The 55,485-nt window shown below is 58.0% G+C and carries 60 protein-coding genes (2 of these 60 cut by a window edge); 30 read left to right on the top strand and 30 right to left on the bottom strand.

Annotation, left to right across the window (positions count from 1 at the left end; genetic code table 11):
• The 3 genes from BM399_RS14660 to BM399_RS14650 all read left to right on the top strand — a co-directional run.
• On the top strand, positions 1 to 942 hold the final stretch of the coding sequence (locus tag BM399_RS14660) for a PAS domain-containing sensor histidine kinase (RefSeq protein ID WP_177228178.1). 1,221 nt of this gene lie to the left of the window's left edge; only the last 942 of its 2,163 coding nucleotides appear in the window; its start codon lies beyond the left edge, outside the window; it ends in the stop codon at positions 940 to 942.
• 326 nt (positions 943 to 1,268) lie between these two features.
• Complete coding sequence (locus BM399_RS14655) at positions 1,269 to 1,553, top strand: hypothetical protein (RefSeq protein ID WP_143117839.1); 285 nt, start codon at positions 1,269 to 1,271, stop codon at positions 1,551 to 1,553.
• A 280-nt stretch (positions 1,554 to 1,833) separates the two neighbouring features.
• Positions 1,834 to 2,097 (top strand): hypothetical protein, encoded by a 264-nt coding sequence (locus BM399_RS14650; RefSeq protein ID WP_143117838.1) that lies wholly within the window; start codon positions 1,834 to 1,836, stop codon positions 2,095 to 2,097.
• A 243-nt stretch (positions 2,098 to 2,340) separates the two neighbouring features.
• On the opposite strand, the gene BM399_RS14645 is transcribed toward BM399_RS14650, so the two are convergent.
• The 11 genes from BM399_RS14645 to BM399_RS14595 all read right to left on the bottom strand — a co-directional run bounded on the left by BM399_RS14645 (position 2,341) and on the right by BM399_RS14595 (position 11,612).
• Entirely contained in the window at positions 2,341 to 2,718 is a 378-nt protein-coding gene (locus tag BM399_RS14645) for a response regulator transcription factor (RefSeq protein WP_092868505.1), read from the bottom strand.
• Positions 2,719 to 2,808: 90 nt separating this feature from the next.
• Positions 2,809 to 3,468, bottom strand: coding sequence for a response regulator transcription factor (locus BM399_RS14640; protein ID WP_092869119.1), 660 nt, complete (start codon positions 3,466 to 3,468; stop codon positions 2,809 to 2,811).
• Positions 3,469 to 3,704: 236 nt separating this feature from the next.
• A complete protein-coding gene (locus BM399_RS14635) occupies positions 3,705 to 4,637 on the bottom strand; it encodes an acyltransferase domain-containing protein (protein WP_092868504.1) in 933 nt (310 codons plus the stop codon).
• A gap of 10 nt (positions 4,638 to 4,647) precedes the next feature.
• Positions 4,648 to 5,598 carry an AEC family transporter gene (locus tag BM399_RS14630; protein ID WP_092868503.1) on the bottom strand — a complete coding sequence of 317 codons (951 nt, stop codon included), beginning with the start codon at positions 5,596 to 5,598 and terminating at the stop codon, positions 4,648 to 4,650.
• Entirely contained in the window at positions 5,598 to 6,482 is an 885-nt protein-coding gene (mdcB, locus tag BM399_RS14625) for a triphosphoribosyl-dephospho-CoA synthase MdcB (RefSeq protein ID WP_425284098.1), read from the bottom strand. Before mdcB ends, BM399_RS14630 begins: the two co-directional genes overlap by 1 nt.
• Positions 6,482 to 7,129: a malonate decarboxylase holo-[acyl-carrier-protein] synthase gene (gene mdcG / locus BM399_RS14620; protein WP_244531270.1), complete on the bottom strand. Its 648-nt coding sequence runs from the start codon at positions 7,127 to 7,129 to the stop codon at positions 6,482 to 6,484. The genes mdcB and mdcG overlap by 1 nt, the downstream gene beginning before the upstream one ends.
• Before the next feature lie 7 nt (positions 7,130 to 7,136).
• Positions 7,137 to 7,859 carry a biotin-independent malonate decarboxylase subunit gamma gene (gene mdcE / locus BM399_RS14615; RefSeq protein WP_092868500.1) on the bottom strand — a complete coding sequence of 241 codons (723 nt, stop codon included), beginning with the start codon at positions 7,857 to 7,859 and terminating at the stop codon, positions 7,137 to 7,139.
• Positions 7,846 to 8,787, bottom strand: coding sequence for a biotin-independent malonate decarboxylase subunit beta (locus tag BM399_RS14610; protein WP_092868499.1), 942 nt, complete (start codon positions 8,785 to 8,787; stop codon positions 7,846 to 7,848). The genes mdcE and BM399_RS14610 overlap by 14 nt, the downstream gene beginning before the upstream one ends.
• Entirely contained in the window at positions 8,784 to 9,101 is a 318-nt protein-coding gene (gene mdcC / locus BM399_RS14605; protein ID WP_092868498.1) for a malonate decarboxylase acyl carrier protein, read from the bottom strand. The genes BM399_RS14610 and mdcC overlap by 4 nt, the downstream gene beginning before the upstream one ends.
• Positions 9,102 to 9,116: 15 nt before the next feature.
• Complete coding sequence (gene mdcA / locus BM399_RS14600) at positions 9,117 to 10,763, bottom strand: malonate decarboxylase subunit alpha (RefSeq protein WP_092869118.1); 1,647 nt, start codon at positions 10,761 to 10,763, stop codon at positions 9,117 to 9,119.
• A 75-nt stretch (positions 10,764 to 10,838) separates the two neighbouring features.
• Positions 10,839 to 11,612, bottom strand: coding sequence for an alpha/beta hydrolase (locus BM399_RS14595; RefSeq protein WP_425284083.1), 774 nt, complete (start codon positions 11,610 to 11,612; stop codon positions 10,839 to 10,841).
• Positions 11,613 to 11,971: 359 nt separating this feature from the next.
• Between BM399_RS14595 and BM399_RS14590 the strand changes: the two genes are divergently transcribed.
• The 3 genes from BM399_RS14590 (at position 11,972) to BM399_RS14580 (ending at position 14,066) form a co-directional block, all read left to right on the top strand.
• Positions 11,972 to 12,649 (top strand): YoaK family protein, encoded by a 678-nt coding sequence (locus tag BM399_RS14590; RefSeq protein ID WP_177228177.1) that lies wholly within the window; start codon positions 11,972 to 11,974, stop codon positions 12,647 to 12,649.
• A 352-nt stretch (positions 12,650 to 13,001) separates the two neighbouring features.
• Positions 13,002 to 13,535 (top strand): hypothetical protein, encoded by a 534-nt coding sequence (locus tag BM399_RS14585; RefSeq protein WP_092868495.1) that lies wholly within the window; start codon positions 13,002 to 13,004, stop codon positions 13,533 to 13,535.
• A 15-nt stretch (positions 13,536 to 13,550) separates the two neighbouring features.
• Positions 13,551 to 14,066: a hypothetical protein gene (locus tag BM399_RS14580; RefSeq protein ID WP_092868494.1), complete on the top strand. Its 516-nt coding sequence runs from the start codon at positions 13,551 to 13,553 to the stop codon at positions 14,064 to 14,066.
• Between the two features lie 113 nt (positions 14,067 to 14,179).
• On the opposite strand, the gene BM399_RS14575 is transcribed toward BM399_RS14580, so the two are convergent.
• Positions 14,180 to 16,180: a phosphoethanolamine transferase gene (locus tag BM399_RS14575; RefSeq protein WP_092868493.1), complete on the bottom strand. Its 2,001-nt coding sequence runs from the start codon at positions 16,178 to 16,180 to the stop codon at positions 14,180 to 14,182.
• 120 nt (positions 16,181 to 16,300) lie between these two features.
• Here BM399_RS14575 and BM399_RS14570 point away from each other — a divergent pair, with 120 nt between their 5' ends.
• The gene (locus BM399_RS14570; RefSeq protein ID WP_092868492.1) at positions 16,301 to 17,047 is read left to right on the top strand and encodes a glycosyltransferase family 25 protein; all 747 of its coding nucleotides are present in this window, start codon (positions 16,301 to 16,303) and stop codon (positions 17,045 to 17,047) included.
• A 71-nt stretch (positions 17,048 to 17,118) separates the two neighbouring features.
• On the opposite strand, the gene BM399_RS21225 is transcribed toward BM399_RS14570, so the two are convergent.
• A complete protein-coding gene (locus BM399_RS21225) occupies positions 17,119 to 17,280 on the bottom strand; it encodes a hypothetical protein (RefSeq protein WP_177228176.1) in 162 nt (53 codons plus the stop codon).
• A 690-nt stretch (positions 17,281 to 17,970) separates the two neighbouring features.
• Here BM399_RS21225 and BM399_RS14560 point away from each other — a divergent pair.
• On the top strand, positions 17,971 to 18,588 hold the full coding sequence (locus BM399_RS14560) for a response regulator transcription factor (RefSeq protein ID WP_092868490.1): 618 nt from the start codon (positions 17,971 to 17,973) through the stop codon (positions 18,586 to 18,588).
• Between the two features lie 252 nt (positions 18,589 to 18,840).
• Positions 18,841 to 19,248, top strand: coding sequence for a lanmodulin LanM (gene lanM, locus BM399_RS14555; RefSeq protein ID WP_092869117.1), 408 nt, complete (start codon positions 18,841 to 18,843; stop codon positions 19,246 to 19,248).
• Between the two features lie 108 nt (positions 19,249 to 19,356).
• On the opposite strand, the gene BM399_RS14550 is transcribed toward lanM, so the two are convergent.
• On the bottom strand, positions 19,357 to 19,884 hold the full coding sequence (locus BM399_RS14550; RefSeq protein WP_092868489.1) for a hypothetical protein: 528 nt from the start codon (positions 19,882 to 19,884) through the stop codon (positions 19,357 to 19,359).
• 653 nt (positions 19,885 to 20,537) lie between these two features.
• Between BM399_RS14550 and BM399_RS14545 the strand changes: the two genes are divergently transcribed.
• Positions 20,538 to 20,870 (top strand): hypothetical protein, encoded by a 333-nt coding sequence (locus tag BM399_RS14545; RefSeq protein ID WP_092868488.1) that lies wholly within the window; start codon positions 20,538 to 20,540, stop codon positions 20,868 to 20,870.
• 20 nt (positions 20,871 to 20,890) lie between these two features.
• Here BM399_RS14545 and BM399_RS14540 read toward each other — a convergent pair whose 3' ends face one another.
• Positions 20,891 to 21,094 carry a hypothetical protein gene (locus BM399_RS14540; protein ID WP_092869116.1) on the bottom strand — a complete coding sequence of 68 codons (204 nt, stop codon included), beginning with the start codon at positions 21,092 to 21,094 and terminating at the stop codon, positions 20,891 to 20,893.
• A gap of 279 nt (positions 21,095 to 21,373) precedes the next feature.
• On the opposite strand from BM399_RS14540, the gene BM399_RS14535 reads away from it, so the two are divergent.
• Both BM399_RS14535 and BM399_RS14530 read left to right on the top strand, forming a co-directional pair.
• Complete coding sequence (locus BM399_RS14535) at positions 21,374 to 21,955, top strand: HdeA/HdeB family chaperone (protein WP_092868487.1); 582 nt, start codon at positions 21,374 to 21,376, stop codon at positions 21,953 to 21,955.
• Positions 21,956 to 22,303: 348 nt separating this feature from the next.
• Entirely contained in the window at positions 22,304 to 24,640 is a 2,337-nt protein-coding gene (locus BM399_RS14530; RefSeq protein WP_092868486.1) for a cytochrome-c peroxidase, read from the top strand.
• Between the two features lie 84 nt (positions 24,641 to 24,724).
• Here the strand turns inward: BM399_RS14530 and BM399_RS14525 are convergent, their stop codons facing one another.
• Entirely contained in the window at positions 24,725 to 26,005 is a 1,281-nt protein-coding gene (locus BM399_RS14525) for a sensor histidine kinase (protein WP_177228175.1), read from the bottom strand.
• Between BM399_RS14525 and BM399_RS21220 the strand changes: the two genes are divergently transcribed.
• Positions 25,986 to 26,156, top strand: coding sequence for a hypothetical protein (locus BM399_RS21220; protein ID WP_177228174.1), 171 nt, complete (start codon positions 25,986 to 25,988; stop codon positions 26,154 to 26,156). The genes BM399_RS14525 and BM399_RS21220 overlap by 20 nt on opposite strands.
• A gap of 195 nt (positions 26,157 to 26,351) precedes the next feature.
• Here BM399_RS21220 and BM399_RS14520 read toward each other — a convergent pair whose 3' ends face one another.
• From BM399_RS14520 to BM399_RS14510, 3 genes are all read right to left on the bottom strand, one after another.
• The gene (locus BM399_RS14520) at positions 26,352 to 27,701 is read right to left on the bottom strand and encodes a sensor histidine kinase (RefSeq protein ID WP_092868484.1); all 1,350 of its coding nucleotides are present in this window, start codon (positions 27,699 to 27,701) and stop codon (positions 26,352 to 26,354) included.
• On the bottom strand, positions 27,701 to 28,363 hold the full coding sequence (locus tag BM399_RS14515; protein WP_092868483.1) for a response regulator transcription factor: 663 nt from the start codon (positions 28,361 to 28,363) through the stop codon (positions 27,701 to 27,703). The genes BM399_RS14520 and BM399_RS14515 overlap by 1 nt, the downstream gene beginning before the upstream one ends.
• Before the next feature lie 122 nt (positions 28,364 to 28,485).
• The gene (locus tag BM399_RS14510) at positions 28,486 to 29,130 is read right to left on the bottom strand and encodes a response regulator (protein ID WP_244531269.1); all 645 of its coding nucleotides are present in this window, start codon (positions 29,128 to 29,130) and stop codon (positions 28,486 to 28,488) included.
• Positions 29,131 to 29,385: 255 nt separating this feature from the next.
• Between BM399_RS14510 and BM399_RS14505 the strand changes: the two genes are divergently transcribed.
• The 6 genes from BM399_RS14505 to BM399_RS14480 are packed head-to-tail and all read left to right on the top strand — an operon-like array spanning position 29,386 to position 34,286.
• On the top strand, positions 29,386 to 29,727 hold the full coding sequence (locus BM399_RS14505) for a hypothetical protein (protein WP_143117836.1): 342 nt from the start codon (positions 29,386 to 29,388) through the stop codon (positions 29,725 to 29,727).
• 52 nt (positions 29,728 to 29,779) lie between these two features.
• Entirely contained in the window at positions 29,780 to 31,594 is a 1,815-nt protein-coding gene (locus BM399_RS14500; protein ID WP_092868481.1) for a GspE/PulE family protein, read from the top strand.
• A complete protein-coding gene (locus tag BM399_RS14495; RefSeq protein ID WP_092868480.1) occupies positions 31,549 to 32,775 on the top strand; it encodes a type II secretion system F family protein in 1,227 nt (408 codons plus the stop codon). Before BM399_RS14500 ends, BM399_RS14495 begins: the two co-directional genes overlap by 46 nt.
• Positions 32,776 to 32,795: 20 nt before the next feature.
• Positions 32,796 to 33,239, top strand: coding sequence for a prepilin-type N-terminal cleavage/methylation domain-containing protein (locus BM399_RS14490; RefSeq protein WP_177228173.1), 444 nt, complete (start codon positions 32,796 to 32,798; stop codon positions 33,237 to 33,239).
• Positions 33,223 to 33,636, top strand: a complete 414-nt coding sequence (locus tag BM399_RS14485; protein ID WP_092868478.1) for a type IV pilus modification PilV family protein — start codon at positions 33,223 to 33,225, stop codon at positions 33,634 to 33,636. Before BM399_RS14490 ends, BM399_RS14485 begins: the two co-directional genes overlap by 17 nt.
• Positions 33,633 to 34,286, top strand: a complete 654-nt coding sequence (locus tag BM399_RS14480) for a prepilin-type N-terminal cleavage/methylation domain-containing protein (protein WP_092868477.1) — start codon at positions 33,633 to 33,635, stop codon at positions 34,284 to 34,286. Before BM399_RS14485 ends, BM399_RS14480 begins: the two co-directional genes overlap by 4 nt.
• 9 nt (positions 34,287 to 34,295) lie before the next feature.
• Here the strand turns inward: BM399_RS14480 and gspG are convergent, their stop codons facing one another.
• Positions 34,296 to 34,763, bottom strand: a complete 468-nt coding sequence (gene gspG, locus BM399_RS14475) for a type II secretion system major pseudopilin GspG (protein ID WP_092868476.1) — start codon at positions 34,761 to 34,763, stop codon at positions 34,296 to 34,298.
• Between the two features lie 36 nt (positions 34,764 to 34,799).
• The gene (locus BM399_RS14470; protein ID WP_092868475.1) at positions 34,800 to 35,405 is read right to left on the bottom strand and encodes a prepilin peptidase; all 606 of its coding nucleotides are present in this window, start codon (positions 35,403 to 35,405) and stop codon (positions 34,800 to 34,802) included.
• A gap of 288 nt (positions 35,406 to 35,693) precedes the next feature.
• Here BM399_RS14470 and BM399_RS14465 point away from each other — a divergent pair, with 288 nt between their 5' ends.
• Genes BM399_RS14465 through BM399_RS14455 form a run of 3 tightly spaced genes read left to right on the top strand, consistent with a single transcriptional unit; the run spans position 35,694 to position 37,934 of the window.
• Positions 35,694 to 36,797, top strand: coding sequence for a PilN domain-containing protein (locus tag BM399_RS14465; RefSeq protein ID WP_092868474.1), 1,104 nt, complete (start codon positions 35,694 to 35,696; stop codon positions 36,795 to 36,797).
• Positions 36,794 to 37,372 carry a type II secretion system protein GspM gene (gspM, locus tag BM399_RS14460; protein ID WP_092868473.1) on the top strand — a complete coding sequence of 193 codons (579 nt, stop codon included), beginning with the start codon at positions 36,794 to 36,796 and terminating at the stop codon, positions 37,370 to 37,372. The genes BM399_RS14465 and gspM overlap by 4 nt, the downstream gene beginning before the upstream one ends.
• A 1-nt stretch (position 37,373) precedes the next feature.
• Positions 37,374 to 37,934 carry a hypothetical protein gene (locus tag BM399_RS14455; RefSeq protein ID WP_092868472.1) on the top strand — a complete coding sequence of 187 codons (561 nt, stop codon included), beginning with the start codon at positions 37,374 to 37,376 and terminating at the stop codon, positions 37,932 to 37,934.
• Here the strand turns inward: BM399_RS14455 and BM399_RS14450 are convergent, their stop codons facing one another.
• Positions 37,935 to 38,954 (bottom strand): SCO family protein, encoded by a 1,020-nt coding sequence (locus tag BM399_RS14450; protein WP_143117835.1) that lies wholly within the window; start codon positions 38,952 to 38,954, stop codon positions 37,935 to 37,937.
• A gap of 85 nt (positions 38,955 to 39,039) precedes the next feature.
• On the bottom strand, positions 39,040 to 41,484 hold the full coding sequence (locus tag BM399_RS14445) for a multicopper oxidase family protein (protein WP_092868470.1): 2,445 nt from the start codon (positions 41,482 to 41,484) through the stop codon (positions 39,040 to 39,042).
• Positions 41,485 to 41,984: 500 nt separating this feature from the next.
• Here BM399_RS14445 and gspD point away from each other — a divergent pair, with 500 nt between their 5' ends.
• From gspD to BM399_RS14430, 3 genes are all read left to right on the top strand, one after another.
• Positions 41,985 to 44,342 carry a type II secretion system secretin GspD gene (gspD, locus tag BM399_RS14440; RefSeq protein WP_177228172.1) on the top strand — a complete coding sequence of 786 codons (2,358 nt, stop codon included), beginning with the start codon at positions 41,985 to 41,987 and terminating at the stop codon, positions 44,340 to 44,342.
• 26 nt (positions 44,343 to 44,368) lie between these two features.
• Positions 44,369 to 45,301 (top strand): type II secretion system minor pseudopilin, encoded by a 933-nt coding sequence (locus BM399_RS14435; RefSeq protein WP_092868468.1) that lies wholly within the window; start codon positions 44,369 to 44,371, stop codon positions 45,299 to 45,301.
• A 176-nt stretch (positions 45,302 to 45,477) separates the two neighbouring features.
• Positions 45,478 to 45,792, top strand: a complete 315-nt coding sequence (locus BM399_RS14430; RefSeq protein WP_143117834.1) for a hypothetical protein — start codon at positions 45,478 to 45,480, stop codon at positions 45,790 to 45,792.
• Between the two features lie 10 nt (positions 45,793 to 45,802).
• Here BM399_RS14430 and BM399_RS14425 read toward each other — a convergent pair whose 3' ends face one another.
• Genes BM399_RS14425 through BM399_RS14415 form a run of 3 tightly spaced genes read right to left on the bottom strand, consistent with a single transcriptional unit; the run spans position 45,803 to position 47,345 of the window.
• Positions 45,803 to 46,471 carry a PulJ/GspJ family protein gene (locus BM399_RS14425; RefSeq protein WP_092868466.1) on the bottom strand — a complete coding sequence of 223 codons (669 nt, stop codon included), beginning with the start codon at positions 46,469 to 46,471 and terminating at the stop codon, positions 45,803 to 45,805.
• Complete coding sequence (locus tag BM399_RS14420) at positions 46,468 to 46,866, bottom strand: type IV pilus modification PilV family protein (protein ID WP_092868465.1); 399 nt, start codon at positions 46,864 to 46,866, stop codon at positions 46,468 to 46,470. Before BM399_RS14420 ends, BM399_RS14425 begins: the two co-directional genes overlap by 4 nt.
• Positions 46,863 to 47,345, bottom strand: coding sequence for a GspH/FimT family pseudopilin (locus BM399_RS14415; protein WP_177228171.1), 483 nt, complete (start codon positions 47,343 to 47,345; stop codon positions 46,863 to 46,865). The genes BM399_RS14420 and BM399_RS14415 overlap by 4 nt, the downstream gene beginning before the upstream one ends.
• 135 nt (positions 47,346 to 47,480) lie before the next feature.
• Here BM399_RS14415 and BM399_RS14410 point away from each other — a divergent pair, with 135 nt between their 5' ends.
• Complete coding sequence (locus BM399_RS14410) at positions 47,481 to 48,386, top strand: type II secretion system minor pseudopilin (RefSeq protein ID WP_092868463.1); 906 nt, start codon at positions 47,481 to 47,483, stop codon at positions 48,384 to 48,386.
• A 14-nt stretch (positions 48,387 to 48,400) separates the two neighbouring features.
• Here BM399_RS14410 and BM399_RS14405 read toward each other — a convergent pair whose 3' ends face one another.
• Positions 48,401 to 48,982, bottom strand: coding sequence for a hypothetical protein (locus tag BM399_RS14405; RefSeq protein ID WP_143117833.1), 582 nt, complete (start codon positions 48,980 to 48,982; stop codon positions 48,401 to 48,403).
• 119 nt (positions 48,983 to 49,101) lie between these two features.
• Positions 49,102 to 51,087: a hypothetical protein gene (locus BM399_RS14400; RefSeq protein WP_143117832.1), complete on the bottom strand. Its 1,986-nt coding sequence runs from the start codon at positions 51,085 to 51,087 to the stop codon at positions 49,102 to 49,104.
• Between the two features lie 597 nt (positions 51,088 to 51,684).
• Here BM399_RS14400 and BM399_RS14395 point away from each other — a divergent pair.
• Positions 51,685 to 52,344: a response regulator transcription factor gene (locus tag BM399_RS14395; protein ID WP_092868460.1), complete on the top strand. Its 660-nt coding sequence runs from the start codon at positions 51,685 to 51,687 to the stop codon at positions 52,342 to 52,344.
• Between the two features lie 168 nt (positions 52,345 to 52,512).
• The gene (locus tag BM399_RS14390; RefSeq protein WP_092868459.1) at positions 52,513 to 52,770 is read left to right on the top strand and encodes a hypothetical protein; all 258 of its coding nucleotides are present in this window, start codon (positions 52,513 to 52,515) and stop codon (positions 52,768 to 52,770) included.
• An 89-nt stretch (positions 52,771 to 52,859) separates the two neighbouring features.
• Here BM399_RS14390 and BM399_RS14385 read toward each other — a convergent pair whose 3' ends face one another.
• Positions 52,860 to 53,192 (bottom strand): hypothetical protein, encoded by a 333-nt coding sequence (locus tag BM399_RS14385; protein ID WP_244531268.1) that lies wholly within the window; start codon positions 53,190 to 53,192, stop codon positions 52,860 to 52,862.
• A gap of 189 nt (positions 53,193 to 53,381) precedes the next feature.
• Positions 53,382 to 53,639, bottom strand: coding sequence for a hypothetical protein (locus BM399_RS14380; RefSeq protein ID WP_092868458.1), 258 nt, complete (start codon positions 53,637 to 53,639; stop codon positions 53,382 to 53,384).
• Positions 53,640 to 53,991: 352 nt separating this feature from the next.
• Here BM399_RS14380 and BM399_RS20975 point away from each other — a divergent pair, with 352 nt between their 5' ends.
• Together BM399_RS20975 and BM399_RS14370 are read left to right on the top strand one after the other, a co-directional pair.
• Positions 53,992 to 54,252, top strand: coding sequence for a hypothetical protein (locus BM399_RS20975; RefSeq protein ID WP_143117831.1), 261 nt, complete (start codon positions 53,992 to 53,994; stop codon positions 54,250 to 54,252).
• A 321-nt stretch (positions 54,253 to 54,573) separates the two neighbouring features.
• Positions 54,574 to 55,485, top strand: the 5' portion of a protein-coding gene (locus tag BM399_RS14370; RefSeq protein ID WP_092868456.1) for a glycosyltransferase family 4 protein. Its footprint extends 180 nt past the window's final position; 912 of the gene's 1,092 nt are visible here — the first part of the coding sequence; the start codon lies at positions 54,574 to 54,576; its stop codon lies beyond the right edge, outside the window.

Raw genomic sequence — 55,485 nt, 5'->3', positions numbered from 1 at the left:
CGTGATTTCGTCAAGCAGCAGATCAAACGAGCAATCAACGGTGAGCGTGAGTTCGACTTTGAGCACCGTCTGCTGACACGTTACGGGGATTTGAGACATCTCCACGTCCGGGCCCGTCGAGTGAAGTATGCTTCCGGCGATGAGGAAATCGTGGGAGCGTTGATGGACGTCACCAATACCAGGCGCGCCCAAACGGCACTGCAATCAGCTCAGGCCGATCTTGCTCATGCCGCGCGAGTCGCCACATTGGGCGAGATCAGCGCCTCGATCGCGCATGAGGTGAACCAGCCGCTGGGAGCCATCGTGACGCTCGGGCAGGCAAGTCAGCGCTGGCTACAACGCCAAACTCCTGATGTCGATGAAGCGCTTTCCGGACTGGCGAGTATTGTGAGCGAGGCCAACAGAGCCGCCGAGGTGATCCACCGAATCCGTCAGTTTGCGAAGAAAGCGGAACCGGCTGCCGCCAAACTTGATATCAATGAGCTTGTACAAGATGTCGTCCGCTTGGTTCGGCATGAAGCTCTTACCCATCAAGTCAGTCTGCGCACGAGTTGGGGAGACGGATTGCCTGCAGTGATCGGCGATCGAATCCAGTTGCAGCAGGTCGTCGTCAACCTGATGATGAATGGGCTCCAGGCGATGGCGAAGGTAAAGGATCGGCCGCGCGTGTTGTCCATTCAGACCCTTTGCCCCGAAACAGGGAACGTGCTCGTCAGCGTCCAGGATACGGGGCCGGGCATCGGTTCAAAGCCCAGTGAAGAGCTATTTGCTGCGTTCTACACGACCAAAGCAAACGGCATGGGGATGGGTTTGTCGATTTGCCGGTCGATCATCGAAGCTCATGGTGGCCGCATCTGGGCCAATTCGAACGCAGGTCCTGGCATGACGTTCCAATTCATCGTTCCCTCGAACGACGATATTTCGTCTGCCAGTGCTGCCTAGCCCTTCGAAAGGCTTGAAAGCGCGCGAGCGCAATCAGAAGCAGATGCCTGGCGTGAGGTTAGCCGCGATTTGGCCGTCAGAAGCAGCGGTCTCAGCGATGGAAATCAGCGGCCGCGATGTCCCCTCGGCACATCCGACATACCTAAGTATAGCCATCCAAAACATTCGTCTTGCTCGATCACGCTTTCGTGGCGGCTGCATGATCGCACGTACAATGGAGAGGTGCGCCCTTCACAGACTATTTGTTGTGACGTCGCTGGTTCGAGATGCCCTTAAGGGCGGTGCAAGAGCCAGCAAGACGCAGCCTTCTTATGGAGTTCCAAGCCATGTCTATGAACAAGATGTTGTCCTTCGCAGTGATCTCAAGCGTTATGGCTCTTTCCGTTTTGCCGGTGCGCGCGGAGTCAGTCAAAAACCTCGAACGTGATCAGATCGACAATTCGACGAAGACGAATGTCGACGCCAGCGCATCGCGTGGCGACGACAAATCGGTGGTCAATCAGGAACGCGACCAGATCAGAAACACGGTTCAGCCGAACGTGGACCCTGGCGCCTCCAAAGGCCAGGACCCGTCGATTGTCGACCAGGAGCGCGCTCAGATTCCTCACTAACCTGCGATATGAACGCCACGCTTGAGGGCCGGCAGCCAACAACATCAATGCCGGCCTTCAATATTATCACCCATCGCATAGGGAGGTTCCAATGACTGCCGAGCTGAACTTCTCGCAACCTCCCCGCCGCGCCACAGGATCTACCGAGCGTCATTTAGCAGGCATGCGGGCCCCGCCTAAATCCCGATCGCTACGTCCGGCGATGTCCTTTGACGTTTCAAGCGACACGTCCTCAACGTTGGGATACCCGGAAGAATTTGCGGCCCGTCGCGAAAAGTTCGTGAAAGCAGGGCGAAACCGGCCAACCGAGCGCGTCACTGCAATGCTCGAAGTTTTGTCCCGTCTCAATACCGACGAAGGTCGAGACCCGCATCGGATCGACGACGACCTGAGTTGCCCGTTCATCATGGATCTTCTCAAGCTTAGCGAACACCAGCTGAACGACAGTGTGTTCGAGCTCGAAACGCGAGAGCTTTTGATCTCAACCGAAAGCGGTGGCTTGCGCCTCACGCACGAATTTACCAAACGAGCCGAGGCCCGGTAATTCGACGGCCATTCCATCCCCCCGCATATAACACCGAACCCTCGACATTGCGGCGTCTTCCAACCTCCTGAACAAGGCTGCTCCACTGCAGATCGCTTTGACACGCTCGGTTGAGTCGGTGTGACTCCGTCCTAACACCAATCTACATCGCTTGGATGCCACGCTCCGGCCTGCCCGAGTTGCAGACCAATTTCCGATATTAGTTTGGGACTTTATGCGCCGCCGCGATCAGCGCAGACCGTCTCACTGATGAGACCGGTGCAACGCCTTATCTACGCATTCGACCATGAGCTTGCTGTCGAACGGCTTTCTTAAAAACGCGACAGCCCCTGCTGCATCGACTTGTCGATGAATGCGATCATCAGGGAAAGCCGTCATGAAGATAATGGGGACGTTGTTCCCCAACTCGAGAAGACGGGATTGCAATTCAGGGCCAGTCATCCCCGGCATCTGCACATCGGAGATCAAGCAGGACGTGTCGTTAACATGAGGGGACCGCAAAAATTCCTCGGCGGAGCTAAATGTCGTCGTGCGGAATCCATAAGACCTGAGAAGGCTCGCCGTAGCCGAACGAATGGATTCGTCGTCGTCGACAATGCTGATTTTCGAATCCTGCGCCACGAACTTGCCCTTTCGGAAGTTAGCGCGAAACGGCCGCGCAACATCTTATAGGTAGGAGTTCTGCCGCTAAATTGGAATTATACACTCGTGTTAGCCCTGAGTACTTTTTGCCGCGACCCCGAGTTTTTCCGCCGCTCGCACAAGATCTGCGACTGAGCGAACCCCCATCTTCCGCATCACCTGACCACGATGAATTTTCACGGTTATTTCGCTCAGCTGCAGCTCGCCAGCGATCTGCTTATTCATCAGGCCCTTCGTCACGTACGCCATGACCTCCTTTTCACGAGCGGTGAGACTTCCGTACAGCGTCACCAAATCGGCCACGTCACGCTTCGTGTCCAATTGCTTCCGAGCAGTCTCGAGCGCGCAGAAAACAGCGTCCAACATGTCCTGATCGCGAAAAGGCTTGGAAAGAAAATCGATCGCACCCGCTTTCATCGCTCGCACCGACATGGGAACGTCGCCATGACCGGTGATGAAGATAATCGGCATCAGAATGTTCGACTTCGCGAGTTGAGCCTGAAAGTCGAGACCGCTAACGCCCGGCAGCCGAATGTCGAGCACGAGACAACTGGGTATATCCGGCAGCTTCTTCTTCAGAAACTCTGACGCCGAACCAAACAACTCGACGTGCAGCCCAACCGATCTGAAAAGACTGCTAAGCGCATCGCGGAGAGCGACGTCATCATCGATGACGTAGACGACCGACTGCGGGGCTGCTGAATTCCTTGAGCTGGGTATTGTCGTCATATGCTCGCGCATCCTATCCGCCTGCTGATCGCAGATCGCTTCCTCGGCAGACCAAAACTCGCCCTATTTCGCTCGAAAAAATACGAGAGTTTGGCCCGGCTGTCTTCCGCCTTTTTGTCAGGCGGCATAATTTGATCTAGCCGTATTCCGCCCTAATCGCCCAGCAAACCTTTTGGCAGCGCATATATACAAAGGTATATAGGCCGCCGCCCCCGGAACACCGCTCAATGACGTTTCTATGAGTACCGCTTAAGCCAGGCGCGGGCGCCATCCAGCGTTCTGAAATCGTCTAGGCATCTTGCAGTGACGCCTGGATAGGCTGCCGTCACCATCCCGCTGAGCGCGGGTCCTGGGCCGAGCTCAATGAAGGCCGTTGCTCCGCCCTCAATGCATGCCTGAAGACAATCAGCCCAATGCACCGTTTGAGATATTTGGGCCGCAAGCTTATCCGAACCGATCTTTATATCAGCGACCGGAGATGCATCTATTCCACTCAACAGCCGTACGCGGTTCGGTGCCGGTAGCGTCACGGGCACATGATCGAGAATTTCGCGGAATGTCGAAGATGCATTGGCGAGGCGTTTCGTATGTGAGGCGACCTCCACGGGCACATCGACCACCCGCACGGCATTCATCTCCTTTGCTTTTTGCGCGATGATTTGCAGTGCCTTTCGGCATCCCCCGATTATGAAGGCATCGTCCGGATTGACAATCGCAACGGCCGCATCATGTTTTTCGCATAACGCGTCGACGACTTCGCGCGAAAGACCGCGCACAAAGAGCAACCCATCGCCTGCCGGAGAGGCCGCATCCATCGCTTCCGCCCGGCGCGCAACCAAATCCAACGTGTCGATCATGCTCAAGACGCCTGCAACACCCCAAGCAGCCACTTCCCCGACGCTATAGCCCGCTACGATAATTCGGTCGGGAATTACGTCACGCAACGCGACGGTGGCTGCAAGCGACTGCAAGGAGCAGAGAATTTGACCGATGCGATTGTGGTGAAGTGCTTCACTGTTCTCGGTCAGCACGATATCGCGCGGATCGCGCCCGCCGAGCAAAGCGGCAGCACGTGCGAACAGTGCTTGGGCTTCCGGCACATCGCCGGTCAGGGCGAACATGCCGGAGTGCTGCCGTCCTTGACCTGAACATAAAATCGTAAGGGTCATGACCCGCGTCTCAGTGCGGAAAGAGAACGGCTATCGCGATCGCCAGCGTCACGGCGCTGAGCAGAGTGCTGGCAATGACCATTGATCCGATCGCCGCAGAATCGAGGCGGTAGTTGACGGCGAAAAGGATGCCAAAAAAGCCCGATGGCACAGCCGCGAGAAGAATCGCGACGTTTGCAGTCTCTGATGAAACCGGCACGGCCATCACAATTCCGACAGTCAGAAGCGGCCTAATAATGTTGGCTACGACGGTCGCGACGGCGACTGTTTTATCCAAGCGAAACGATGCGGCTGACAGGACCAGACCAGTTAGGAACAGTGCCACTCCCGGCGCCGCGTGCCCTATTAACAAGAGGGAGGCGCCAATAACTGGGCCTAACTTCAATCCACAGAGAGCGAACAGAATTCCGAACGCTGGCGCCAATACGACCGGTTTGGTGAGCGCGTGCCGTAGCGCAGTGCGGACTCGTGTCCTCGGCGCCTCGGCAGAAGCTCGCTTCTTGGGATCATTCAACTCGACAAGAATAAGCGAGAGCGGACTGATGATAATGGAGCCGGCCGCCAAGACGATCGCCAATGGAATGGTCCCTGCGGGCCCGAGCACGTCCGCCAGAATTGGCAGTCCGACACCGGCAAGGTTCGGAAACGCAATGGTCAGCGCCTGGAGCGAGGCGTCAGGCTTGCTCGCGCCTGGCGATCGCGTCTGAAAGAAGTACCAGCCAAGGAATACCACCAGCATCACGACACTGGAGATGGCGAAAAGCGGAACCTGTTCGAGCAGTTGGGCGCGCGGTGCCGATGCGGTTGCAGCAAAAAGGGACGCCGGAAGCGCAAAGCTCATCACGAGCGCGTTGAGCCCATCGACATGATGGTTCTCGACATAGTGTGATCGCCCCGCAGCGTAGCCAAGCGCCATCACGAAGAAGATAGGCGCAAGCGCCAAGAGGATTGTGTTTGCCATTAGCGTTCCACCCCATCGTATGCTGCAACGAAAAGACTCATGGCGAGTAAGTCCGCCGATCCACCTGGACTGAGGCGACGGGCGACGAACGCTTCGTGTACCGAGCGAGCGCGCTCTCTCCACCTGGAACCGCCGACACCGCCTTCATCGAGAAATTGCTGCGCTGTGCGACGCGCAAACTGCAGACCCGATAGCCCGCCCCTATGAAGCAAATTGGTGTCTTCCAGAGCTGCGATCAGAGCGAAGCAAGCTTCAATGCGCTGAGCTTCCGCGTCGTCGGGCGTCTTGCGCGCCGCCGATCTCAATGCCGGCAAGCCAACCTCATAGACGCTGGGAAAGCCGCGGGCGGCTTCCATGCGCGCGCCCTCCGCGCCAAAGCGCCGGCGCGCCCCGCTGCCGTGACTGTGCAGCAGGACTGGCCCATCGAGAATGCTCTCTCCCCAAAGTCGGGAAACAATCAAACCCAACGACAACGTGGGATCCATGATCCCGTTCGCCCTGGCGCCCGCGGCCGCACATAACAGCCCCATCCCGAATATGGCGCCACGATGGGTATTGATTCCGGCAGTTGCGTCGAGCATTGCCGCTTCGGCCTCGAGGCCGATGATCCTCAAACGGCTCATTCCATAACCGCGCGCGCCCGCGTCGGCCAAGGCGCCGAGAAAGGGCTCGATCGCTTTCGCACTCGCGCGAAACGTATCAGCGTCCATATCGTCGTGGCTGCCGGTATCGACGTGGCTCACGAGGCCAGGCTTTGGCCATGTCTCCAATTCCAACAAGAGGCATCGAGCGGCGCTTTCGCCGATCGAATGCACATCGGCTATTGACGTCGCCTTGGTCTGCAACAAATCTTCGCGCAATGCGTGCTGAGCTGGAGCAACCATCATGATGGTATCCTGCCCAGACGGAAGAGATCGGTTTCGAACAACCCGACGCCACCGGTCGTCTTGACCAAGATCTCGGTTGCGCCAGTGTGAATCTCTCGCCAATTCACGGCAGCGCCATTGCTTCGCATCAACTCGCCATCGATCCTCATGGGTGCTAGTGCGTCGGCAACTGCGATGTCCGCGGTCAGACCGTAAAGATCGGTATCGCGATCGATATGGAACAGCACATCGAGATCCGATTGATCCGTCAGATAGTCCAGGCCCGTCAGCGCACGCCATGCCAAGCTTCCGAACACGGACGCTTCGACTGCGTGCTGAGAAGCGATCTCTGCGAGAGTGTCGAGCGTCGGCCGCCAAGCCCTGGGAGCCACGCGACTGGCAATCCGCAGAGCCGGAGGCCTCGAAATCGAGATGACATCCTCGGACTGCATGACGAAGGAAAGCCGGCGCTTCCCGGCAAACGGCGGTAGCGGCAAACCCAACGCCACGCCCGGCGCTTCGCCAGGAATCGGCCGCCGCCCGATCAACGGCCAGCCATTGTCAGCCCACCGGGCCACGAGCGGATCGCCGGCGAGATCGCTACGCGTCGCGAGCATTGACCGCCACGCTTCCGGGCAGACAAAGACGAGATCATGGCGTTGCATCGGGCGCTCACAGGGTATGAAGTGCAAGGTCATGGACTCTCTCTGCAATGTCTGCAGCCTTTGTTCGGCCTCCCCGTTGCTTTCCAAGTTCATCACGCCTGTCGCGCGCATCTGTGGTTTCACGAAGAACCGCTTCCAACTGATCGACGAGCGGCCGTGACGTGTCCCAGACGGTATGAACGGCGCCCATCTGCGAAAGATTTTGCAGACCCGGAGCAAAGACCGGCGTGGATTTCGCCTTCGCCTCGAGGACTTCGATCGAGAGCTTCGTCACCTTGGACATGGAGGGCAAATCCATCACCACCGGATCGGCGCCCGGCAATCCGACCAGCACGCGGGTCGCCATTGCCGTTGCAAGAAAAGCTCCGGCGGCCGTGTGGCCGTAAAGAATGCCGATTGTCGGGCGCCCGTTGAGGTCCGCGTAGAGGAGGCATTTAGCGAGATGCGCTAGATATTCATTGAGACCCAAAAGCTCGTCGCGTTTGCTCATCCGCTGGCTGTCGCTGTCGACAACGACGACGATCGGACCCTTTCCAGACTCGACAGAACTCAACACGTATCGAGAAAGACGAGCGGCCTCGTCGACGCCGAGCGGGGTCCGATCGCTGACACCGATCACGAGCGCTTGCTCTCCGGACCGGAGCGTGCCCGATCCGAACAAGACGCCGCGTTGGTTCTTCACGTCCCGGCCATTGGGAAAGAGCGATGCAAGAATCTCATCGAGCGTCACGGCTGGTCCTCCGGATTTTATCGCCAAGAGCGATGAATTGATCGGCGGGCAGAGCGGGTATCGACCGCGGGTCGGAAACACCCTCTGTTCTCCAAATATCGAGCGCATCAGGGCATTCGCCGAAACTCTGCAACCTCTCTTCGAGGCGCGACTGCTCGGCCTTCAACGTGTCGAGGCCAAAGTCCGCAGTTGAGGAAAGCAACTTCAGAGCGGCTTTGCGGAAATCGCCTACAGTATCGTCGGCGAAGGCATCGGCGCCGCCGATGAGCCAGCGGCTTTTTCCACCCATGGTCCGCCAGACCAATGCACGATCTCGGGAATCGAATTCCTCGACGCCACGATTGGTCTCGATGACCTCCGGACCCGAGACGGCGATACGACCTTGCTCGGACACGACGAGTGCAGAACAGCAGCCGGCGATCAGACCGCCGCCGCCATAACATCCGGAGCGCCCGCCGATGAGACCAATGACCTTTACGCCGGCAGATCGCGCTTCGATGACCGCACGCATGATCTCGGCTATCGCGAGTTCACCCGCGTTCGCTTCTTGCAGGCGTACACCACCGGTATCGAGCAAGAGCAGGACAGGAGCGGATTTCACATCGCGAGCAGCGCGCAGCAGGCCCGTCAGCTTGGCGCCGTGAACTTCGCCGAAGGCGCCACCCATGAAGCGGCCTTCCTGGGCCGCCACGAAAACCGGCGATCCATCGAGCTTGCCGCACCCAACGATAATTCCGTCATCGAACTGTTCGGGAAGATCGAACACCCGCAAATGCGGGCTCGTCTCGCGAGCTTCCGGTCCTATGAATTCTTGAAAGCTGCCCGCATCGAGCAGCAGACGAACGCGCTCGCGCGCCGACGCCTCGTACCAACTGGACGCCGCACGCGTCTCTCCCGGCAATTGTCTATCAACATGTGCAACGCTCATCGGTCATCCTCCTGCATCAAGCGCGCAGCCTGTGCGAGACGAAGCGATACGGTGTCCGGACGCGCCCCGCCGTCGTTGATGGAAAACTTCAGACCGCCGGGCGAATAGCGCTCGACGAAGTCGGCGACCACGGCTTCCCAGACATCTCCGAAGCCTTCAGCGGCCGTCCTTATTTCAAGAAGGCATTCAGCATCTGGCATCACGCGCTCAACGAGCACTTCCAGGTTTCCGGATGCCACTACGCCGATGATGGCCGTGGGCTTCAGCCCGCTCGCGCGCTTGAGGGTGGTGTGGCGAAACGTTAGATCTTCCATTGTCGTTGCCTCTCCTCACCAGTTGCGAAACTTCGACGGCGGGGCGTAAAGACCGCCCGACCACCGCACGAGATCCTTGATCGACCGCGCCGCGAGCAAGCTTCGGTCGGCGTCGAGCGGATCAATTCCAAGATCCTCAGGCCGGCGGATGACGCCTCGCTCACGCAAGCTCTGTACGAATTGCTTATCGCGGCCGCGGCCGACGTCCGTGTAACCGGCGACGCCGCGGATCGCCTGCTCACGCTCGCGCGCATCCCGGCAAAGCAGAAGATTGGCGATGCCTTCTTCGGTAATGATGTGCGTAATGTCATCGCCGTAGATCATCACCGGCGCGAGATCGAGTTTCAGCTTTTCAGCGAGCGCAATGGCATCGAGCTTTTCGACGAACAGCGGCACGTTCTTCTCACCGAACGTCTCGCCGATCTGCACGACGAGCTTACGTCCTCGCCGCAAAGCCGGTGTACTATCAGGGTCGGCTTCCCGGCCGGCCTGCAACCAGGGTTCGCTCGGATGCCGCCGCCCGCGAGGATCCGATCCCATGTTCGGCGCCCCGCCGAAACCGGCAATGCGCGAAGTGGTGATCGTTGAAGAGTTTCCTTTGAGATCGATCTGCAACGTCGAGCCGATGAACATATCGCAGGCATAAAGTCCTGCGACTTGGCAGAAGGCGCGGTTGGAACGCAACGAACCGTCCGGTCCGGTGAAATAAACGTCGGAGCGTGCACGGATGTAATCATCCATGCCGACCTCCGAGCCGAACGAATGGATCTGCTCTACCCATCCTGACTCGATTGCCGGTATCAGCGCCGGGTGAGGATTCAACGCAAATTGACTCGCGATCTTGCCCCGCAATCCGAGCTTCTCGCCAAATGTCGGAAGCAGAAGCTCGATCGCAGCAGTGCTAAAACCAATCCCGTGATTCAATCGCCGCACACCATAGGGCGCGTAGATGCCCTTGATCGCCATCATCGCCGTGAGGATTTGGCCTTCCGTGATTGCGGCGGGATCGCGCGTAAAGAGCGGCTCGACGAAGAACGGCTTGTCCGACTTGACGACGAAATGGACACGGTCTCCCGGGATATCGACACGCGGAAGCTTGTCGACGATCTCGTTCACCTGAGCGATGACGATCCCATCCTTGAAGGACGTCGCCTCCACGACAGTCGGCGTGTCCTCGGTGTTCGGTCCGGTGTAGAGGTTTCCATCGCGATCTGCGCTCACTGCCGCGATCAAGGCAACGTGCGGTGTAAGGTCAATGAAGTAGCGAGCAAACAGCTCGAGATAAGTATGAATCGCACCCAGTTCGATCTTGCCGCCGAACAACATGGTTGCGATCCGCGCGGACTGGGGCCCGGAATAGGCATAGTCGAGCTTCTTTGCGACGCCCCTGTCGAATAAGTCGAGGTGCTCCGGCAGAACGACACCGGACTGCACCATGTGCAGATTATTCACTTTGGAAATATCGACAGCGAGAAGCGCCGCGCTGAGCAGGTCCGCCTGCTTTTGGTTGTCGCCTTCCAGGCAAACGCGGTCGCCTGGCCGGATGACGGCTTCCAGTAAGCGGGTGACGTCGCCGGTCTCGACGATCTTGCCCTTCGCGACTTTTGCGCCGGCGTCGATCCGGGCGTCGCGCGCCGTGCGGGCCTTCTGCCAAGTGGTCATCGGTGATGCTCCTCGAATGGAACGCGCCAGATCATAAGCGTCGCCGGCTCCCGACTTGGGAGCCGGCATCGTCGCCTAGTTTCCTGCATTCCGCGCAGCGTCTGCGATCACCGCGGCGACTTCTTTGGGATGAGATTCGTATACGGAGTGGCTTGCACCTTTGATTTCGATCGTCTTGCTCTTGGCTCGTTCGTAGTACCAGCGCTCAAGATCCGGATTGATGATCTGATCGTTTCCGGCGACGATTCCCCAGCTCGGTTTCGTCTTCCAAGCTGCAGCAGTCAGTGGCGTGGTGAATACGCTCGCTGCCGCCAACACCTGCGAGCGGGCTTCGAATTCGGCCTGCGCACGCGGCAGATCAGGCGCAAACAGTTTCGGAAGTTCCGACGGCTTGAGATACGTGAAGCCGTCGGGCGTCTTCTCAACAGCGCCCTCCGTCTTGGCCAGAACGCTCGGCCACTTCTTGCCGAGTGTCCCCTCGTCTTCGCCGACATCCGGTGCGTGTGCTGCGACATACACGAGCCCGACAACCTTTGGATGGACACCAGCTTCGGTGATGACCGAACCGCCGTAGCTATGGCCGACGAGAAGCGTCGGGCCGTCCTGGAGATCGAGGATTCGCTTCGCAGCAGTAACATCGTCAGCAAACGAAGTTTCGGGCTCCTGGACGGCCGTTACATGGAAGCCTTCCTTAGAGAGAATATCATAAACGGCCTTCCAACCGGATCCGTCCACCCAAGCACCATGAACCAATACGATATTCTTGATCGGTTCAGCGCTTGCCGGAGCTGCAATCGAAACCAGGGACATCGCGGCGACCGCACCCAAAATGGCATTGAATGATTTCACGTTAGCTCTCCATTCCGTTCGTTGGCTTGCTAACGTTGAATTTAGGTCGGAGCCCCAGAGCCCATCCATTCTGCTCTCGGTCGAAGCGACCATGCAGTCGGACGACGGCTCTAACACCTAGGTATATGCAGACGACCCCAAGTTGTTCTTGCGAATGCCGTCCGCCGAAAAGGTGCTGGCCATGAGGCAGACGTTTAAAATTTTACCGGCCACGTGGAACGGTGATCTGCGCCGCTTATGGCATTGCGTACATCTGGGCCGACATATGCATTGGTATGATCTTCTCTTCCCGAGATCGGATTGCTGCGGGAAGATCCGCGACGATAGAATGCCCGCAGTCAACCGGAGCGCGAGGCATCATGGATTTCCAAACGAGCAGCCAAACGGCGCCGGCAACTGGACTCTCGCTACAGCCTGGCTGGAAGACTTTTAGCCAGGCAACGTTGATGACGGCGCTCGCAGGCTTCGTCGATGCCGTCGGCTACACCGCGATGGGACACCTCTACCTCTCGTTCATGAGCGGCAACAGCACGCAGTTCGGCATGGCCATCGCCCAACGCGATGAGCATGTGATCGGCTGGGGCGGCGCCGTCATCGCCCTCTTCGTGCTCGGTGCATTTTTGGGCAGTTTGATTTATGCAGTCGGAGGCCGCGTCCGTGTGCCCCTCGTGCTCACCTGCGAACTCGTGTGCTTCTTGTCGGCCTGGAGCTTCGACGGAATATTAGCCACGAACACCGCCCTGCTTTTCGTTACGATGGCCATGGGGATGCAGAACGCAATTCGCGAATCCATCGCCGGAGCAGCGACGGGCAAGAGCTTTATCACCGGCGCATTGTTTGGGGTCGGCGATGCGCTTGCAAGAGCCTGCCTCGGCAAGGCCCGGTTTACAGAGGCGGGAGCCAACGCGGCGTCGTGGCTGGCCTTCGTGACCGGCGTCATAAGCGGCACATTCGCAGTGGGATCATTGGGCGTTGCCTCGGCGGTCGCCGCCGCGGCCGGAATTCTGCTCGTGCTTCTGGCATTGTCGATCGAATAGGCGCAAAAACTAAGCGTTCGAATCCCTGCGACTGCGCGTTCACGATAAGCGCACGCCGATCCTCGTCACGATGATGCACGAAGATCCGATGGCCGCCAGCCAATAGCTGCGGCTTGACGCTCTGGAAGTCCCAGACTTCCGCCCACGTTATTTCAGCATGGATCAATTGACGGGCCGAACACCGTAGCGAGGTGATAATCGGAGGGGCATGTAAACGACGAACTCGTAACGCTTCGTATTTTCCAAACGGCGTCCCTCATGCTACTACTTCTGCCGTAAGAAATTTGCATTTCCATATAAGCCAACGCGTACTGACATTTTAAAACGGCATTCAATTTTATGGAGTTTTCCCGTGGACAAGAAAGTCATTTCGACCGTCATTGAGCAAGACGACGAGGCAACGAGCGAGGAAGTCAAGGCGCGCCTCAGAGACGAAACACAGTCTATTATCGATGCGCTTACAGCACCGGCCTATGTCGCAGCCTTAAGAGCTGTGAAGGCAGCACCGGTAGAAAAACGTTTGCTCGAAGCAACCAAACGGCTCACGCCGGAGGCGCTTCGGCGGGAAGGCGTAAATCTGCCTGAGGGCATGAGAATCTCTAGTCGTTATTTCGAAAGCGATCTCCCGAAGCCTTTAGAACTTGGAGACCTACCTGATGGCCGGCCCAATCCTTTGATAAAGCTTAGCGTCTCAAATCCCGGCCTTTTGGATGATTTGCGGGCGAATAACCCAGCAGCGTTGGCGGCATTACTATCGGACAGTCACACCAATTTGGGGAATGTAACGGAGCTGCCAATGGTAAGGTTCGGCGGCTGTCACTGCGGCGGCGGTACACTGCCAGGAATTGGCGGCACCGCGTGCGGCGGCGCTGGTTATTACCTTTGACATGGGGAGGGGTCGATGGAAACGCCCTATCCCGGGTTGGAATTTGGCCCTGCGGAACTGGCCGCAGTCATGCGTGGGATCTATGACGAACTTATTGAGTTCGCGACGACGCCCGCGTTTCAATCAATGTATTTCGAATTGATGAGCCTTCCCACAAAAGACCGCTTTGCTTTTGTATTGGACGTCGTTCTCTCGCCCGAGGAACGAAGGAGACGAGGCGTCGAACCTCCAGACGGCATTCTGATTCAGACATCCGCCTTCGGAGATAGAAGACCCACGTTGTTTGTCATCAAGAAGTTTCTTCCGCAACGTTATCATACCGCGTGGGAGAACCTAAACATCACGTTCGACAATCATTACGATGATAAGTCAGTGTCGCGTGATCCGGGAATGGCTTGGCGACCGCCTCTCCCCGTTGCGCTCCAAGGGGCTGTAATGTCGGGAGGTGTGGATCTCGATAGCTTGCCAAATGACATTGGCGTCGGATCGGCTTTGTTTGAGTTACCCGAAATTCGTTCGGTTGAGCCGTAGCCGTCGCTTTGGTATCGAATAAGTAGAAAACCGCTGGCGGTCGAGACGCACATTGCGCTCGCCGCCCGTCTTTTTCCGTTGCCCTATGAGCAGCCGGCTTCCTCGCCGTGCGCTCAACGCGCGGCGCTCTGCGGACAGAACGAAAACGAAGGGCGCTGTGGCGCCTCTAGACCGGCCGAATCTTCCGCTACCTTTTTCCCTCCGTGGAGGGTGAGAGCCGAGTCCGGATTGAGGCTGTAGCGTTTGGACGACAGATCATAACGCGGGTCGAAATTTTTGATCTCGACTCCTGTTAGTCCTAAGAGCAGCTCGTAAAGCAGGTCATTCGTCCAGACGGCATCGCGGTGATCCCGCAACGCTGCTGCACGTTCAGGATCATCATTTTCAAACGCGTCCGAAAGCCAAACGAGCAGTGAAATGCGTGCCATCTCAAATGTAAACATTTGAGGATCGTGTCCCAGACCCGCATCGATCCCTTCGGCGTGATCGGGAAGGTAGACGAACGCGCGAAATCCAGGGAGCTGCTTTGCTTCAGAAAAGATTTTAGACAGCACTAGGTCTGTGAAGGCGACGCTGTCATCGTAGCAATCCGTTTGTTGGCGACGCCGGCTTTCTTGGGTGGCAGACCAATCAAGCCAGCCAGTCGCGCGAATATGTGTTGAGGCAGGCGTTTTAGAGAACCGCGCAAAACTCGCCGGAAATCGTCGGCAATAATCTTGGTGACTTCCCATGAGATGAAAGACGATCAGATTGTTTTCATCGGTCTTGATCTGATTTTTCATCGCGCGAAAACGATCCACCAGTTCCATGTCGGAAAAATCGCTGAGGTTCTCCCGGCCGACGCGTTGATTGATCCTCACATAGACATCCGCTGCCTTGGCGATTGCCGTTATGGGATTCTCGAACCGTCCCAAGCCCTGCTGATTGCTCAGCCAGAATGTCCGAAATCCTGCGGACTTCGCAACATCGAGAATTGATGGTGACGCAATATAGCTTTTGCCGTTGTATTGATTTGCAGCCGTGAGAGCCAGGCTCAGTGCGGGCACTGTTTGGACGTAGTTCGAATAGGGATGAGTGAAGCGAACCCAATTTGCGCCGCAGATTTCGTCATCGATCCAAGGAGTCGTTTTCCTTTCGTATCCATACAAGCTCATGTGACCTCGATCCTGGGCCTCCCCTATGACGAGAACGTAAGTTTCTCCACTGCCAATCTTGCGCGCGCCTATTGTTGGAAGAGCTTTTTGGCGCGCCACTTCTATGGCTCGCAGGGCTTTGAGTTGTTTGAGATAGGTGGCGGTGTAACCGATCGTAGCTGCGTACAGGCCGCCGGGACTCCAGAAATAGGTCAGCTGAACCAGGGCAACCGCGGCTATGGCAACGACTGTTGCCGGGCGAACAGGCGGGTGATTCACGCGATACTGCGCGAAATTAAGGGCGAGAACGACGAAAGCGTAGATCAGCAACGCGACGACGATCGAATAATCGAAATTGACGGCGATGAACTCGCGAGCCTCGAACAGTGTCGTTCCCAAGACAGCCGCGCTCAACTGGCTGGATATGGGGACGCCGAAGCGCAAATTATAACAAAATACTGCGAGCACCCAGGATCCCGCCGCCGCAGCAAATATCATCGAAAATGCGGCTCGCAGGCGAGGAAACTTCTCCAGTAACGCGCTCCCGGCAAGGTGAAGAGCAAAAATAGAACCGGTGAGTACGACCCAAGAGCCGATGAGGTTCTGATAGCCGAAATTGTACGTGTCGACGCCAGCGCCAAACACGAGAAGAAGAAAATAGAAGCCAAGCATCGGCAATTGGGCAGTTCGGAGTCGAATAAAAACACCGGCTGTCCAGCCGACGATAATTATTGAAGCGACAATTCCGGCAACAAACGCGATGCCTCCGTGAGGGTCGTAACGTTCGACCCTGAATAGAAAGAAAAGCGACGCAATAACTGCAGTCGCGGCTTTGAGAGTTCCCGCCGCTTCGCCCAAGATGTCGGCTATTCGCCTTGCAATTGTTCTGGATGGGAAAGCGCGCAGTTTCTCGCTTCGAAATAACAGCCGGACCATGAGTCGATAATAACCATCCGTCGTGCGCCAATCCCGCTTTCGCATCTACCATATTGGACGCTCAAAGGTGGAGGGGCGAAAGCGCGGCGCGCGGGTATCGGCGCAGACATTTATGATCTGTACGTCATTTTTATCACTTGTGCGCGATATGAGCGGCTTTGTAGGATGGGCAGCGGAATATATAAGATCGATTGTCGTGACGAAATGCGCGTTTTTTATATCAATCGGGACGTAGATGTTCGGCGGCGTGAGCGAATAGAATTAGCGCTCTCTGAGGTTGGGCTCAGTGCCGAGCGAGTTTCCGGCATTGAAGGGTACGAACTGCCTGACAAACTGCGTGATTACTACGACTTCTCGATGCCGCCCGGCGAGACGGGCTGCTCGGCCAGCCATTTGACGGCCGCCTCAAAAATCTTAGACCAAAATCTCCCTTGGGCAGTTGTTTTAGAGGACGACGCAAGGCCGACAGCGGCATTTCAAGAAGCGGTCAACGAAGCCGTTTCAAGTGCCCCCCATGACTGGGATATAATCAGGCTCGTGCGTGCGTCGAAGTGGGCGACTCACACCGTTTCCAGGATGACAAAAGGCAAACGGTTGGTCCGGTATTCAAAAATACCGCCCGGTGCGGCTGGGCTTATCGTAAGCGCTGCGGGTGCTCGCAAGCTGTTGAGGCCGCGGACTGTAAGACTGCCGATAGATGTCGAAATAAAATGGCCGTGGGATTTGAAATTGAATGTGTTCGGGGTCGTGCCGCCCGTGGTCCACATCGACGCCAGCCTTACATCAACGATCTCGAAAAGGAGCAGGCCGCGATCGTATAATCGCCGCGCCCGCCACTTATTCAATATTCAGCAGATGGGACTCGTCAGATACCTTTGGTGCGCGGTCCAATCGATTGTGGGTTTGACCTGATTGCGAGAAAGCAAGCGCGCCTCAATTTCACAAATAAGGGCCGCGACCAAATCTGATCGCGGCCCCTGGGCTTAGTGTCTCAGAATGTGGACGATCATGAGCAATTCAATGCTCGCCACAAATCCCAAAATCCAGATCAGCAGAAGTCGAGCTCCCAGCTTTTCGATGAGCTGCGCCTCCCGCTCGGAGATTTCCGGCCGCGAGGGTTCAGTCGTTAAGTTGATGTCATTCATGACGTTTGTCCGTGTTGAGGCATGCACTATCGAGCGTCGATCCGAAGACGACACTTGGCGTGCGTGCAGTGTTCAATAGATTGTGGTGGGTTGGTTCGGCTCAGCCTAACGGTGGCGCGCGCGGATCATGCGATGTTCGTTCGAGATAATACGCACCGAGCCCGCAAGAACGCGGCGTGTGGCTCACGCACAAGAGCTGCGACAGCTGCGCGCAGAATTGAGTGTCGGGCGGGATCGTGGAGCTGAACCGCTTCGATCCACCGTCCGGCTTTATGAAAGAGTGCGCACTCGGAACGACCTGCACGCGCGAAGGCGATAGGAACCTGGCGTCCTTATCGCTCCAAAGGGAGGCGAGTTGTGTTCCCGCTTCGACGTGATGTTGGGCAGCATTGGTCGCTTGCAGCGTGCCGACGGCAAAACACGCCCAAATGAAAATTTGGATTAGCGACCTGATTGACATGGCTGGCTTCTAGCAGAGAGCGATCGGCATTTCCACGTCGACGCCGGGGCATAGCGACGCCGTGAGGCCCAGCGTCGGCAAGATGCGATAGCGAGATTGAGACGCAGCTGAATGGACATCAACGTCTCGCGAACGGGAGCGGGAAAAATTCCCGGAAAAAATCAGCGTTGAGAATTACTTATCGCTCGCTAGAACGAAATCGGGTCAGCAAGTCAGGAGAACGAACAGCCGTGAAGCTTCTCGTCGTAGAGGACCACCCGATCGTCATTGCCGGCTGTCGGGCCTTGTTCTCGAAGGATGACGGAGTGACGATGGTAGAAGCAAGGACGGCGTCAGCGGCGCGCATTGCGATGAAGGAAGAAGAGCCCGACGTCACCGTCATCAATATCAATCTTCCGGATGGCTCCGGCCTGGAATTGACTCGGGAATTCGTAGCCCAAATTCCAGAAGTCCGGATTGTCGTCTTCGCCATGAGCGACACGCCCATGCTCGCCATACAAGCCATCGAATGCGGGGCAAAAAGTTATGTCAGCAAGAATGGCAACCCATTCGATCTGAGGGATGCTGTCCTTGCGGTTTCGCGCGGAGACACCTGGATATCAGATGATCTCACCCAGGAGATGGCGTTGCTTCGGGCTGGTGCACGCGGAACGACGGCATTGCTGAGCGATCGCGAGCATCTGGTGCTCAGAATGCTGGCGAGAGGCCGGAGCATGGCCGAAATCGCCAATGACATTTCGGTTTCTTATAAGACGGTTGCGGCCGATTGCGCGGCGCTTCGCACGAAGCTCAGTGCACGCACGTCTTCCGAAATGGTTCGCATCGCGGTCGAGTTGAAACTCATCTGACGAGCGCGCCTTCTCACCTTGGCTCGCCGGCTCGTTCATGGCCGGGCATTTGTGAAGGTCGTATCGTTGCGCCTTTTGCCGAATTTGAGGGAATTATTCCCGATTTTACCTCCGAAATATCACCTTAAAGCGGGAATTTGTCCTCTGCTACGGTGCAACTAGTGACGCGTGCTGGGAATTTATCCTGAACTTGCAGGTTGGGATCGCCATGGATCGGCGTCGATCGCGATCCACGAACAGGAGACTATTCGAATGAACGTGAAGTTGCTGAGCGCCGCTGCGCTGATGGCTGTCTCCGGGATTATTTGCGTCAATCACTCTACCCCGCTCCTGGCGGCTTCCTCATCCCTCACGGCCCTCGATCCCGACAACGACGGTACGATCGATGCAACCGAGGCAAAGGCGGCGGGAGCAAAGTTATTTGCTAAGCTCGATCCGGATAACGACGGCACTCTGGATGCGAAGGAACTGTCCGGCCGGGTTGACGAGGCTGCCCTCAAGTCTGCCGACCCCGACAGCGACGGAACCATCGACCAGAAAGAATACGACACGCTGGTCGAAGTGCGCTTCAAGGCGGCCGATCCCGACAACGATGGGACGCTTGACGACAAAGAGCTCACCACGGACGCCGGGAAATCATTCTTGCTTCTGGTCGAATAATTTCTTGGCCGCCTGGTCTGCAGGCAAGTCGCAACTAGGCGGCCCCTTTCTCGAGTGGTCGAAAATCTCGCTAGTCCGAAGCTTGGCAAGATCTATTCGTCACGCTGCCTAATTCGGCCGGTGATCGCGTTTGGCCTGGGCCCGCGCATTGGCCTTCAAGATACTGCCAACTTTGCTGCCCGGAGTGCGAACGCGTTTCGGACGGCCGCCTTTCGCTTGTTGACCCGGGTTCGCCGTGGGGTCGCCCTGCGGATGATGAGTGAACTGGCTCGCGCGGCGGAGAGCCAGCGCGCGATGGGCAGCTTCCACGTTCTGTGCGCGGACATCCAAATTGTGGAGACGCGCCCGTTCTTTTTTCACGACCTTGAGAGCGTGCGCAAACACCTGCTTCTTCTTCGCCGGTTGATCGGCGGTTCCCGGAAAGCTCTTGCCTCGAGGTTCCGCCGTTCCCTTCGCTTCGCGGCGCTTCTGGCGAGCGAATGTCTTCGCCTTCTCACGGTAGCCCTCGAGCCGCAAAGCGAGATTTCTGAGACCGTCTCGATCCAGCGCATAAATCGCCGGGTGGTAGGCCGATTTCACGGCCTCGTATTCCTCATGGCTCAGCAGGCTCTTCGCGTCTTTTTCGGAAATGGACATGCCGCACCTCAAAATCAAAGAGAGGCCCCGGAGACTCCGGCGGGCCACGACGAGGCTATCAAGAAGCGGCGCATGATCGGTCGCTCCGATGCTTCGTCGTTAATGGAGCGTAGGGGAATTGTTCAAGTCGGGAACTCTAGTCCCTGGCTCACATGCAAAGGACCGACTTTTCCGCCAGGGCGCTCGGGGTTCGCGCTTTCCGCGAGCGATGGCGCTCGACTTTGCCGTGCACCGTGTGGCAGACACGGGCTTTTGGTGATCGGAGGCCCTATGCATCGCCACGTCAGACTCTTTGCCATCGCTTGCATCCTGATCGCGATTGGCTTCGTGGCCGGCCGCTTCATTATGTACAACCAGGTTGCGCACTACGACGCCACCCATCCCTGACCTCCCGTCTCGGTCCAAGGAGGCTTCACGCTATCGCGACGATCAGCGGTGCTTGAAAGCGCTTTTGCAGAGCTTTGTCGGCACGTTCTGTTGGCGCGATGAAGTCTATTCGGAGCTGCGCCCATCACAGCGCCCTCCTCCGGACTCACAGAAATTTTGGCGGCGCTGTCTTTTCCCGATTGTCACCTCACGGGCCGCCGATAGATTGATCTGACGGACCGCGGAACAACCCGCTCCTGAGGCCGGGAGGCTCAGAGGTACCCATCATGGGAAGCTACAGGGCAATCGTCATCGTCGAGCGCTCGAGCAATCACCGAATGCGGTTTTGCGATGCGCGCCAAAAGCGAAACGGCAGCGCCTATGTCTTCGGATCATACGGCCACGCACTCGAGTTCGTGCGGAAGACGAAGGTCGATTCTGTCGTCATTGAATTTGACGTTGAAGCCGACACGTTGGACTTCTGCGATGCCGTCAAGGCTCTCGAGGTTCCAGTCGTGGTCTCGGCCAACAGTTTGGAACCTCGCGACCTATCGCAATACGGGATAAGCGGATCGGACGTATTCTATCCGGCGCACCCAAGCCGAAGACGAGCTTCCTGAACCTCCGGTCGCCTCCGGCGCTATGGCTTGTCGGGGTGTTTGGGGAACACCGGCGAACCTGCGAGCATCCTCCTGACGGCCTCGATCGCGGTTTTCGTCACCTCGACATGACCGCGCGATTGGGCCGGGCTCGCCTTCAGGCGCTCCGCAAATGACAAAGCTTGCCGCTCTCTAATGTCCTTCGAGACGCGGAAATCAACCCAAATGACGTTGTCTCTAAACATGCCACCGGCGCCTCTAACGCTGTGCTTCACCCCAACGTTTGCAATCTGCGTGCCTCGTCAGGACAGGTGCGTTTTTGGCCCGTGGTCGCTTCGGTTCGCTACTGTCGAATCCTCCAACGATCGGCTGACATCACAACGATAAAAGCTGACCGTTGTTCACCTCGATCACTCTTCCCCATTGGTTAATCTCTCTAGGATAAGAAGTCCCGGCTCGGGGATCGTCCCGCGTCCCGGCTCGCAGGCACAGCGGCGGCCGGTGAGTCAATCAGGGACTGTTCTATGAAGCGTATCTTCCTTTCCGCATTGTCTTCGCTGTTTCTCTTGGCAGTTTTTCCGCTCGCAGCGTCCGCCGATCCAATCGACGTATCGACGATCAGCTGCGAGAAACTGGCTTCGGCCTACGCAGCAAAGACGAAGGATGATCTTTCGTTCGTGAACGGCATTCTGAATTGGATGGGCGGATACCACGCGACCGTCGATCAGGGCACCGTCGTCGATTGGGACAAACTATCGGACTCATTCAACAAAACCGTTGAATTTTGCTCCGAGCATCCTGGCATCGGCGTGCTGTCGGCGACCGAAAAATTCATGGGCGAAAACATCGAAGACGCGAGCCCAGAGAGCGTCGACCTCGCGATCGTGACGTGCGAGTCCGTTCTGACGAACAAGGACGTCCAGAAAAACATCGGTGATACATTCATGTGGCTCGCCGGCTATCACGCTAGCTACAACAATGGCTCGACGATGCTGGATATCGAGAAGTTCATCAAGCAGACGAGCGATATCGCCGATTACTGTGCGGCCAATCCGAAGACGAGCTTGGTAACGGCCGCCGAGAAATTCATGAGTGAAAGCGAGTAGGCTTTTACTCGAGACGGCCTGGAATGGAGCGGCTTGACCGCTCCTGTTCCTACTTTCCTTTTTCATCTGTCATTTGATTCATTTCGGTACGACGACACTGGCAGGTAGTCGCGCGACGCGAACTCCAGCCGGCTGCAATTGTCTTCTGCCCCCATCATCGGCTCGACGATGGTCCGGCAATCCTCAGCGCCGCTAAGACCAAGGTCCGATCGCGCGCACCCTCCAGACCCCATCCGTTCCGATCTACTCCACGAATCCAAAGCAATTATCGTTCGTCGTGCTTGGGCTCGGCGCATTTCTTGCTGGGTTCCTCGCTGACCTAGTGAGTGGCGTCCGAGGATTGAAGTTATGGTCCGCGTTGATTGGATGAGCGAGCGTTCTGATACGCAGAATCGCAAAAGACTGGTGCGCAAATCGCTTGCGGCTTTCGGGACCAGGCTCACCGCATGGACAGTCGCGGCGGCGATCGCATCGGCAGGGCTCCCGGTGTACGAGTCATCGGCGCAGGTTGTCGATCCGGTGGCCGACATTCCCTCCCTCATCGGCGTAAAGCCGATTTTGCCTGACGTGAGCGCGTATATCAGAGACCCGATTGCCGCGCAGCAGCTCGGCAAGGCATTGTTCTGGGACACGCAGGTCGGAAGCGACGGGCAAGCTTGTGCGACCTGTCATTTCCACGCGGGCGCCGATATCCGAACCAAAAACCAAGCGGATCCCAGCGTCCGAAACACCGTCGTCGCCCTGCAGAATATATTTGACGCTCGGGATAACAACGCGGGCGTTGCGGGCCCCAACAAGCAATTCACAGCCCTGGATTTCCCGTTCCACAAGCTTGCCGATATCAACAATCGGGAATCTTCGATCCTCTTCGACACAAACGATGTCTTCTCATCGCAGGGCACCTACGCAGGCGACTTCGTTTCCGGAGGCAGATCGCTGCATCAAGACCTGCTGACAGCTTTTCTCCTCAAACGAAATCTGCCCAAAAGCAGATCTCGCTCGAGCGAAAAATGCAATCTGACCTACAGCCCGTTTAATCCGAATACGAACCCCACAGGGAATCCCTTTCACACGAACGGGCTCATCTATCGAAAAGTCGAACCGCGACAGACCCCGACGACGATCAATGCAGTTTTCAATTTCAGGCAGTTCTGGGACGGTCGCGCGAACAGCCAGTTCAATGGCGTCGATCCATTCGGCCCGCGAACATTCACGCCGCTGGATCCAGCCACGTCTGTCGGCAACCCCGATGCGGCGGGCGCCGGAATACTCATCCCATCCGGCAAAGCCTTGGCTATAATGAAGCCGCTCATCGACAATGCGAGCCTCGCTTCGCAGGCGGTCGGACCGCCGCTGAGCGACTTCGAAATGTCGTGCGCGGGAAAGACGTTTGCCGATCTGGGCGCGAAGCTGCTGCCGATGCGGCCGCTCTCGACGCAGGTCGTGCATCCTCAAGATAGTCTTTTCAGCAAGACTCCGGCGCTCATTCCGTCCTCTTCGCAGCCCGGACTGAAAACGACCTACAAGGCACTCGTCGAAAAAGCATTCTTCCCGAAGTATTGGAACATACCCGGATGGTACAACATCGATCCGGCGACGGGCGCCATAACCTTTGATCTTGTCAAAGGGCATACGCAGGAAGAACAGAACTTCTCGCTCTTTTGGGGATTGGCGATCCAAGCCTATGAGCAGTTGCTCATTTCCGATGACTCGCCCTTCGACCACGGCCCGGCGGCAATGAGCCCGCAGGCGGTCGCTGGTTTGGCGATCTTTGAAGGCAAGGGAAAGTGCGTTGCCTGCCATAACGGGCCGCTCCTTTCCGGGGCGACGGTGAGCAGCCTTTCGACGGAATCTCCCAAAGCGATTGAAGGCATGCTGATGGGAGACGGCCATCCGGGGATCTATGATACGGGCTTCTACAATATCGGTGTCCGGCCGACGTCCGAAGACCTTGGTGTCGGCGCCCCCGACCCCTACGGCTTCGACCTCTCGTTCACGCGCCAGTTCAAATGGCGTCTTCTGAACCAGAAAAATAGAAGCGTGGACCGGTTCGACGCCAGGCCCTGTGAATTTGCAACCCCTATATTTACACCTTGCGATAACCTGCCTTCACTGACCGATCCAGCTTCGGCGCCGCGCGACGCCGTGGACGGGTCATTCAAAGTGCCGATCCTTCGCAACGTCGGTCTCAATCCGCCTTACTTCCACAATGGCGGCCAGGCGACGCTGAAGGACGTTGTCCGCTTTTACAATCGCGGCGGCGATCGCCGAGGCCCGCTCGATATCGACTCGTCAGGACTGGCAACGCCGACGCCATTCGGCGTGGTCAACAAAACCAATCTTGATCCGGATATCGGCGATGCCAGCGCAATCTCGACGAATAATGCGCTTGGTTTGACGGACGAGGAGGAAGACGATCTCGTCCAATTCTTACTTTCGCTCACCGACAATCGCGTAGCGTGCCACTCGGGAGTGTTCGACCATCCCTCGTTGCCGATCGCGAACGGCGAACTGGATGTAGCGAAGGCCAAAACCCAACAGGCGAAGGACATCGTCGTAACCCTGCCGGCGGTCGGTCAACAGGGGCTGAAGGTTTGCTTCCCTAACTCTGGCGATCTTTTCGGCACCCTCAACACGACAGACACACGCCGTCTGCAGGACGTATTCAATCAAGTCATCAAGTGAGTTGAGAAGCATCAATGTGAGCTGGGAGGAAAACGCTATCCAGATGATGCAATTGAGTTCAGTCGCTTCCGATTCGATTTGGCTTTAACGCTCGCGCCTCATGGCGATGCTATCGGTCACCAGCGTTGCGATGACGTCTTCCTCGATTGGGAATTTGGCCACGACGCGTGTTCCATCGCCGCGCGAGGGATAAATTTCAAGAACGCCGTTCTTGGATCTTATCCGTTCTACCATCCCGGACAGACCGAATGAGGCGTCCTCATCAGGGCCGATGATATGAGATTTGAATTGAGTGCCCTCGTCGCGTACTTCGACGATGAGCAAGCGCCCATCGTATTCCGCCCGTAATGACTGTCCCTTCCCGCCAGCGTGCCAGAACGCGTTGTTCAGCGCCTCGCGCGCGAATTGAAAGAGGCATTGGGATATATCGATGCTCACCCGGGGTAATCGGCCGATGCTGAGCGCAACAGAACTCCGTGTTCGCTCCTCGTGCAGTCGCGCGGCGAACTTGAGCACCTGATCGAGCGTCAAATTTTCGAGATCGGGATTCGTCGATTTTCGCAATATGTTGCGGATTTCCTTTAAGGCATCTCCGGTCACCCCACGTACCGAGTCGATCGCAGCCTTCGGCATGTGGGCATCGGGAGCGAGGCCGAGGGCATCGAGTTTGAGCAAAGCGAGCGCAAGGAGCTGTGCGGGGCCATCATGCAAATCGGCCATGACTTCGCCCAATGACTTCGCTTTTCCGTCGTCGGAATTTTTGCCGTTTGCGGCCGGTTCATCCGTCGCGCCATGACTGCGGACGCTGTCCGCGGTCATCGAGTTTTTAGTGATAGCGCTCTTCCGAAGTTTGCGATGCTTTCGAGCTTCGCGCAGCGCTGCTAACGCGGCGATCCCCGCGAGCAGCGTGAAAAACATAGCGAAAGCCGAACTAACTTTCCGGGCTTTGCGCAAATCCTTCGCAAGCGCGTCGGCATCCATGAAGAACTCTGCGGCGCCGATCACCGGCGACGATCCTAGCGCGCGCAGTGGCGCATGAACCTCGACGATCGGAACGACGAAATCGCGCTTGCTGGTAACCCGATCGTGGCCGGCCTCGCTCAGCTCGGTTGTGACTTTGCCGTTGAGTGCACCACGGAGTTCGTCGTGGAGTTCGAGCTTGATACCTTCGAGATTCTTTTCATCGCTGAAAACGATAGTACCGTCAGGATGCCAGATCCTCAAGTTGACCACGTTCTTGCGAAAAACGGGATTGATGAGCAGTTTGTCGAGAGCTGCCTTTTCATCCGCCGTGAGACTTGGCCCGAATGCGAGAGACTGGACCAGTGGTTCGAGGAAGCCTTCGATGAAATTCGCAGCGGTCATCGAAGCATTTTCGATGATGCGCGATTCCATATGTGAATCAGCGAAAAAGGTGATGGCCATTGCGGCCAGCAAAAAAGTTATTGCGATAGTCGCAGGCAAACGATGGGACGAGTGCGCTATTCCCGCGAGATGTCTGGCAGGCGGCGAATAAGAACGTCCGGTAATGCGATCGATTTTGGCGCCCATCTTGATCTCTATTATCGGCGCAATTCCCTTAATTCTTATAAAAAGGACGCCTTTTGATGTCTAGGATGCGCGCATTCTGCCAGCGGATAGCGGTGAGAGGATTACTGAATGGAGATCAGTTTCGGTTGCAACGTGGGCGGAGCAGTAGGCTGGGGCGGCATCAGTCTTGATTAAGCGTAATCGCGGCACGTAATCCACCAAGTGAACTCCGCGACAAACGGAATTGGCCCCCGTGGAGGAAAATGAGCTCGCTGGCGATCGCCAGTCCTAGCCCGGTGCCCGGCACCGTGGGATCGGCTCGTTCCCCCCGCTGTAAGATGCGCCCCATCTGCTCCTCTTCGACCCCCGGACCGTCGTCATCCACTGTCAGCAGAATGGAATTCGCCGTCTGGCTGGCTTCGACCAACACCTGATGACGAGCCCATTTCTGGGCATTGTCCAGAACGTTCCCCATGATGTCGCTGAAGTCCGCGCGATCGATAGTCAATGGCATCGACTGATCAACCGACACCTTCCAATGAAGCTCCTCGCTCTTCGCCAGCTTCTTGAGGGCACTCACAATCCCGCAAATTTCTGTCGCGGCATCGATTCGCACACGTGCGCTGAGTTCGGTCGCTCGCGGCCGCGAGAGAGCAAGCTCCCGTTCGACGTGCCAACGCATGGCTTCCAGTTGCTTTTCGAATTCTGCGGCCCGCTTGACGGCCCCATCGCGCCTCAGCTGCCGGCAAAGCGCGGCCATGACGGCCAGAGGCGTTTTAAGACCATGTGCGAGGTTCGCGGCTCTGGCGCCTGCAGCGGCAAGCGCATTGTCACGGGCGGCGAGAAGATCGTTCGTCTCCGAAATGAGAGGCGCGATCTCAGTCGGAAAGTTCCCTTCAATTCGGCGCGCGCTACCATTGCGGACAGCGGTCAAAGAAGCTCGAAGCGCCTGCAGCGGCATCAGGCCGACGAACACCTGCGCCGACGCAGCAAGGATAATCAGCAAAAAGACAACGGCTACGCCGGTCCAGACATCGTTTGAGAACTTCTCGCGGGCAGCCAGTATCTCTGCGTAGTCGATCGCGGCAACGATTTCGAATTTTCGACCGCCCTTGCCATTCGCCTGCACAATTGTAGCGAGCCCCAGCAAAGACTGGTCATTTGGTCCCGAGAAGCGGCTAACGGTGACATCGCCCTCTCGCCCGGGCGAGGCCGGACTGAGTTTTTCCGCCCACAAGGAGGGCGAACGCAGGATTGGCCGGCCGCCCTCGGATAGCTGCCAATACCGGTGTCCGTAAGCCAACAAGAAGTTCGGGTGGGCAGGAACATCGACCAGATTCACATTTCCCTGCTCATCGATCTCGATTGAATCGGCAATAAGCTTAAGGTCGGCAGTGAGGTCGGATACTGCGCCCCTATCGATGCTTCGTTGGAAAAGGACCTGCAGTCCCAAGGCGGCCATTGGCAACGTGAAAAGAAGAAAGACCAGCCAAGCCGCCAATAATCTAACGCTGAGCGATCCTGCGCGCATCACGACTGCGTGCTCACGATATAGCCCTGACCTCGGCGAGTCTCGATGATGTCGATCCCGAGCTTGCGTCTGAGACGGGCAATCATGGCCTCGATTGCATTGACGTCGCGTCCGTCGTTGTGCCCGTAGACATGCTCTTTGAGCTCTTCCCGAGAGACGACTTTGCCCAAGTGATGCACGAGGTGGCTGAGCAGCCGAAATTCGAACGGAGTGACGTGAACGTTCCTTCCCGCGACCGTCACGTTCATCTGAGCTGTGTCGAGGCGAAGTGATCCGGCGGTGATTGTTGAAGTGCGTTGAAGGTTGCCGCGCCGTAACACGGCGCCAAGACGAGCCAGAAGCTCAGGCATCTGAAAAGGCTTTGGGAGATAGTCGTCCGCGCCGGCATTGATCCCTTCGACACGTTCGACCCAGGACGCTCGCGCCGTTAAAACGACAACCGGCATCGCCCGCCCGTCAGCGCGCCAACGCCGGAGAACGCTGAGACCGTCGAGCTTAGGTAGCCCAAGATCGAGAATGACGGCGCTGTAGGTCTCGGTCGAACCGAGCAGCAGAGCGTCCTCGCCGCTGTCGCAGGTCTCCACGATGTAGCCCGCTTCGGTTAGGCTTGACCGGATGTCTTCGGCGATCGTTGGCTCATCCTCGACGACCAAGATTTTCATTCGCCTTGACCTCGTAACCGCTCCCCGTGGCCAGCCCGCAGTCTCAACATTGCTCGCCATCGGCATCGGCCACCGCGGATGCCTTAGCGACGCCGAGTCGACATGCGATAAATTCCTACGGTTTAGACAGATCGTTCCTTGACCCGAAGCGCTGCTTCCAGCCGGCTGCGAACCTGCAGCTTCTGCATGATGCTGGTCATGTAATGCTTGACGGTTTTCTCGCTGAGCGAGAGGACGCGGGCAATTTCTTTGTTCTTCAACCCGAGCGCCAGTTGATCGAGGACGGCCTCCTCGCGCGACGTGAGATCGTTCTGCGGCGACTGCGCCTTCGCTTTCGGGGCGGTGCGAACACGGATTTTCGTCAGTATGCGAGCAGCCAGCGCCGGCGTTACGTAGGACTCGCCCTCGCACACGCTGCGGACCACACGAGCGAGTTCGGCAGGGCTCGTTCCCTTGAGTACGTAACCCGCCACACCGGCCTCGAGGCACGTCGCGACGCAATCGTCCAAATCGCAGATCGTTAGCATTATGAGGCGAATGTTCGGGTGGGCCTTTGAAATTTGTAATGCCGCTTCGAGGCCCAACCCCGGCATATTGACGTCCAATAATATCGCATCAGGACGTAGGTTCTGAGCAATCGCGATGGCATCGTGGGCGCTCCCGCCCTCCGCGACAACGTCGAAATCGCCAGCTGTTTTGAGGGAATGGATTACGCCGGCCCGCAATAGGGGATGGTCGTCAATTACCGCAACACGCACATTGGCCACGATACTCAGCCCGCTTCTAAAGTGTTTTTGCAATCAAAAGATCAGTCGTCGGATCAGTTTATAGTAGTTCCAGACATTTTACTCAACTTAAAGCGATCGCCGCCGGGTCCTAATTCGTCTCTTTGTTAATCGCAGTGTAGCAGCAGTGCACTCTACGCCCATCCTGACAGCTTCCTGACAGCCGACGGTGAACAACTGTCAGGTGAAAATGGGTAGGAGTTAAGGGCAAGCAAGCATTCAGAGACGAGGCAGGCCATGATGGACTTGGAAGTCGAAACGCCAGCCGCCTGGAGCGTTGGCCTGACTGCGCAGCGAGACGGTCTCGAAATACACGCTGTAAACAGCCAGAGCGAGGTAATTCTCGAGGGCTGGTTCCCGATCGAAACCGGCTTGGCAATCGTTTGCGGTCGTCCGTCCTCCCTGATTGCGATCGACGAAGAAACGCTCCCAATGAGCATCGTTTCCGACCTGGCCTACCTCGGTCATTCGGTCGTGGTTGTTCCGCCCACAACCGATTTTTGGAATAGGCCCTCGTCGCGCCGGCGGGCGAAGGATATTCACGATATTGGCGTGACACTACTGGAAGTTATGAATTGAAAGGCGCAAAATAGATTCAAGTTAGCCTGAATTTGTATGCGGGAGTTTCATAGTGGCGCTTGGAGCGGGGGAATTCGCGGACGTTGCCGTTGATCCACGCCGCGGCGATCCGCGTTCGGCTGATTTCATCGAGCAGTTCTCGTCGTTTCTTCAATCGAATTCGTTCTTGGACGAATTGGCGATCCGGCGGGCGCAACGCGCACAAAAGCAATCCGGCGAACGCTTTGACTTGGTCATTATGCGCCTTGGTTTGCTGTCCGACAGGCATATGGCGAAAGCCCTGTCGGCATACTGCGGCCTTCCGCTTGTCTCGGAAAACGCGTTTCCGGAGCGAGCGCTATTCTCCGAGGAAATAGATGCCGCCTTTCTGAAGCAGAGCGGCGTGCTACCGCTGGCCGACAAAGGCGAAATGATCGAGCTCGCGGTCGCCGATCCCTTCAATCGCGACGGCGTTGCTGCGATCGCCTACTTGCTGGGCCGGCCAATTGAACTTTGTATCGCAGCCTTCGGAGACATCGAAAAAGCGATCGGGAAGCTCTACGGTAGCAACGGCGCGAAGCCCGAAATCGATGCCGGCTCCTCGGCGTCGGCCGCCGAAGCGAGTGACGCTGACGTCCAGCGCCTTGAGGACATGGCCAGCGAAGCGCCGGTCATCCGCCTTGTCCAAGACCTCATCGTGCGCGCCGCCAACGAGCAGGCGTCAGACATCCACATTGAACCGCGCGAAGACTGCGTGCGGGTGCGCATCCGTCTCGACGGCATTCTGCATACTATAGAGACGCTGCCGATCAACGTCCGAGAGGCCCTTGGCTCACGCGTCAAGATCATGGCGCGTCTGAATATTGCCGAACGGCGCCTTCCCCAAGACGGCCGCATCAAGGTCAATGTCCGCGGACGAGAGATTGATCTCCGCGTCTCGACGATGCCGACATTATGGGGCGAAAGCATCGTCCTCCGGCTTCTTGATCGTAGCAGCGTCGAGCTCGACTTTCCGAAGCTCGGCTTCTCAGGGGGATCGTACGATGATCTCCGGCAGCTGTTGGACCAGCCGAACGGAATAATCTTGGTCACCGGCCCGACCGGAAGCGGCAAGACCACGACGCTTTATACGGCGCTAAGTCTTTTGAATTCGGCCGAACGCAAGGTGTTCACCGTCGAAGACCCGATCGAGTACCAGCTTCCCGGCGTCAATCAAATTCAAGTGCAACCAAAGATCGGCCTGAACTTTGCGACGGCCCTGCGTTCGATCCTCCGTCAGGATCCCGACATCATCATGGTTGGCGAAATACGCGACCTCGAAACGGCGCAGATCGCTATTCAGGCGTCGTTGACCGGGCATCTGGTGCTATCGACCGTTCACACCAACAGCGCCGCTGCGACCTTGACACGGCTGTTGGACATGGGCGTTGAAAAATATCTGCTCGCGTCCACCGTAAAGGGCGTGCTCGCACAAAGGCTTGTTCGGAAGCTTTGCTCGAACTGCTCGCAGCCATCGCCGGAAACACCTCGCGTTTTGCGCTGGCTGCGGTCGACAGGGGCCGATCCGATCGCGCTGATGAACGGCCAAGAACCACGGCTGCACCGCGCGGTCGGATGTCCGTCATGCCGGCAGACGGGGTTCTCCGGCCGCACGACGATCTATGAGTTGCTCACGATGTCGGAAGAGATTCGCGACACCATTTCGATCGGTAACTCAGAAGGGGAAATAGAAAGAGTGAGCATGGCTCAGGGTATGACGACCATGCTACAAGCAGGACTGCTGAAGGCACTTAAAGGCGAGACGACGGTCGAAGAAGTTATGCGCGTAGCCCGGTTTGATACATGCCTCAATTCCGATACAGAGCCTACGATCAGCACGGCGCCTTAAAGAAGGGTGATATCGAGGCACGTTCGCGCGAAGCAGCGCTGGAAGCGCTTCATAAGCAAAGTTTCTACACGTTGGATCTCCTCGAGGCCAAGCCAACGGGGAGACAACGGTGGTGGGAACGCGAGGTCTTCGGCGGCGGCTCGCTGCCCCTTTCCGGCTTGGCGTTATTTACCCGCGAACTTTCAATCCTGATCAATGCTGATCTGCCGCTGGATGAAGCGCTGCGCATCGTCAGTCTCCAGCCTCTCATGCCGGCACGAGTCCGAAAGTGCACTCAGGCCATACTCGAAGCCGTGCGCGGGGGCTCTTCACTGTCAGGTGCCATGGCGGCTCGCGGCCAGGATTTTCCTGAATATTATTGGAGGCTCGTTGAGTCCGGAGAAGCAAGCGGATCGCTTGGAGATGTGCTCGAAGACATAAGCGGCTTTCTCGAACGCTCAGCGGAGCTTAGATCGCAAATATCTTCCGCCCTGGTTTACCCGGCGATCCTCATGGCGGCAGCAGCCGTCGCCGTCGGCGTTATTCTGACCCTACTCGTGCCGACCGTGCTGCCTCTATTCAAAGATGCAGGCGCTCCGCCGCCTCCGTTTCTCCAGTTTCTCGTCGATGCGGAATCGTTTGTCTTGCAAAATTGGGCTCTCGCCGCGGCCGTTGCCGCGGGGCTTGTCGTTGCGATTGTACTGGTGTTCCGCAACTCAGGGTTCCGTCGATGGCTGGATAGAGCGTTTCTTCGCGTGCCGTTGCTTGGCCGCTTTTCCGCGAACCGGGAAACGGCCCGTCTCGCGCGCACGCTTGCGACGCTCACTCGCAACGGCGTCGCGATGCTCGACGCTGTTCGAATATCCGCAGCTGTTCTCCGAAACCGCGCATTCGCGACAGCAGTCACGCAGGCCGGCGAAACTTTGAAGGAAGGCGGCACGCTTTCAAAGCCGCTCGAGCAGTCGGGCCTTTTCTCCGAATTGTCGCTCCGCTTGATCGCTGTCGGCGAGCAAACGGGCCAGCTCGAACCGATGCTGACGCGCGTCGCCACCATTTATGAGGCGACGCTTGCGCGCCAGATTTCCCGCCTGATGACGCTGCTTACCCCCGTGCTGACGCTGCTTATCGGCCTGATGGTCGGTGGCCTCATTGTCTCGGTTATGAACGCGATCCTGAGCGTCAACAACCTGGCTTTGCAATGATCCGCGGACGGCATCGGTCAGTGGTCGAGACGGAGGCGGGATTCACGCTGCTGGAATTGCTTGTCGTTCTGGTCATCATCGCCGTCACGGCGGCCATCGCATTCCCGAAGACGCGAGGCGAGAGTGGTGCGTTGGCGCTCCGAAGCACGGCCGTAGGTATCGCTGCTGAATTTCGCACCGCGCGCGCCGATGCCATACGCACGAGCACGAGCCGGTCGGTCATGATCGATGTCGCACGGCGCAAGTATTGGGCAGACGGCGAGAGCAACGCTCATCAGATCCCTGCGGCCGTAGAGGTTTCCGCAACGTTCGGCAATTCCGGATCGACGGCGCTTGCGACGTTGAGTTTTGAGCCGGACGGCAGCTCTACCGGCGGAAGGGTTTCGCTCAGCGCCGGCAAAAGCAAGGCCCATGTCATCGTCGATTGGATGACCGGAGCAACCCAAGTTGACCGCAGCTTTTAAGTTCTCAGGAACCCGTGACGACGGGTTCACCCTTATCGAAGCGATTGTGGCCCTCGTCATTTTTGCCAGCGCCTTTGTCGTAGCGCAGTATGCGCTCGGGCGGGGCATGCAGAGCATCCGGATCGCCAATGGAGAAGCTGAGGCCCTGGAAATCGCGCGATCCGTTCTGCAATCGGCGGGCACTTCAGAAGCCGTCGAGGATGCGCGGCACGAGACTGGCGTGAGCGGCGGAATGTCTTGGGAGTTGGCGGCTTCAAAATATAAGCCGGAGCCGCCCCCGGAAGCGCAGGCAAAAATCGACGGATACTGGGTGACTGTCGAGGTGAATTGGCGTGAGGGCGGCCTGCGGCCGAGAAAAATCAGCCTGACGACCTTGAAGCTCTTCCCATCGTCATGACGAGCATCGTGCGAGAACACACGCGCCTCAAACCAGAAGAGGCCGGGTTTACATTACTCGAAGTGCTCGTGTCGTTGGTGCTGATTTCGCTTTTGTTGGCGGCGCTGCCGCATGCTCTGCGCATCACCAAAAGCGCATTTAATGTTACGGCAAAGCTCGACCAGGAATCTGTTACAACCGCCTCGCTCGCCTTCCTCGAGCGCCACCTGTCGGAAGCGATGCCGATTTATCGAAATTCTCCCGATGGGATGCTCGCGATGGTGTTCAGCGGCGAGCCCCGCGCGGTAAAGTTCGTCGCGCCGATGATCAGCCGGGATCAACAGAGCGGGCTCTTCCTGTTTTCGTTGTCGACGGTTGCTGCATCGAATGATCGTCAATCGCTTGCCCTGACTTGGCAACCATTCCGGTCCGTTTCCGATCACCGGGACGCGCCGCAGTCCGAGGGCCAGCGGATTTTGCTGGCCGATGCAACGGGTTTCACACTGAGCTACTTCGGCGCTTCGGCGCACAGCACAAAAGCACAGTGGACTGACAAATGGACGAAAAAAGACGCCCTGCCGACACTTGTGGAATTTACATACAAGTTGCCGGATGGCCGTTCTGGAGTTCGCTCGAGGCGCGTTGAATTGCATCTTCGGCCACAGCCGTAGCGCTGCGCATCAATTCGAGACATCCTGATCTTCGCCGGTGCCGCCGGGATTGTTGTCACGCCCGAGGGTGTAGACTTGAGGACCGCCGCCAGGCCCCGGAAATTTATATTGATACGGATGGCCCCACGGATCGACGAGCCCCTCGGCTTTCTTGAGGTATGGGCCCTTCCAAGCACCGGCGCGCGGCGGCGCCTGGACTAACGCATTGAGGCCCGCCTGCTGTGAAGGGTAGGTGCCCATATCCAAAGCGTAGAGTTCGAGCGCCGTCGAAATGGCGGAGATCTGCGCTTTCGACGTTCCCGTGCGTGCCTTGCCGAGATAGCCCAGCACTTGCGGGGCGGCGACGGTCGCCAAAAGGGCGATAATTCCAAGCACAACGAGAAGCTCCAGCAATGTAAAGCCGGAGTCGTCTTTTGCATCGTCATAAACGACGCCATTGGCGACGTTTCGATTGCCGCACTTAAAAGGTATTTTCATTCGCAAAGTCCTAATACGGCCAAATAGCCATCTGATTCAGACCAAAGGCCCATATAGCCAAACAATCCATAGACCAAAGGCCAAGAATGGCCCGAAGGCAATGCGAGTTTCCCGTGTTACGTTCGTTCCAATAAGCTTTGCAAGAAGAACGCCAACAACTGCTACCCCACTCGAAATCAACAGTACACTGGGTAATCCGTCGATGCCGACCCACGCGCCTGCGGCCGCGAGTAGCTTCGCATCTCCAAGGCCGAGCCCGTCTTTGTTTCTAAAATGACGATAGAATGCGGCGAGTCCGTACAACGTGAAGAAGCCCAATAAAGCGGCCCCCGCATGCCCGATCACTTGCGCCCATCCGCCACTTGAACTTGCCAGAATGCCAGCAAAAGCGAGTGGAAACGTAAGGTTATCGGGCAAGCGCTGAATTTGAACATCGATCGCGCTGAGGAGGGCAAGCGCTGTTGCGAGACCCAGCGAGAGAGCAATCGCGCCGGTGTCCAAGCCTGACGCAACCGGTAAAGCGCTAGCCAGATACAGCAACCAGAAAGCTGAGAATGCGACTGCGTATAGAGATGCACGTCCTTGGTGCGCCTCGGCCTTCACGCTGTCTCGATATCGGCAGAGTATTCTGGTGTCGGGCATGCTGTCCAATTCCCCTCGGCCCCAAGTTTCGGCTGCCGGAATTAACTCGATTCAGAAAGTATACGACTATCGCGCTTTCCAGACTCTAATTGGGTGCGGTCGCCGCAGCAACGTCACATTAATGAAAGTGAAGCCGCGCATCAAAATTGATTTGCCAATTTATCGCGCCAGGCGCTTATTTAGCAGTACGCGGAGAAAAAGGGGCGCGCATTCTAATTCATGGCTATTACTTTATTCCCACAGGCAAGCCACGCGATAGTTTTTGAGTAACCGGTAGAGCTCTTTGTTATGTTGGCGTCGATTTCCGATCCGTTCTCACGCTTTTTCACGTGGTGGGGCGCAGAGCTGGCCGGCATCGTATCGGCGTCGCCCGCGGCGGCTTCAGATAATCCCAACATCTATACGGTGGTCGTCCTCCAACCCGCGGGTTACCGCCTGATCGAACCGCGCAGGCACCGGACGACGTCGACGAATTCTTCGGACGAGGCCCCTCTCGCATTGCCGGAGTTGCTATCGCTGCTCGCTGGTATCGTTCGCGCAAACCCGTCGGCGACGGTTGGCATACGTCTCCCGCATCGGGCGTGTTTCGTACGCAATGTCACTCTTCCGGGCGCTGCCGCCCGCGATTTCGCGACGCTGCTCTCTCTCGATCTCGAGCGCTCGACGCCATTCAAGCAAAATGATGTTTATACCGCCTACACCGTGGACCAGTCGCAAAGCGGTGGTTGGAAGCAATCGGTCCGGCAATACATCATCAAGAAAACCCTCGTCGATGCGCTGAGATCAGACATCGAGGCGCTAGGCCTCAAGGTGACCGCCGTCGCGTGCTCGAACGAGGCCGGTTCGATCGTCCCAATAAATTTTCTCGAAGAGCCGTCCCGCAGTGCGGGTGCGCGGATCAAGCTCTTGATCGGGCTTGCCGGTCTCGCCCTCCTGCTCGCGGCGGCTGGCGCGTATATCGATATCGCGAGGCATCAAGCGGCGCTCGCCGAGTTGCAGTCCGAAACGGCGAGTCTGAAGGTCGAAGCAAAGTCCGTTCGCGACATGACAACGAAATACCGGTCCACGGCGTCAGCGATTGCGAGTTTCAATCAGCTTCGGAGAGAATCGGTTTCGCGTGTCGCCATCCTCGAAGAGCTGACGCGGCTTCTGCCGGATTCGGCTTGGGTGACGGACATTAAGATCAGCGGCGTGACGGTGGACATCTCCGGGCTCGCGGCATCTGCGAGCGCGCTTGTTCCGATCCTCGAGAAGTCTCCGCTGTTTGTCGATGCTACGTCGACCTCCGCTCTGACCTTTGACCCACTCCAGGACAAGGAACGCTTCGGCATTCGCGTACGCTTGCGCAACGTTCCGGAGGACGTGGAGAAGACAGGGGAAGAAGCGCAATGATCTACCGCGTCTCGAAGCCAGTGCGGCAACTTCTTGCAGTCGGCCTTGTTCTGCTCGTGGTCGGGTGTGTGTCCGTGCTTGCCGTGATCCCGCTCATGGCGCCCGAGTCTGAACTCAAGGACAGTCTGGAACGCGAGCGCAAGGTGCTGGGCCGGTTGCAGACGATCGTCAACGATCGTGACTCCATTCGCGATTTGGACCAGCAGGCTGAGGCCGCGCGAAACGGCGGACTATTCATTGAAGGCGCGAGTGAAGCCATTCGACTGGCCTCCGTTCAGTCGCAGCTGGCGCAGATCATGGCGGCCGATGGCGTGAAGCCGAGATTGACGCGCGGTCTTCCTGGCCGCGATCGCGGTGATCTCCACCTCGTCGGTGCGCAAGTGCAGATCGTGGCGCCCATCGAAAAGCTGCAAAAGGTTCTTCTCGACATCGAAGGGCACCAGCCGGCTTTGCTCGTCGATTATCTGCAAATCACGCCTTCCCCGTCGGGGGGCGGATCGAACGAGGATGATGCCGGCGCGCTCGATGCGCGGTTTGACGTATATGCGGTGGCGTTGCGTGCGAAGAGTGAGTGATATGTCAGCGAGTAAAAGCAAGATCTCCGGCAGCCATTTGAATATCGCTGCTCTCGTGGCGACAAATGTCGCCTTTGCGTACATAGCCTGGGATCTGTGGTCTCGACCGATCGACATATCGGCCGACCTCGACGGCGCCGCGGCTGGCGAAAAGACGATCGCGGACGCCGACGCAACCGCAATCGCACCGCCGCCTCGGCCGGGCAATCTTTCTGAGACGACGACGCGGCCAATATTCAATGCTTCCCGCCGGCCGGTCGAAGCGAAGAAAGTAGCGGTGGCCGATGCGACACCTGTTCCCGCAGCGGCGACGGTCGCACCGGAGCAGTTGCTGCTCGTCGGCATACTCCACATCGGCGTGGGCGACGATCGCGCATTGATCCGGGAAGCGAGCGATGATCTGGGAAGCTGGATGCTGATCGGTGACTCGATCCAGGGTTGGCGAGTCCGCACGATCAGCAGCGAAATGGCCGTCATAGAAAGCGAAGGCAAGCAGTACGAACTGCGGATCTCCTATGACGCGCGGTCATCGGATATCAAAGCGGCCGCTCTCAACAGGTAGTCACTCTGGACTTCGTTGTGTGCCCTTCAAATCGTGGGCGACGACGTGGGTGCTTGGCTGCGGCTGGGATACAGACGCCACGTATGAGATGACGTCCTCTGCGTCCGACAGCGACAGTCCAAGGTTCGGCATGCGGACCGCAGTATACCTCTGCGCAAGGCTCGTCGCGATGGGATCCAGTCGCGCAAACATTTGGTCGGGTCTGGAAATAAAATTCTGCAGCCACGAATGATCGCGGCGGCTCGCCACGTTCTTCAAGTCGGGTCCGGTGCGATCTCCCCCGCCAATCGTGTGGCAACCCGCACACATACTGGCGAACAGCATTTGACCGGGAGCCAATTCGACGCCGGCGGGCTCTGCAGCGCTTGCCACCAAGGCGTCTGAGACCCTGAAGTCGGGATCCATTGACCGAATGGTGAGGGCGAGCTGATCGACGTCACCAAAAACAGAATCGCGCGACCAGCTGCCCGTCGCATCGTTGCCGAGCAGAATTTCCTGCTTGTGATCGTTGAGCGTCTTGCTTCTCTCGCCGAGCTTGTACCGGATCTCGGCAATGTCTTCAGGCTTGCCCGTGAGAAAGCGCCATCCGGGTCCCACGTGAAAGGCATCGGCGTGCTTCTTGAGTTCTGCAGGTCCGTCATGCTCAGGATCGATAGTGATCGAATACATGAAAAAATCACGGCCAACAGTGTCGCCAAGCTTCTCCTGGAGAATTGCAAGCCGTGATGTCGTCAGCGGACAGATCTGCGAACAGCTCGTGTAAATGAAATTGATGATGACCTTCCGGCCTTTGATCAGGTCATCGTAGAATCGGAACTTGTTTCCATCCTGGTCGACGACCGGAAGGTTCGGCATGTAGCTTCCGCCCCAACGCGCGTCCGCACTGGCCGTGGAAAACGACGCGTCGGTTCGTGGTGTGAAGACAGAGCTTTTCCACGCCAGCGTGAGTCCAGTGGCGCCCGCAGCCGCCATCGCGACGACGGCGGCTGTGGGGAGCCTGGAAATTTTTAAACGACGCACGCTCGCTCCATCAAAAGCTCAAGCTGGCATGAGCAATTCCGCGACATGCAGAGATTTGCCTCAGCATGTCAGACTTATATCGCCCTTAGCCTTTGCCCGAAGAACTTCCGGAGCCGCCGGAAGCCGATGAGCTACCTGACCCTGACGACGAGCCGCCGCCGCTCACACTCTGATTAAAGAACTTTGTATTGTTCGGATCGCCCTCGGGTAGAACTTGCGGCGTCGTCCAGACGATGCCGTCTTCCGTCGGGTTGGGCGTCGGAGTGATCTCCGTGCGGTCTCCACCGAGAACCTGAATGCGCATCAAAAGCGCGAAGTCTTCGTGCACCGTGTTGTGGCAGTGGTTCACGTATGATCCGCCGTATTCACCGAACCGCACCTGGAACTGCACCTGACCCGAGGGGCGGAGTCGCCACACATCCTTTCGCACCAGTTTTTCTGTTGCCGGAATGCTGTCCTTGCCACGATTCATCGTGACGCCTTCCTCGAAGTGCAGATGGATTGGATGATCCCACCCGCCGCCACTGTTGATGTATGTCCAGTGCTCGGCCTCGCCGGGCTTCAGTGGACGAATGAGTTCCGAAATCCGATTGGCATTCATGGAATGAGCGGATTGGCCGTTCACCTTTATGATCCACGGGAAGCCCTGTACGACCTCTGAGCAGTCAGGCGTGCACTGGCCGTTGGCGCCCCGCGAGTCGCCATTGCCCCGGCCGAACTCGACAACACGGGTGCGCACAGGCGTAACGATCGGGATCTGCTCCGTGAGCGTAGTCGGAACCTGGCTGAGATCAGGGTCGGATGCGTGAAGCGTCTGCGTCGGATCGTCCACACTCTGAAGCTGACTGACAATCTTGAATTTCAAGTTTTTGCCGACCACGGGGTCCGGCGATTTTCCGGCGAATGCATCGGCGAGCGACAGCGCACCGTCCGGCTTGTTGCCGCCGGTCTGCTGCAGAACGTTGACCAGGAATAATTCGTCGCCGACCGAGTATTTTGAGAAATCGACGACGATGTCATATCGCTCGGCGATGCCCTGCTGATCGAGCTGCGTGAGCGTCAGCGGACTGACGACGAGATTGCCGTCGTTGGCGATGAACTGGAACGGGACCGCCTTCGCCTTCGAGTCGGCAATTGCCAGCTGAATGAAACGCGACATGCTGGCGTTCAGAATTCTGAAGCGGTACTTCCGTGGTAGAACTTCCAACACGGGCTTGTAGGCAAAATTTACCAGAGGCAGATCGCCGACGAAGCCGTCGGTGGTGAAAATATCGAAGAAATATTGGCCGTTCGAATCTGTTGCCCCGTCGGAATGAATGATGTTGACGTCAAAATCCGTGTTGCCCCAGTCGTGAACGTATCCGCTCGGCAGGCGCAGGCCGACCGCATCGCTTCTCGCATTACCGAGAGGCCGCTCATTGCCGCGATCCCGACCGCTGTACACATTGTTCATCATGAGATTGCCTTTGTAGACATTCTCAGCCGTGAAGAAGAAGCGATGGTCGTGGGCCCACATCGTCCCGACTAGCTCTTTCCAGTCGCCGGGAACATTGACGAGGCCGCCGTTGCCGTCTGGACCCGACGCGCGATCATCCGTCGCCGCAGTGTTGATGTAATCGCGCCGGGCGAGCGTCAGGCTCCAACGGTAATCGTAAAAGGTACCAGGGAAGTGATGGACGTTGGCTGCGCCATCGCTCTCCGCGCCGTTGTGCATGTTGTGAAAATGCAGCTGGCTCTGGTTGCGCCCGAAGCCGCCGTTCTGCGTTTGGTCGGTCGGCAGGCGATTGTAAACGCGCATCATCACCGGCTCGCCGTAGCGGAGCTTGATGAGCGGCGGCGGCATCAAGCCACGCGCATTCGTGCCGGTTCCATAACACCAGACGCTGTTGGGATTCTGCGATGGTAGCAGCGGATGGAACTTCGTGCCGTCATCGCACTGGGCGAGGGACATGTAGTAGCCGACCTTAGGGAAGAATTCATCCCACCGTTGATGGGAGAACGCTTCTCCCGGGGGCCTGCCTTCGAGCGGACCGCGCCCGGTCGTCGGATTCACATAAGGATTCCCGTTCGTTGACGGGTTCTTGTTGGATTGGCCACTCTGATAATTGGTGTAATCGTCGTGGTACGAGAGACGCTTGCAGCGCTCGTGCGGTTGTCCCCAATCGCCCTGGTGGAGTTTTGGATCGGTGGCGGCAAGATCGGCCGGATTGGAGCTGCCGTTCGGCGTCACGCGCGTCATCTGAATTGGCGTCTGTTCCCTAAGCCGCGGCAGCGGTTGAGAGAAAGGCGTCGCTGCGCCGAGCGGCGTACGAGGCACCCCGGTCGGCCCGCTCGCGAAGGCGCTGCGCGCAAACGGACTGAGGCCATTCTTCGCAATCAGAACGCCACCCGCTGTAAAAATTCCCAGCCTGAAAAGATCTCGCTTCGTAATTTGGCCGTCAGCCAGCGCCTTGACGATCTCGGCGCGATTGCGGCGCGCGTTTTCGGCTTCGCGCTGACGAATTTTGGATGCGTCCTTGGGTAGATACATGGAAATTGCCCCGCGCACTGGATGAAACAAACGACAACTGCCCGAGTAATCGCCCGGGAACGAACGCCTCCGACCCTGCCAAGCGGCACATCGGTGCCCGTCGAGTTAATGGAAGTCTTCGCAAATCCGCTACGCACCTGTTTCCGGGTGATTAGGTCGCTCAAGCATGCCCCTTCGTCCTGAATGCGATCAGACTTTGGTCTGATGCGCCGCGGCTGGGCTGCGCAATTTGCGAGGGGAGTCGTGGCGCGAACGAAATCGGCGCGGGTCAAATATACAACAGACTCGCGCAGAGGGATCCAAATCGCCATCACGCGTTTGCGCAAAATGATCTGTGCAAATAGTGATATGGTCTGTTGACTGAAGGGAGGAATGCGGAGGGTTCGCGAGATACCCGGTAGTGAGGGAATGAAACGGCTTTTTCCAGGGTTGTTAGTAACCCACCCTATATATTCAATTCGAGACTGAGCATCGGCCACGAATCGCACATGAGAGTAGCGATGCTGACTGATTATCGACATTTCCTGCTTGTCATCTGCAGCCTGGCGTTAGCGGGCTGTTCGTTGCCGTATGCGCAGCTGTCGTTGCCAGATCCCATTACCGGCCCACCAAAGGACGGCAGGTCAGCCTTGGCCTCACGTCCTACGGGAACGCCCCTTGCGAGTTCCTCACCGCAGTCGGTCAATGAAACGCGCGTGTACACAGGCTCAGGCGAATTTGCGAAAGAACCTGAGAAGCGCCTTGGTGATGCGGCAACGCCGGGCGCTTCCCCGGTCACGACAGGAGCAACGGTCGCCGGCGCAACGAACGGCGTTGCCCCTCTTCAGCCAGCGAGCGAAGTCAATTCGGCTGGCATCACGATAAATCTGGTGAACGCTTCGGTTCCGGAGGTCGCCAAAACGATCCTGGGCGATATCCTGGGCGTCAACTACGTGGTGAGCGACAAGATAAAATCCTACGTCACCCTCCGCACCGTGCATCCTGTCGACAAGGCCGGACTACTCGAGATTTTCCAATCCGTTCTTCGTGCCGAAGACATCTCGGTCGTGGCCGATGGCGGCGTCTATAAAGTCGTTCCATCCGCGGACGCGGCGGCCACCGGCGCTCCGCTGCAAACTCGTCGTACAAGAAACGGCAACCAGATCGGCGTCGCCAACGAAATCGTTCCGCTGACTTTCGTTGCCGCTCCGGAAATGGAGCGCATACTGAAATCGGCCGCGCCTGAAGCGAGCGTGCTGCGCGTCGATACAAATCGGAATCTTCTTCTCATCTCCGGCACGCAGTCGGAACTGAATTCAATGAAGGAACTCGTCGGAGTCTTCGACGTCGACTGGATGCGCGGCATGTCCTTCGCGATACTGCCGGTCGAGACGGGCGATCCCGCAGCCATCGCGTCGGAGCTGGACGTCATTTTTGCGAACGACAAGGACAGTCCGACGAAGGGAATTGTGCGCTTCATCCCAAATCAACGGCTCAAGTCGGTCCTCGTCATCAGCTCGCGACCCGAGTACCTGAAGAAAGCCGAAACGTGGATGGCACGGATCGACCTCGCGAACCAAGCGACGGAAAAGCAGGTGTTCGTCTATCACGTGCAGAACCGCCCGGCCGCCGATCTCGCGCAGCTTCTGCAGAAGGTCTACAAATCCGGAAGTTCAAATCAGCAATCGTCGCTTGGCGGCCCTTCGCAAAGTTCGAATGCGCCCGGGAACACGCAGTTCACCCCCGGCGACGGCGGCGGTTTGGACGTCGCTCCGGTCGCCGCGCCCGTCATCAACGCTCCTGGTCAAACGGCAGGATTGTCTCCCGCGCCGGCGCCCAAAGGCTCCGATAGTGGCAGCGACGCAGCTGCCAATGCCCAGGATGCAACGCAGGCCGATACCGGAGGTGGTCAGCGCTCTGCTTTCGGAGGCGGTGCGCCGCCGGATGATCGCGCCGCAGGAATCTCCATCGTCGCCGATGAGCCGAACAATTCGCTCGTGATCACGGCAACGAAGTCCGAGTACAAACGCGTTAGCAATATCTTGAGATCCATCGATATCGCCGGAAATCAGGTGATGATCGAAGCAACGATCGCTGAGGTGACGCTGACTGACGAACTCAAGTATGGCGTTCGCTGGTTCTTTCAAAAAGGCGGAAATAACTTCGGCTTGAGCGACATCCAGTCGAGCGCGATTTCTACGGCGTTTCCAGGCTTCTCTTATTTCCTGAACGTCGCCAACATAAAGGTCGCCATCAACGCGCTCAGCACGATCACCGACGTCAATGTCGTCTCATCTCCAACCTTGATGGTCGTCGAGAACAAGCGAGCCGTCTTGCAGGTTGGCGATGAAGTGCCGATCGTCACGCAATCTGCCGTCTCCACGGTTACGGCTGACGCACCTCTCGTCAACACCGTCTCCTTCCGCAATACGGGCGTCATCCTCGGTATCACGCCACGAGTGAGCGATAGCGGTAACGTCGTGTTGGACATCGAGCAGGAAGTCAGTGACGTTATCAAAACGACGACATCTCAGATCGACTCGCCGACGATTCAGCAGCGCCGCATCAAGACGACGGTCAACGTGCAAGACGGCCAGAGCATCGTGCTTGCCGGCCTCATTCAAGACCGTGCCAGCCGCGACCGCGGGCAGGTCCCGGTCCTCGGCAACATTCCGTACGTCGGCAATCTTTTCAAGCAGAAGGATGACTCGATTAAACGCACGGAGCTTGTCATCGCGATCACTCCGCAAGTCATCCGCGACCATCTCCAGATTGATCAAGTCACAGCCGAATACCGCGACAAGCTCAATTTCTCGACGCGGCCGCAGCGCCGGACCCCGCCTGACACCCGGGAGCGAATCGACCAGCTGATTCGCTAGGCCGGTACCTGAACATCGGTAGGCTCATGGGCTCGACGCAAATGCGCCCCGATAGGCACGACGAAGGCGGCTTCATCCTCGTCGTCGTTTTGGCGATGTGCATCCTGCTCGGGCTCGTTGCCGCTGTCTTTTCCCGCGCCGTGCAGAGCTATCTGCGCGAGGCATCCGGCATTGCGCATTCCGCGCAGGCAGAGTTTGCCGCCGACGCGGGCGTCAATATCGCGGCCCTCGAGCTTGCGACAGAGCGCGATACGGGTCGCACACGCCGCTTCCCGATCGACGGAGCCGAATGGGCCTGTCACACCGACGAGGGCGCAGAACTCGTCATCGCGGTTCAAGAAGCCGGCGGAAAAATCAACCTGAACTTGGCCGACGATCAGTTGCTGTCCGCGCTTTTCATCGGTCTCGGAGCCACGCCGGTCGCTGCAACCCTTTACGCCGATCGCATCATCGATTTCAGGGATCGCGATGACGACAGGCGGATAAATGGGGCGGAGCGCGACGAATACTTAGCAGCTGGCGGAACGTGGGGACCGAAGAATACGGCGTTCGATAGTCGCGAAGAACTACATCAAGTCCTCGGGCTCGATCCTAAAATGATCGAAGCGATATGGCCCTACGTAACGCTCTATTCGGGCACGGCGGGACTTGATCCAGAGACCACGTCGGCCCGGTTGGCCGACATCGTAACGCGCGGGTACGGTCAACTTCCGCATGCGGACGTATCGTCGTTGGCGCAAGGCCGGTTGCCTTCGGAATTCATCGTCGCCTCGGGACGCCACTTTTTTGAAATAACCGTCGCCGCTCGTCTGGACGGCGGAGCAACATTCGTTCGCGAAGCCGGATTCGAAATTCCAACCGGAAAGGGCGCCATGCCCGTCTTCAAAATCTGGAACCGCGCACGCGGAACGAGCCAGCAACGTCAATGGCCCTCGATAGTCGGACTGCCGCGTTGCTGACGCAGTTGATACTGGCCAGGATGTGGCGCGCCGGCACCTGCGGGATGAAGCGAATTCGGATAAACTCGCCGAAATAATATGTTCAATGATGATCCCTCGTCGCGGATGACCGCTTCCCTACTCCGAAAGAAAGCCGTTCGCGGAACGTGATGGATGAACGCAGGCGCAGGACTCCGATGCGAATAATCCAGTTTCTGGCCGTGACCTTGCTGGCGTGTACAGCAGCCACTCTCATGATCGGCAGTGAACCGGTCCAGGCAGGCCGAATCCATCCGGTTCCGGCATATCCCAATCCGGCGGGCCCGGAACATCGCGGTTGCTATTGGATGCGGCAGAGGGAGTATTGTGGCCGCTACTGCTACACCGAGGTCAATGGCCAGCGCTATTGCACGGAGCGCGAACGCTCGGCATACCCGCAGGGACCATTCTACGAAGCGCCGCACGGCGCCGGATACCCGATGAAGCTCGGCGGGCCGCGAAGACAGCATTAGATAATAGGCGTCAGTCGCAATTGACGCGATTGGGGCACCTGATGCCGTACGTTGCGGCCGCTGCAACGGAGACGATCATCCGTTCCCACCTTCGGACGTCGTTCTTGGGGAAGACAACGTCGACCGATATCATGTCGGGAATGCCGGAATTCCAATTCGATTGCCAATGACTGCCGCCTTCGTCATCGCGTTTCGCGAAGTACGAAAAGTTTACGCTCGCTATATTCTCGACAAGCTTCGATCTCAGACGCGGAGCAGACGCTGCCTCATCCGCATTCGGACGAAAGAGCTCCTGCTCGGCAACGAGATCGAAGCCGCCTCGCCCGTTCGGCGAGGGTCCGACACTGACCCTATAAAGCCCCTGATAGGCCCCGCGCGGCGCATGCGCCGTTGTGAAGGCGATATGATTTGAATCCCCCTGCACGCCGGGAACAGTTCGGTTGCCGACCGCCGCGGTATCGATTGGCTGCAAATCCACCAAGGCATCATGCAAATAATTCTGCGCACTCATGATGGGCGCGGCGGCATTCGCCCGGTCGACGAAGTTCAATACCCGGCGGGCTCCGTAGATCATCTGGATGAGAGTCACCGAAATAAGTGCAAGAAGGGCGAGCGACACCAGCATCTCGATCAACGTGAATCCGGCTTCCCCTGAGCGAACGTCGGTCTGATTGGTCATGGCATGCCGCCGGCGACTTTCGCGGTTTCCAATACAAACAGGTCTTTCCCCTGCCGATCTAGAACTTCGAGCGATATCCAATAGGCGGGCGAATTCCGTGGCTGAGCGCCTTCCGGCCCCTGCTTGTCGAGCGGCGTGACGGTCATTCGCCAGTGAACTCTATTCGGATACGTGCCGGTAAAGATCCCGCTTTGCAGGGCGTCATCCATGCCGATCCTATCGAGCTGAGAACGCGCAGCAATGATTGATGCGGCGTAGCTCTTGGAGCGCTGAGACGCTCGGTACGCGCTGCCGATGGTTGCCCAAAACGCGGAAAGCGTAAGCGCCACGATCACGAGAGCAACGAGGGCCTCCAAAAGTCCAAAGCCCGCGTCCTTGCCGTCAGCGCGACTCATCGGCGGACTTCCTCTCGCGTCACCGCACCGGACAGCCAATCGACGCGAACGACGACGGCGTGCGAGCCACCGGATAACTTGAACGCGCCTCCCGAAGAACTACCGTCCGCGAAGAATACGAGGCCGCTACCGGCGCTTGCGCGGCCGATACCTTCCAATGGCGAGAATGTCATGCGAACCGCGTCAGGCAGATGCATCCCCGACCGCGACGAGGTCGATCGCAGGCTTCTGCTGCTTTGGTCGACGATCATAGCAACAGAGCGGTTTTCGGCGATCGCCGAGACGCGAGCGAAGTTCAATTCCGTCGCGAGCTGAGTGGACAGCATCCGAAGATCGGGTTCTTTGGAGCGGACTGTCGCCCATGCGACGGAGATCGTCAGTCCAACGATCACGAGAACGACGAGCACCTCCAGAAGCGTAAAGCCGGCATCCGGCGCACGCATTTCGCTCTTTAGGCGGCGTATTGGCCAGATTGGCATTGCGGACTCGAATCTTGCGGTTCCGGTGCGTGATTGAAGTACCATAAGAGCATTCATCGAAAATAGCGGATGCTTTGCCGGATTGGGCCGTTTTTGTTATGCTGTGCTTTACGGGAGCAGGATCGAACATCGTAAATGGGAATGGCCGCCACACTCGTGCGCCCGGGGACTGACGACCGGAGGGATGGCGGGTTCATACTTCTGCCCGTCCTCTTTACGCTGGCGCTCCTGGCGCTCGTCAGCATCGTCCTCTCGCGGACCGTCGCAACCGATATTAAGCAGAATGCCAATATTCTTCGGGGCGCTGAAGTCGGAGAGCTGAGCGACGGCATCGCCCGTCTCACAATTCGCTACCTCGTGGGGAAGAGTGGCGATATCGATCGCATCGGATCGTTCCGTCTGAACGGCACCCCGGTCAGCTGCGCGGTCTCCAATAAGGTCGCCACCATTTCCGTCAACGCCGCGGCCGGCTTGATCGATATCAATTCTGCATCGAACGACGTGCTTGAAGCGCTCTTCTCTCACGTCGGAGCCGACAATCCAAAAAGCCTGACCGCTGCAGTCATCGACTTCCGTGATGCCGACGCCGAAACGTCGCCCGGCGGCGCGGAAGCCCCGGAGTATCAAGCGGCGGGGCTCGCCCATCGGCCACAAAACGCACCATTCCTGACCGTGGGCGAACTCGATCAGGTTCTCGGCATGACGCCGGAAGTGTTGGCGCGCGCCCGTTCGCTTGTCACGACGCACTCCGGTCGTTCGGCGCCGGACATCACCATCGCGAGTCCGGAAGTATTGGCATTGTCGCTTCCCGCCCAGGTTTCAAACCGGCCCGATAGAAGATCACTCCGCATCCGCGTGTCTGTTCGTTCAAGCAAGAATGCCAAGGTCGGCTTTACGCGAGAAGCAGCAATTCTACTTGAGCCGCGCGTGCGGGGCGGCTTCCTGTTGAAGGAGTGGCGCAAAGGCGATCAGCTCATCGGCAACGCCGGAAGCGATGAACTGGATTCGTGCGTGTATTCCGTTTTGGCCGCCGGCAATTGATCTTGGCGCGTCGCCTATTTCGCAGCCTGCGGAGCCGAATTCGCAATTGTCTGCAACGGCCGCTTTTGCCGGTTGAGAACTAAACGCCGAAGAAACGCAGGTTTCGTTGCGCGCTGAGAAGGTGTCGCCTGTATTCTTTGGGGCGGTTTGATCTCGACGAGATTCGGGCGCGGGGGCGAAGCGACCGCTGCGGATGAAGTCGGCGTGTCGGCTGGCGGTGTTGCAGCCGGCTGCGCGCCATAAAGTACGACGCGGGCAATGGTGCCGGACTCGTTCAGGCCGTGCTCAATGAAATGATTTTCCTTCTCGAGGACACGCTCGAGAACGTGCGAGAACGGCCCTTCAAAGCGACCGCTTATTTTGGCGTCGTCTCGCGCTTGATCCGCGCGTTCCACTTTGAAGCCGCGGCTTTCGGAGAGTTTCGTCAAGACGTCCTGGACAGTCGCGTCCTGGGCCTCGACCACGACGTGCGCGTCCCCCGCCGCCATTTCGAGTGAAACGTTCGCCGCCGAAACTCCACCAGCACCCAACAAGGCGAAGGTGAGAGAGACGAAGCAGCGGCTCCGAACGAGCGCGGATGCAAACGGTAAGGGCATTGAAACATCCTCCACAGCTTTGCATTCCGCCCCGAAAATGATGCGGGCTATTCCATTCAGGAAGCGGACGCCCAAGTGCAGCAGCACTCGCGCGTCCGCGGGCATTCAGTACCCGTTCCTCACCACGGCTGAGGAACGAGCGGGCCCGGCGCGGTCGCATCTCCGGAAAGGAAATTCAGATCCCAGAAATTGTTGGAGACGATAGGATCGCCTCTGCCGACATTTTCCGGGAAGATGAATTCGAATACCGGAGCAACATACTGCCCGGTCGAGAGGCCGTTGCCGGCAATCGCCCGATTGACACAAGTGGCGCCGTCCGAAGTGATGGCGGCGGTGCCGGTGGCGCCGTTGGGGTTCGATTTGTTTACGCCTGTCCATCCGAGGGTCGTGGTGAGCGACGGAACTCCCGAGTAGGAAAGGCCGCCGTCAGTCGGATTGATATTCGCCGGTGTGCAGAGTGATCTTGCGACGATGCGAATGGTCCGGGTCGGTGACGTCAGGATCCCTGGAGTAGCTTTTGTCGCCCGAAGCCGCGCCCGGCTGATCTGCGCGCCGTCCAATTGCGTAACGATACCACCTTCAATTCCGAATCCTGCAGGCTTCGGAAATACTACGCCGGAACCAGGCACGACACCGCCGCCCTGAAATCCGATAGGTCTTGCTTTCGCGCTGTCCAAACCGGCGTTCGTTCTGCCGGTCATATTGAGCGGTGTAATCCAGCGCTGGACCTCAAAACCCGAACCTGAGCCATCCTGATCGACGAGATAAGCATCAACGATTGCCGTGATGTCGGTGACGTCGGCCTCGAGGAATATGCGATTTTGCACTTCTTCAGGAATGCCGGCGATCGAAAGACCGGCAGCGTTGATGTCGCCAGCCAAGCCGAATTCACCCATATGCAGATATACGGGGAGGGTGCCCGGCTGTGTGAAGATGCCGATATCCGCGGTGATCGTGTGCACCGAGATGACGTCAACGCCGTTCGCGCCGGGAACGCCACGCATCAGAGATCCGGACCACGTGATGTGGTCGCCGGGCTCGAAGGGAGCTTGCTTCGTTGCATCAGGTTCCGTTGCCGAGGCTATCGCTGAAGGCGGCGGATAAAGGGTGGTCGGATCTGGCGCTGTCCCGGGGGGCGCTTTCATGACGAAACTGGTGCAATAAACGCCGCCGCCCGGTGCTGGGCCGCCGTTAGCGCCGTTGTTGAAGAAGACGCCCGCTCCGGCGGTGCCCGGCGTCACACCGACACCGGTTCCGGGGGTTATGAAATCCCGGCACCCGGCAACGCTCGTCGGACGGTTTTTCTGCGGGCACTCCGGATCATTGGCGGAGCGTGGCACGCACATCGGATAACCGGTCGACGCGACAATCGTCGGATTGGCATCGTCCACGGAAAGCCGATCATCGCGGCTTGTGACGCGCCCGAACCGGCCCCTCGGATCGTTGATTTCAAGCTCGACGGTCGTACCGGCATTCGACGCGACGACAATGTGCCCGTTCGATAGGTCGATGCTTGAAATGATACCGGCACCGCTATTGACGGATTGCTGCGAGGCAAAGCCGAGAGCCGCAATGTAAGTGCCATTGACGATGTTGCCGACGAGGTGAAGTTCGAACGAAGGATTCTGACTGCCACTTGTGATCGATGCCAGATCGTAGGGCTCAGGCGATACTTGCCCTGTGAGCCCGGAGACAAAATCTGCCCAGGCGATGGTGTTTGCCGGCATCTGGATGACGAGATTACACGGTATGACGATTTTTGTGCCGTTGATCGTGACGTTGCCGCCCGAACCACCGCCTGCGCACGTGGCCGATGCGTCATAGCTTTCGACAAATCCGGTAACGTCGAAACCGTGGATTGCTGCATCCGCGGCGGCGCTCGGCGGAGTCAATAGTTTGACCGTAGCCGGAGTGAGCCTCGTTAAAGGACTAGGAGCCGGAAGCACGCCGACAGGTGGCGGCGGGTTCTTCGGGTTCGGCGGTTTGGCCGTGCCGCCTTTTGCGAGTGCCATTGTCGCGCCGAAAGCGACACAGGCCGCGATGGCGACCGCGAATTTGACAATGCGCTTTCCTTGCTCAGCCGGAGCCGCCTTTGAATTCGACATTTTGTATTCGTCACTCCTTAGCACTGAACCACCCTCCAACTGATGAGCCGCTTCATCCTTGATGACCGTCATTCGAGCGATTGTCCGAGCCTGCCATTTCCGGTGCGGCGGTAGCCGACGCGGAATACGAATTGCCGGAGCGCGGATTGCTCCAGCTTTGACGCTAAAGCGGATGGCTTCCGGCCGGTACGGTCGAACGGGCTGCGATTTTGCTGATCCTGATGGGTCGTTCCGGTCCGACCTTCGAAGAAGCGAACTGAGACCTAGGTCGAAGGGGGCACGCAAAGGTTCCGGAACTCTCGGGCGACCAGCCGCGAGTCGAATTGAAGAGGCCATCGTTGATCGATGATGACAGCCTTCGAAAAAACGTTCGTTAGCTGAGCGAACGCCTGTCCCTGGCGTCAGACCTTCGTCCCGGCCGGGTAAGACCTTTGGGCGACGATGCTTCGTCTCCCGCCCGATGCAGAGCGCGGCGTCTCTAGGTATCAATAGTCATCGGCACTGAAGCTGAACGCGTCCTCAGCGACCAAAGTTATAAGTGATCGCTTCTATTTGAGGGCAGGGAAGCGGGCCTCGATACCCGGACTCGGAACGGACATGCGAACGCTCGTCGTCGAGGATGATGTCACCACAGCGGAGGTCATGGCATCGAGTTTAGCTGCCGCTGGCTTCGTCGTGGAAGTTTGTAGGCAAGGTGACGATGCTTGGTTCCTCGGAGCGACGGAAGACTTCGACGTTGTTTTCCTGGATCTGACACTTCCTCAGCTTGATGGCCTCACCGTGTTGCGCCGTTGGCGAACGCAAGGCCGCGATATGGCCGTCATCGCGATGGCCGAAAAAGCCGGATGGTCGCCCCGGGTCGAAGCCATCAACTTGGGCGCCGACGATTTTCTGACGAAGCCGTTTCAGATGGAGGAATTGATCGCTCGCGCCCGCGCAGTTTTGCGCAGGAAGCATGGGTATTCGGCGCCACATCTAACGGCAGGCGACGTGGTGCTCGACACCAGCACGATGAGGGTGGCCGTTGAAGGTCGTCCAATTCGCCTATCGGCGTTGGAATACCGGCTGCTCAGCTATCTGCTTCATCACAAGGGTCGTGTGGTGCCCGGCACGGAACTCGGCGATCGTCTCTATCGCAACGATGAGCCGCGCGAAGCCAACGCCATTGAGGCGCTTATTCTGCGCCTCAGGCGAAAGCTCGGTGTGAAAATAATCGAGACCCGTCGAGGTCTGGGCTATTGCGCGAGAGATAACTGATCCCCAGAGCGCTTCTCTCGCGGCGGAATAAACCTCTAATTAACGACCGCACCCACCTTACGAAACTGTATGTCAAAACGGCTCATTTGTTCATCTCTGTGACAGGCAAAGCGCCTTATGACCTGGGCACCACGTCGATGAGACGTTTCAAAACTCAGGAGCCAAAAAATGAAGACAGCTTTGACAGTGGCGATGGCCGCAGTCGCGATGATGCTTGGCGCAGGCGTTGCAGGCGCGGCAGAGAAGGTCGTGAAGCATACGCATCATTCCCATCATCAGGCCCATTCGACGCTTAAGTCTGGAAAGCACTATGCTTCGAAGCACACGCACAAACACATCGCTTCGAAGCCCGGCAAGAAGCACTACGCATCGAAGCATACGCATAAGCACATCGTCTCTAAGCGCACGCACAAGCCTGTCGCTTAACGATCAATGAGGTGAGCGGCAAGCGCCTCTCACCTCGCTTTTTTCGAAGTTTTTTGCGCCGCGCGCGCCGTTTCGAGTTAGCTCTTCGATCAGCAACCGCTGGCCCGCATGCACTGGCCGTATCCGCGGCCATCCGTTCCCCACTGGTCGAAGCAAGCGTGACGCGCTTCGCGACAGCGATTAGGGGCAGGATCAGGACTCGGCTGGTTGCCATAACCCATGGCTTCCCACGGGACATCGACGACGACGCCGACACCAGGACCGCCCCATCCGCCTCTGCCACCGCCGCCACCGCCTCCGCCATGATCGTGCGTCTTCTGCACGATGGAATTGTCCATCTGGGGGATCACGCCGACGGAAGCTGCCACCGCGCTGCTTGCGATGGTCGCGCAAGCTATGAAGGCGATTGCGATTGTCTTCACGGTCTCTCTCCAATTGACGTGCGGATGCAAACGGCATCGTTGAGCACAATGATTGCCGCCGCCTATCAATCGCTCAGCGGAGAGGGAGGTATTTGTGCGCACGGTTTCGGGGGCTCGAATGAGCGCCCCAAAAGAGGACGAATCCCGGGCATGGGCCCCCAGGCCATCAGGATCTGGGAGCCCGCAGGCTCAATCGCGTGCGCTTTGCAGAATGGCGTCGCTTAACATTTGCGATAGCCCGATCAGCTCATGCAGGCCCGTTTTGTCGTCCTGCAGAATTCCGAGCGTGACGTTCTGGCCGTCGGTGTCCACGCTTGCGTAGCAAATCGCTTTGAGATCGCCGCATTCGGCGCGAGCTAAAAGCTCCTTCAATCCGGCGATAATGCGCTGCTTTTCTTCCAACTCTTTCTTTGCGCGCTCGCCACTCAGCAGAACCAGTTTTCCCATAGGCTCACCTTCCGCATCAGCAACAGAAGTTCAGACCAAAACCATGCTGGCACGCGTCGGCCATGGCCGTCTTCAGCGCTCTCGCTGTTTCGCCCTCTTTTTGGTTCACTGGAAGAGAGTTGCTAAAGCAAGTGTTACACGGCGGACTCGCTTGCGATTTGGGGCAGAGCGCGATGTTCGGAGGCGATGACAAATCTTGGCCAGTTCATCGAGCGACTACGATTCGTCGCCGAACCCGCAGTTTCGCAATCACGCGCAACCCGGGTTTTCAAGGGATGCATGGGGGATCGGCGTCCGGAGGCGTTGCCACCATGCGCGTCTCGCACTATCGATCGGGGAAACGGAGGGGAAGATGAAAAAGATTCTCGCAACTGCCGCGCTCGCGGTGTTCGCCGCGTCGCCTGCCTTTGCGCAAACGCGGCTTCGCACGCCGACTCCGGGCGCCAATGCGCCGATGATTAGAATTCCCCCGTCGAGCCTTCCCGGTACCGGCGTTTCCGAACTGAATACATCGTCGCCCGAGGCCACATACCCGAAGCCGATAAAGCAATACTACGACCCGCTGTTCAATGACCCGACGCAGCGGAACCCGAGCCTCCGCAGCAACCGCTAGGCGTCGCCTTCGAGACGTATCGCTCGGTTGAAGCTCTGAGCTCCCGAGCTCTATCCACGGTAACCCTTATCGTCGGCAGTCATCGTCGTGGGCCCGCGCGACGCGGGGCCACGGCCGAAATCTTTCCTGGTCCGAAGCGCCTGGCCAAAGCCTTCCAGCACTGCGCTGGGAAATGCGTGTGAGCTGACGATTTCTGCCGGTTGACGGCTTCGCTCGGAATTTCTTTAGTTTCCAACGCCGGCGGTCAGCGCGCCGCACGTAATCCGGGAACGAATCTGGTGTCGCTACGTTGAACCTTCCGAACACGGGAAGGACCAACGTATGAAGATTGCACAGGTTGCGCCGTTGATTGAGAGCGTCCCGCCAAAACTATACGGGGGAACCGAGCGTGTTGTTTCCTACATTACCGAAGAGCTCGTGACCCAGGGGCACGAGGTAACGCTCTTCGCAAGCGGCGACTCTATAACGTCGGCGAAGCTCGTGCCTTGTTGCGAAAAATCGCTTAGGTCCAATCCCGCCGTACGCGATCCAATTCCCTACTACCTGATGATGGTCGACAAAATTCGCCGCATGGCCTCGACCTTCGACGTCATCCATTTTCACATCGATCAGTTCCAGTTTCCGGTCTTTCGGACGATCGCTCATAAAACGCTGACGACGCTTCACGGACGCCAGGACCTTCCGGACCTGCAGCTCCTCTATCGCGCGTTTCCCGAGATGAGCCTCGTTTCCATTTCGGATTCCCAGCGTAGGCCGATCCCCTACGCCAATTTCGCCGGAACGGTCTATCACGGCCTGCCTGACGATCTGCACCGCCCGACATTCGATCCGCGCGGCGGCTACCTCGCTTTCTTGGGGCGCATCTCCCCCGAAAAGCGGCTCGATCGCGCGATTGAAATCGCTCGCGCCGCGGGCTTCCCGCTCAAAATCGCGGCCAAGGTCGATGCGGTAGACGTAGAATATTTCGAGGCCAAGATCAGACCGCTGCTTCATGGCGATGACATACAATTCGTTGGCGAGATCAACGACCGCGAGAAGACGAAATTTCTCGGAGAAGCGTCCGCATTGCTGTTTCCGATCGACTGGCCGGAACCTTTCGGCATGGTGATGATCGAGGCAATGGCATGCGGCACTCCGGTTCTGGCATTCGACCACGGGTCGGTCAGAGAGGTTATCGACGAGGGCATAACAGGCTTCATCGTGGATGATGTCGAAAGCGCCGTCTCAGCGTTG

The organism is Hyphomicrobium facile (assembly GCF_900116175.1).
Lineage (GTDB): Bacteria > Pseudomonadota > Alphaproteobacteria > Rhizobiales > Hyphomicrobiaceae > Hyphomicrobium_B > Hyphomicrobium_B facile.
This window is presented reverse-complemented; position numbering and strand designations above follow the sequence as displayed.

What these genes read in the sequence shown, in the direction of transcription:
- BM399_RS14525 (WP_177228175.1), bottom strand. Translation starts at nt 26,005, where the DNA reads ATGACCGCTGCGAATTTCATCGAAGGCTTCCTCGAACCACTGGTCCAG.
- BM399_RS20975 (WP_143117831.1), top strand. Translation starts at nt 53,992, where the DNA reads ATGAAAAAGATTCTCGCAACTGCCGCGCTCGCGGTGTTCGCCGCGTCG.
- BM399_RS14640 (WP_092869119.1), bottom strand. Translation starts at nt 3,468, where the DNA reads ATGACGACAATACCCAGCTCAAGGAATTCAGCAGCCCCGCAGTCGGTC.
- BM399_RS14470 (WP_092868475.1), bottom strand. Translation starts at nt 35,405, where the DNA reads ATGCCCGACACCAGAATACTCTGCCGATATCGAGACAGCGTGAAGGCC.
- BM399_RS14380 (WP_092868458.1), bottom strand. Translation starts at nt 53,639, where the DNA reads ATGGGAAAACTGGTTCTGCTGAGTGGCGAGCGCGCAAAGAAAGAGTTG.
- BM399_RS14405 (WP_143117833.1), bottom strand. Translation starts at nt 48,982, where the DNA reads ATGCCCTTACCGTTTGCATCCGCGCTCGTTCGGAGCCGCTGCTTCGTC.
- BM399_RS14430 (WP_143117834.1), top strand. Translation starts at nt 45,478, where the DNA reads ATGCGAATAATCCAGTTTCTGGCCGTGACCTTGCTGGCGTGTACAGCA.
- BM399_RS14590 (WP_177228177.1), top strand. Translation starts at nt 11,972, where the DNA reads ATGGATTTCCAAACGAGCAGCCAAACGGCGCCGGCAACTGGACTCTCG.
- BM399_RS21225 (WP_177228176.1), bottom strand. Translation starts at nt 17,280, where the DNA reads ATGAATGACATCAACTTAACGACTGAACCCTCGCGGCCGGAAATCTCC.
- lanM (WP_092869117.1), top strand. Translation starts at nt 18,841, where the DNA reads ATGAACGTGAAGTTGCTGAGCGCCGCTGCGCTGATGGCTGTCTCCGGG.
- BM399_RS14550 (WP_092868489.1), bottom strand. Translation starts at nt 19,884, where the DNA reads ATGTCCATTTCCGAAAAAGACGCGAAGAGCCTGCTGAGCCATGAGGAA.
- gspM (WP_092868473.1), top strand. Translation starts at nt 36,794, where the DNA reads ATGATCTACCGCGTCTCGAAGCCAGTGCGGCAACTTCTTGCAGTCGGC.
- BM399_RS14505 (WP_143117836.1), top strand. Translation starts at nt 29,386, where the DNA reads ATGATGGACTTGGAAGTCGAAACGCCAGCCGCCTGGAGCGTTGGCCTG.
- BM399_RS14630 (WP_092868503.1), bottom strand. Translation starts at nt 5,598, where the DNA reads ATGGCAAACACAATCCTCTTGGCGCTTGCGCCTATCTTCTTCGTGATG.
- gspD (WP_177228172.1), top strand. Translation starts at nt 41,985, where the DNA reads ATGCTGACTGATTATCGACATTTCCTGCTTGTCATCTGCAGCCTGGCG.
- BM399_RS14570 (WP_092868492.1), top strand. Translation starts at nt 16,301, where the DNA reads ATGGGCAGCGGAATATATAAGATCGATTGTCGTGACGAAATGCGCGTT.
- BM399_RS14515 (WP_092868483.1), bottom strand. Translation starts at nt 28,363, where the DNA reads ATGAAAATCTTGGTCGTCGAGGATGAGCCAACGATCGCCGAAGACATC.
- BM399_RS14415 (WP_177228171.1), bottom strand. Translation starts at nt 47,345, where the DNA reads ATGCCAATCTGGCCAATACGCCGCCTAAAGAGCGAAATGCGTGCGCCG.
- BM399_RS14545 (WP_092868488.1), top strand. Translation starts at nt 20,538, where the DNA reads ATGGGAAGCTACAGGGCAATCGTCATCGTCGAGCGCTCGAGCAATCAC.
- BM399_RS14530 (WP_092868486.1), top strand. Translation starts at nt 22,304, where the DNA reads ATGGTCCGCGTTGATTGGATGAGCGAGCGTTCTGATACGCAGAATCGC.
- BM399_RS14435 (WP_092868468.1), top strand. Translation starts at nt 44,369, where the DNA reads ATGGGCTCGACGCAAATGCGCCCCGATAGGCACGACGAAGGCGGCTTC.
- BM399_RS14420 (WP_092868465.1), bottom strand. Translation starts at nt 46,866, where the DNA reads ATGAGTCGCGCTGACGGCAAGGACGCGGGCTTTGGACTTTTGGAGGCC.
- BM399_RS14465 (WP_092868474.1), top strand. Translation starts at nt 35,694, where the DNA reads ATGTTGGCGTCGATTTCCGATCCGTTCTCACGCTTTTTCACGTGGTGG.
- BM399_RS14535 (WP_092868487.1), top strand. Translation starts at nt 21,374, where the DNA reads ATGAAGCGTATCTTCCTTTCCGCATTGTCTTCGCTGTTTCTCTTGGCA.
- BM399_RS14635 (WP_092868504.1), bottom strand. Translation starts at nt 4,637, where the DNA reads ATGACCCTTACGATTTTATGTTCAGGTCAAGGACGGCAGCACTCCGGC.
- mdcG (WP_244531270.1), bottom strand. Translation starts at nt 7,129, where the DNA reads ATGCAACGCCATGATCTCGTCTTTGTCTGCCCGGAAGCGTGGCGGTCA.
- mdcC (WP_092868498.1), bottom strand. Translation starts at nt 9,101, where the DNA reads ATGGAAGATCTAACGTTTCGCCACACCACCCTCAAGCGCGCGAGCGGG.
- BM399_RS14410 (WP_092868463.1), top strand. Translation starts at nt 47,481, where the DNA reads ATGGGAATGGCCGCCACACTCGTGCGCCCGGGGACTGACGACCGGAGG.
- BM399_RS14425 (WP_092868466.1), bottom strand. Translation starts at nt 46,471, where the DNA reads ATGACCAATCAGACCGACGTTCGCTCAGGGGAAGCCGGATTCACGTTG.
- BM399_RS14400 (WP_143117832.1), bottom strand. Translation starts at nt 51,087, where the DNA reads ATGTCGAATTCAAAGGCGGCTCCGGCTGAGCAAGGAAAGCGCATTGTC.
- BM399_RS21220 (WP_177228174.1), top strand. Translation starts at nt 25,986, where the DNA reads ATGAAATTCGCAGCGGTCATCGAAGCATTTTCGATGATGCGCGATTCC.
- BM399_RS14655 (WP_143117839.1), top strand. Translation starts at nt 1,269, where the DNA reads ATGTCTATGAACAAGATGTTGTCCTTCGCAGTGATCTCAAGCGTTATG.
- BM399_RS14540 (WP_092869116.1), bottom strand. Translation starts at nt 21,094, where the DNA reads ATGTTTAGAGACAACGTCATTTGGGTTGATTTCCGCGTCTCGAAGGAC.
- BM399_RS14520 (WP_092868484.1), bottom strand. Translation starts at nt 27,701, where the DNA reads ATGCGCGCAGGATCGCTCAGCGTTAGATTATTGGCGGCTTGGCTGGTC.
- BM399_RS14610 (WP_092868499.1), bottom strand. Translation starts at nt 8,787, where the DNA reads ATGAGCGTTGCACATGTTGATAGACAATTGCCGGGAGAGACGCGTGCG.
- BM399_RS14580 (WP_092868494.1), top strand. Translation starts at nt 13,551, where the DNA reads ATGGAAACGCCCTATCCCGGGTTGGAATTTGGCCCTGCGGAACTGGCC.
- BM399_RS14395 (WP_092868460.1), top strand. Translation starts at nt 51,685, where the DNA reads ATGCGAACGCTCGTCGTCGAGGATGATGTCACCACAGCGGAGGTCATG.
- mdcB (WP_425284098.1), bottom strand. Translation starts at nt 6,482, where the DNA reads ATGGTTGCTCCAGCTCAGCACGCATTGCGCGAAGATTTGTTGCAGACC.
- BM399_RS14575 (WP_092868493.1), bottom strand. Translation starts at nt 16,180, where the DNA reads ATGCGAAAGCGGGATTGGCGCACGACGGATGGTTATTATCGACTCATG.
- BM399_RS14495 (WP_092868480.1), top strand. Translation starts at nt 31,549, where the DNA reads ATGCCTCAATTCCGATACAGAGCCTACGATCAGCACGGCGCCTTAAAG.
- BM399_RS14390 (WP_092868459.1), top strand. Translation starts at nt 52,513, where the DNA reads ATGAAGACAGCTTTGACAGTGGCGATGGCCGCAGTCGCGATGATGCTT.
- BM399_RS14480 (WP_092868477.1), top strand. Translation starts at nt 33,633, where the DNA reads ATGACGAGCATCGTGCGAGAACACACGCGCCTCAAACCAGAAGAGGCC.
- mdcA (WP_092869118.1), bottom strand. Translation starts at nt 10,763, where the DNA reads ATGACCACTTGGCAGAAGGCCCGCACGGCGCGCGACGCCCGGATCGAC.
- BM399_RS14445 (WP_092868470.1), bottom strand. Translation starts at nt 41,484, where the DNA reads ATGTATCTACCCAAGGACGCATCCAAAATTCGTCAGCGCGAAGCCGAA.
- BM399_RS14455 (WP_092868472.1), top strand. Translation starts at nt 37,374, where the DNA reads ATGTCAGCGAGTAAAAGCAAGATCTCCGGCAGCCATTTGAATATCGCT.
- gspG (WP_092868476.1), bottom strand. Translation starts at nt 34,763, where the DNA reads ATGAAAATACCTTTTAAGTGCGGCAATCGAAACGTCGCCAATGGCGTC.